Annotated in this window: 45 protein-coding genes and 17 pseudogenes (1 of these 62 running past the window's edge); 27 read left to right on the top strand and 35 right to left on the bottom strand. The window is 60.9% G+C overall.

Annotated elements, in window-relative coordinates:
* The 11 genes and pseudogenes from VSR71_RS29440 to VSR71_RS29490 all read right to left on the bottom strand — a co-directional run.
* Positions 1-138, bottom strand: a pseudogene (locus VSR71_RS29440) (H-NS histone family protein); the annotation flags it as partial.
* Positions 122-1,061: pseudogene (locus tag VSR71_RS29445) on the bottom strand (DNA-binding protein); the annotation flags it as partial. The pseudogenes VSR71_RS29445 and VSR71_RS29440, both read right to left, overlap by 17 nt.
* A 287-nt stretch (positions 1,062-1,348) precedes the next feature.
* Positions 1,349-2,239, bottom strand: coding sequence for a hypothetical protein (locus tag VSR71_RS29450; RefSeq protein ID WP_198044909.1), 891 nt, complete (start codon positions 2,237-2,239; stop codon positions 1,349-1,351).
* 202 nt (positions 2,240-2,441) lie between these two features.
* A complete protein-coding gene (locus tag VSR71_RS29455; RefSeq protein ID WP_147298465.1) occupies positions 2,442-2,867 on the bottom strand; it encodes a hypothetical protein in 426 nt (141 codons plus the stop codon).
* 131 nt (positions 2,868-2,998) lie between these two features.
* Positions 2,999-3,796, bottom strand: coding sequence for a hypothetical protein (locus tag VSR71_RS29460; RefSeq protein ID WP_342917177.1), 798 nt, complete (start codon positions 3,794-3,796; stop codon positions 2,999-3,001).
* A 157-nt stretch (positions 3,797-3,953) separates the two neighbouring features.
* A complete protein-coding gene (locus VSR71_RS29465) occupies positions 3,954-4,610 on the bottom strand; it encodes an RES family NAD+ phosphorylase (RefSeq protein WP_115683856.1) in 657 nt (218 codons plus the stop codon).
* Positions 4,611-5,278: 668 nt separating this feature from the next.
* Positions 5,279-5,404, bottom strand: a pseudogene (locus VSR71_RS29470) (phasin family protein); the annotation flags it as partial.
* 271 nt (positions 5,405-5,675) lie between these two features.
* The gene (locus VSR71_RS29475) at positions 5,676-5,933 is read right to left on the bottom strand and encodes an H-NS histone family protein (protein WP_231942348.1); all 258 of its coding nucleotides are present in this window, start codon (positions 5,931-5,933) and stop codon (positions 5,676-5,678) included.
* Positions 5,917-7,043 (bottom strand): annotated as a pseudogene (locus VSR71_RS29480) (DNA-binding protein). Before VSR71_RS29480 ends, VSR71_RS29475 begins: the two are co-directional and overlap by 17 nt.
* Before the next feature lie 111 nt (positions 7,044-7,154).
* Positions 7,155-8,951 carry an NACHT domain-containing protein gene (locus tag VSR71_RS29485; protein WP_115683858.1) on the bottom strand — a complete coding sequence of 599 codons (1,797 nt, stop codon included), beginning with the start codon at positions 8,949-8,951 and terminating at the stop codon, positions 7,155-7,157.
* A 55-nt stretch (positions 8,952-9,006) separates the two neighbouring features.
* A pseudogene (locus tag VSR71_RS29490) lies at positions 9,007-9,258 on the bottom strand (H-NS histone family protein).
* A 411-nt stretch (positions 9,259-9,669) separates the two neighbouring features.
* On the opposite strand from VSR71_RS29490, the pseudogene VSR71_RS29495 reads away from it, so the two are divergent.
* A pseudogene (locus tag VSR71_RS29495) lies at positions 9,670-12,606 on the top strand (Tn3 family transposase).
* A 469-nt stretch (positions 12,607-13,075) separates the two neighbouring features.
* On the opposite strand, the gene VSR71_RS29500 reads toward VSR71_RS29495, so the two are convergent.
* From VSR71_RS29500 to VSR71_RS29525, 6 genes are all read right to left on the bottom strand, one after another.
* Positions 13,076-13,255 carry a hypothetical protein gene (locus VSR71_RS29500; protein ID WP_342917178.1) on the bottom strand — a complete coding sequence of 60 codons (180 nt, stop codon included), beginning with the start codon at positions 13,253-13,255 and terminating at the stop codon, positions 13,076-13,078.
* A gap of 1,046 nt (positions 13,256-14,301) precedes the next feature.
* Positions 14,302-15,519 carry a HEPN/Toprim-associated domain-containing protein gene (locus tag VSR71_RS29505; protein ID WP_115683861.1) on the bottom strand — a complete coding sequence of 406 codons (1,218 nt, stop codon included), beginning with the start codon at positions 15,517-15,519 and terminating at the stop codon, positions 14,302-14,304.
* 424 nt (positions 15,520-15,943) lie between these two features.
* A complete protein-coding gene (locus tag VSR71_RS29510; RefSeq protein ID WP_115683862.1) occupies positions 15,944-16,465 on the bottom strand; it encodes a DUF4411 family protein in 522 nt (173 codons plus the stop codon).
* A gap of 1 nt (position 16,466) precedes the next feature.
* A complete protein-coding gene (locus VSR71_RS29515) occupies positions 16,467-17,588 on the bottom strand; it encodes an ImmA/IrrE family metallo-endopeptidase (RefSeq protein ID WP_306437309.1) in 1,122 nt (373 codons plus the stop codon).
* Positions 17,589-17,898: 310 nt separating this feature from the next.
* Positions 17,899-18,156 carry an H-NS family nucleoid-associated regulatory protein gene (locus tag VSR71_RS29520; RefSeq protein WP_115683864.1) on the bottom strand — a complete coding sequence of 86 codons (258 nt, stop codon included), beginning with the start codon at positions 18,154-18,156 and terminating at the stop codon, positions 17,899-17,901.
* The gene (locus VSR71_RS29525; RefSeq protein ID WP_115683865.1) at positions 18,140-19,369 is read right to left on the bottom strand and encodes a DNA-binding protein; all 1,230 of its coding nucleotides are present in this window, start codon (positions 19,367-19,369) and stop codon (positions 18,140-18,142) included. Before VSR71_RS29525 ends, VSR71_RS29520 begins: the two co-directional genes overlap by 17 nt.
* Before the next feature lie 147 nt (positions 19,370-19,516).
* Between VSR71_RS29525 and VSR71_RS29530 the strand changes: the two are divergent.
* The 19 genes and pseudogenes from VSR71_RS29530 to VSR71_RS29620 form a co-directional block, all read left to right on the top strand.
* Positions 19,517-19,787: pseudogene (locus VSR71_RS29530) on the top strand (tyrosine-type recombinase/integrase); the annotation flags it as partial.
* Positions 19,787-20,496, top strand: a pseudogene (locus VSR71_RS29535) (IS5 family transposase); the annotation flags it as partial. The pseudogenes VSR71_RS29530 and VSR71_RS29535, both read left to right, overlap by 1 nt.
* Before the next feature lie 750 nt (positions 20,497-21,246).
* Positions 21,247-22,332: a hydrogenase small subunit gene (locus VSR71_RS29540; protein ID WP_115684028.1), complete on the top strand. Its 1,086-nt coding sequence runs from the start codon at positions 21,247-21,249 to the stop codon at positions 22,330-22,332.
* Between the two features lie 76 nt (positions 22,333-22,408).
* Positions 22,409-24,265, top strand: a complete 1,857-nt coding sequence (locus VSR71_RS29545; RefSeq protein ID WP_115683867.1) for a nickel-dependent hydrogenase large subunit — start codon at positions 22,409-22,411, stop codon at positions 24,263-24,265.
* A 59-nt stretch (positions 24,266-24,324) separates the two neighbouring features.
* Positions 24,325-25,032 carry a Ni/Fe-hydrogenase, b-type cytochrome subunit gene (gene cybH, locus VSR71_RS29550; protein WP_115684029.1) on the top strand — a complete coding sequence of 236 codons (708 nt, stop codon included), beginning with the start codon at positions 24,325-24,327 and terminating at the stop codon, positions 25,030-25,032.
* A gap of 7 nt (positions 25,033-25,039) precedes the next feature.
* On the top strand, positions 25,040-25,702 hold the full coding sequence (locus tag VSR71_RS29555; RefSeq protein ID WP_115683868.1) for a HyaD/HybD family hydrogenase maturation endopeptidase: 663 nt from the start codon (positions 25,040-25,042) through the stop codon (positions 25,700-25,702).
* Positions 25,703-25,710: 8 nt separating this feature from the next.
* Positions 25,711-26,046: a HypC/HybG/HupF family hydrogenase formation chaperone gene (locus tag VSR71_RS29560; RefSeq protein WP_231942349.1), complete on the top strand. Its 336-nt coding sequence runs from the start codon at positions 25,711-25,713 to the stop codon at positions 26,044-26,046.
* Positions 26,043-26,513 (top strand): hydrogenase, encoded by a 471-nt coding sequence (locus tag VSR71_RS29565; RefSeq protein WP_115683870.1) that lies wholly within the window; start codon positions 26,043-26,045, stop codon positions 26,511-26,513. The genes VSR71_RS29560 and VSR71_RS29565 overlap by 4 nt, the downstream gene beginning before the upstream one ends.
* Positions 26,514-26,559: 46 nt before the next feature.
* Entirely contained in the window at positions 26,560-27,414 is an 855-nt protein-coding gene (locus VSR71_RS29570) for a hydrogenase expression/formation protein (RefSeq protein ID WP_342917179.1), read from the top strand.
* Positions 27,411-27,650: a rubredoxin gene (locus VSR71_RS29575; RefSeq protein ID WP_115683872.1), complete on the top strand. Its 240-nt coding sequence runs from the start codon at positions 27,411-27,413 to the stop codon at positions 27,648-27,650. The genes VSR71_RS29570 and VSR71_RS29575 overlap by 4 nt, the downstream gene beginning before the upstream one ends.
* Complete coding sequence (gene hybE / locus VSR71_RS29580; RefSeq protein WP_115683873.1) at positions 27,647-28,198, top strand: [NiFe]-hydrogenase assembly chaperone HybE; 552 nt, start codon at positions 27,647-27,649, stop codon at positions 28,196-28,198. Before VSR71_RS29575 ends, hybE begins: the two co-directional genes overlap by 4 nt.
* A complete protein-coding gene (locus tag VSR71_RS29585) occupies positions 28,195-29,283 on the top strand; it encodes a hydrogenase maturation factor HoxV/HupK (RefSeq protein WP_115683874.1) in 1,089 nt (362 codons plus the stop codon). Before hybE ends, VSR71_RS29585 begins: the two co-directional genes overlap by 4 nt.
* A 48-nt stretch (positions 29,284-29,331) precedes the next feature.
* Positions 29,332-29,679: a hydrogenase maturation nickel metallochaperone HypA gene (locus VSR71_RS29590; RefSeq protein ID WP_115683875.1), complete on the top strand. Its 348-nt coding sequence runs from the start codon at positions 29,332-29,334 to the stop codon at positions 29,677-29,679.
* Between the two features lie 31 nt (positions 29,680-29,710).
* Positions 29,711-30,679 (top strand): hydrogenase nickel incorporation protein HypB, encoded by a 969-nt coding sequence (hypB, locus tag VSR71_RS29595; RefSeq protein WP_115683876.1) that lies wholly within the window; start codon positions 29,711-29,713, stop codon positions 30,677-30,679.
* Positions 30,676-31,851 (top strand): carbamoyltransferase HypF, encoded by a 1,176-nt coding sequence (locus tag VSR71_RS29600; protein ID WP_115683877.1) that lies wholly within the window; start codon positions 30,676-30,678, stop codon positions 31,849-31,851. The genes hypB and VSR71_RS29600 overlap by 4 nt, the downstream gene beginning before the upstream one ends.
* Entirely contained in the window at positions 31,842-32,108 is a 267-nt protein-coding gene (locus VSR71_RS29605) for a HypC/HybG/HupF family hydrogenase formation chaperone (RefSeq protein ID WP_115683878.1), read from the top strand. The genes VSR71_RS29600 and VSR71_RS29605 overlap by 10 nt, the downstream gene beginning before the upstream one ends.
* On the top strand, positions 32,105-33,241 hold the full coding sequence (hypD, locus tag VSR71_RS29610) for a hydrogenase formation protein HypD (protein ID WP_115683879.1): 1,137 nt from the start codon (positions 32,105-32,107) through the stop codon (positions 33,239-33,241). Before VSR71_RS29605 ends, hypD begins: the two co-directional genes overlap by 4 nt.
* 71 nt (positions 33,242-33,312) lie before the next feature.
* Positions 33,313-34,314 carry a hydrogenase expression/formation protein HypE gene (gene hypE / locus VSR71_RS29615; protein ID WP_342917180.1) on the top strand — a complete coding sequence of 334 codons (1,002 nt, stop codon included), beginning with the start codon at positions 33,313-33,315 and terminating at the stop codon, positions 34,312-34,314.
* 157 nt (positions 34,315-34,471) lie between these two features.
* A pseudogene (locus VSR71_RS29620) lies at positions 34,472-35,667 on the top strand (sigma-54-dependent transcriptional regulator); the annotation flags it as partial.
* 397 nt (positions 35,668-36,064) lie between these two features.
* Here the strand turns inward: VSR71_RS29620 and VSR71_RS29625 are convergent.
* The 3 genes and pseudogenes from VSR71_RS29625 to VSR71_RS29635 form a co-directional block, all read right to left on the bottom strand.
* On the bottom strand, positions 36,065-36,466 hold the full coding sequence (locus VSR71_RS29625) for an IS66 family transposase (RefSeq protein WP_115683881.1): 402 nt from the start codon (positions 36,464-36,466) through the stop codon (positions 36,065-36,067).
* A complete protein-coding gene (locus VSR71_RS29630; protein ID WP_115683882.1) occupies positions 36,369-36,791 on the bottom strand; it encodes an IS66 family transposase in 423 nt (140 codons plus the stop codon). The genes VSR71_RS29625 and VSR71_RS29630 overlap by 98 nt, the downstream gene beginning before the upstream one ends.
* 25 nt (positions 36,792-36,816) lie before the next feature.
* Positions 36,817-37,104, bottom strand: a pseudogene (locus VSR71_RS29635) (transposase); the annotation flags it as partial.
* A gap of 103 nt (positions 37,105-37,207) precedes the next feature.
* Here VSR71_RS29635 and VSR71_RS29640 point away from each other — a divergent pair.
* Both VSR71_RS29640 and VSR71_RS29645 read left to right on the top strand, forming a co-directional pair.
* Entirely contained in the window at positions 37,208-37,564 is a 357-nt protein-coding gene (locus VSR71_RS29640; RefSeq protein ID WP_172583724.1) for a hypothetical protein, read from the top strand.
* 901 nt (positions 37,565-38,465) lie between these two features.
* A pseudogene (locus tag VSR71_RS29645) lies at positions 38,466-38,696 on the top strand (IS5/IS1182 family transposase); the annotation flags it as partial.
* A 14-nt stretch (positions 38,697-38,710) separates the two neighbouring features.
* Here VSR71_RS29645 and VSR71_RS29650 read toward each other — a convergent pair.
* Positions 38,711-38,926 (bottom strand): annotated as a pseudogene (locus tag VSR71_RS29650) (transposase); the annotation flags it as partial.
* Positions 38,927-39,828: 902 nt separating this feature from the next.
* Between VSR71_RS29650 and VSR71_RS29655 the strand changes: the two are divergent.
* Positions 39,829-40,064 (top strand): annotated as a pseudogene (locus VSR71_RS29655) (transposase); the annotation flags it as partial.
* Here VSR71_RS29655 and VSR71_RS29660 read toward each other — a convergent pair.
* The gene (locus VSR71_RS29660) at positions 40,033-40,266 is read right to left on the bottom strand and encodes a hypothetical protein (protein WP_172583725.1); all 234 of its coding nucleotides are present in this window, start codon (positions 40,264-40,266) and stop codon (positions 40,033-40,035) included. The pseudogene VSR71_RS29655 and the gene VSR71_RS29660 sit on opposite strands and share 32 nt — an antisense overlap.
* Positions 40,267-40,646: 380 nt before the next feature.
* On the opposite strand from VSR71_RS29660, the pseudogene VSR71_RS29665 reads away from it, so the two are divergent.
* Positions 40,647-41,196, top strand: a pseudogene (locus tag VSR71_RS29665) (IS630 family transposase); the annotation flags it as partial.
* On the opposite strand, the gene VSR71_RS29670 reads toward VSR71_RS29665, so the two are convergent.
* The 7 genes and pseudogenes from VSR71_RS29670 to VSR71_RS29700 form a co-directional block, all read right to left on the bottom strand.
* Positions 41,193-41,657, bottom strand: coding sequence for a VirK family protein (locus VSR71_RS29670; protein ID WP_159373713.1), 465 nt, complete (start codon positions 41,655-41,657; stop codon positions 41,193-41,195). The pseudogene VSR71_RS29665 and the gene VSR71_RS29670 overlap by 4 nt on opposite strands.
* Before the next feature lie 278 nt (positions 41,658-41,935).
* Positions 41,936-43,077 (bottom strand): annotated as a pseudogene (locus VSR71_RS29675) (IS3 family transposase).
* A gap of 445 nt (positions 43,078-43,522) precedes the next feature.
* Positions 43,523-44,575 carry a branched-chain amino acid ABC transporter permease gene (locus tag VSR71_RS29680; protein WP_231942350.1) on the bottom strand — a complete coding sequence of 351 codons (1,053 nt, stop codon included), beginning with the start codon at positions 44,573-44,575 and terminating at the stop codon, positions 43,523-43,525.
* Positions 44,575-45,459, bottom strand: a complete 885-nt coding sequence (locus tag VSR71_RS29685; protein ID WP_115683885.1) for a branched-chain amino acid ABC transporter permease — start codon at positions 45,457-45,459, stop codon at positions 44,575-44,577. The genes VSR71_RS29680 and VSR71_RS29685 overlap by 1 nt, the downstream gene beginning before the upstream one ends.
* A gap of 238 nt (positions 45,460-45,697) precedes the next feature.
* Positions 45,698-46,906 carry an ABC transporter substrate-binding protein gene (locus VSR71_RS29690; RefSeq protein WP_115683886.1) on the bottom strand — a complete coding sequence of 403 codons (1,209 nt, stop codon included), beginning with the start codon at positions 46,904-46,906 and terminating at the stop codon, positions 45,698-45,700.
* A 75-nt stretch (positions 46,907-46,981) separates the two neighbouring features.
* A complete protein-coding gene (locus VSR71_RS29695) occupies positions 46,982-47,710 on the bottom strand; it encodes an ABC transporter ATP-binding protein (protein WP_115683887.1) in 729 nt (242 codons plus the stop codon).
* A 16-nt stretch (positions 47,711-47,726) separates the two neighbouring features.
* A complete protein-coding gene (locus VSR71_RS29700) occupies positions 47,727-48,503 on the bottom strand; it encodes an ABC transporter ATP-binding protein (RefSeq protein ID WP_373424335.1) in 777 nt (258 codons plus the stop codon).
* Here VSR71_RS29700 and VSR71_RS29705 point away from each other — a divergent pair.
* Positions 48,495-48,719: a hypothetical protein gene (locus VSR71_RS29705; protein WP_147298468.1), complete on the top strand. Its 225-nt coding sequence runs from the start codon at positions 48,495-48,497 to the stop codon at positions 48,717-48,719. The two genes, VSR71_RS29700 and VSR71_RS29705, sit on opposite strands and share 9 nt — an antisense overlap.
* A gap of 19 nt (positions 48,720-48,738) precedes the next feature.
* Here VSR71_RS29705 and VSR71_RS29710 read toward each other — a convergent pair.
* The 3 genes and pseudogenes from VSR71_RS29710 to VSR71_RS29720 all read right to left on the bottom strand — a co-directional run bounded on the left by VSR71_RS29710 (position 48,739) and on the right by VSR71_RS29720 (position 51,512).
* Positions 48,739-49,142 (bottom strand): annotated as a pseudogene (locus VSR71_RS29710) (cupin domain-containing protein).
* A 131-nt stretch (positions 49,143-49,273) separates the two neighbouring features.
* Entirely contained in the window at positions 49,274-50,050 is a 777-nt protein-coding gene (locus tag VSR71_RS29715) for a 3-hydroxybutyrate dehydrogenase (RefSeq protein ID WP_115683888.1), read from the bottom strand.
* A gap of 70 nt (positions 50,051-50,120) precedes the next feature.
* Positions 50,121-51,512 carry a GntP family permease gene (locus VSR71_RS29720; protein WP_115683889.1) on the bottom strand — a complete coding sequence of 464 codons (1,392 nt, stop codon included), beginning with the start codon at positions 51,510-51,512 and terminating at the stop codon, positions 50,121-50,123.
* A 252-nt stretch (positions 51,513-51,764) separates the two neighbouring features.
* Between VSR71_RS29720 and VSR71_RS29725 the strand changes: the two genes are divergently transcribed.
* On the top strand, positions 51,765-53,279 hold the full coding sequence (locus VSR71_RS29725; RefSeq protein WP_115683890.1) for a sigma-54 interaction domain-containing protein: 1,515 nt from the start codon (positions 51,765-51,767) through the stop codon (positions 53,277-53,279).
* 353 nt (positions 53,280-53,632) lie between these two features.
* On the opposite strand, the pseudogene VSR71_RS29730 reads toward VSR71_RS29725, so the two are convergent.
* Both VSR71_RS29730 and VSR71_RS29735 read right to left on the bottom strand, forming a co-directional pair.
* Positions 53,633-54,549: pseudogene (locus VSR71_RS29730) on the bottom strand (DDE-type integrase/transposase/recombinase); the annotation flags it as partial.
* A 94-nt stretch (positions 54,550-54,643) separates the two neighbouring features.
* Positions 54,644-55,174: a hypothetical protein gene (locus VSR71_RS29735; RefSeq protein WP_231942351.1), complete on the bottom strand. Its 531-nt coding sequence runs from the start codon at positions 55,172-55,174 to the stop codon at positions 54,644-54,646.
* Between the two features lie 651 nt (positions 55,175-55,825).
* On the opposite strand from VSR71_RS29735, the gene VSR71_RS29740 reads away from it, so the two are divergent.
* A complete protein-coding gene (locus VSR71_RS29740; protein ID WP_115683891.1) occupies positions 55,826-56,608 on the top strand; it encodes a GH12 family glycosyl hydrolase domain-containing protein in 783 nt (260 codons plus the stop codon).
* 430 nt (positions 56,609-57,038) lie between these two features.
* On the opposite strand, the gene VSR71_RS29745 is transcribed toward VSR71_RS29740, so the two are convergent.
* Positions 57,039-57,671, bottom strand: the 3' portion of a protein-coding gene (locus tag VSR71_RS29745) for a class I SAM-dependent methyltransferase (protein ID WP_115683892.1). 297 nt of this gene lie beyond the right edge of the window; 633 of the gene's 930 nt are visible here — the last part of the coding sequence; the start codon falls outside the window, past its right edge; it ends in the stop codon at positions 57,039-57,041.

Consider the following 57,671-nt stretch of genomic DNA (forward strand, 5'->3'; position numbering starts at 1 on the left):
CCATGGAGGAACTGGCCGCGGCGGGGGCGGCGGATCGAAGCACCCCGCCGCGGCCAGTTCCTCCATGGTCAGCCCGTAGTCGGCCATCTCGGCCTGGATCCAGCGGATCGCCGCCGTCCGCTCAATGTTTACTGTCATCGTGTTCGTTGTCGCTGCTATCGCTGCTATCGCTGGTGTCGCTGGTGTCGCTGCGCTCTTCCGGGCTCGGCGCGCTCGCCCCGTGTGCTTCGGCTGGCGGTTCGGGTGGTGTGTCGCTAGGTGTGTCGCTAGCCAAAGGGGCGGGCCGCTGGCCTTGCGCCGCCGGCGCTCGGCGCTACCCCCCTCCCCCCGTTCGCGCGGCGCGCCGTAATTCTGCCAGCAGCTGTCGCGCGAGCGCCGCTTCGGCCTCGGCGCGCTCGGTTCGGCGCTGCGCCGCGGTGAGTTCCGCCTGCACGCTGGCCAGGGCGTCGGCCGCTTTCCGCGCGGCGGCGTCGGCAGCCGCAAGCCGCGTGGTGAGCTGCTCGGTGAGTGCCGCGACCTGGGTCTCTAGCCGGGCCCGGGCCTCCGCCTGCGCCACCGCCGCGTCGCGGGCTTCGTGGCGCGCCGCCGCCGGTTCGCCGCGCAACTCTTCGGCCAACCGCTCGCTCCTGGGCAATTGCCACCTGCTCGCGGGCGCGCTCCAGCACGGCCGAGAATTGGGTCCGTAGCTCTTCTAACTGCCGCCTCCCCGCCTCCAGTTCCGCCCGGCCCGCCTCCAGCCGTGCCTGGGTGGCGGCGTGGGCCTGACGCTCCGCGGTCAACACCGCCTCGTCCGCCTCGATAGCCTGCCGCGCGGTGCCGAGCTGGGTGACCAGCGCCGCGGCTTCCTCGCGCGCGCTGGCCGTCTCGGCGCGCGCCGCATCGCGCTCGGCTTCGGCCGCGCTGGCCGCCGCACGCACCTCGGCACGCAGCGTGGCCAGCTCGCCGGTGGCGGCCTCGTTGGCGGCCTCGTTGGCGGCCTGCCAGATGGTCTGCACCGCCCCGGCGGCAATGGCCTTCAACGCGTCCGGCAAGTCCGGATGGTCGATGGTGAGGGCCGGCCGGGATACGCCCTTAAGCGCTGCAGAGCATAAAGCTTTATCTTGGTCGCAGGCCGAGCATGCGCAAGCGCGAAAATACTAAACCTTCGAACCCGTGAGATTTGCGAAACTTGGTGCGAATAGCACGCACGTGAGCCGGTAATACCGCGCAGTTACCGGCGCATATGATACCTTGACGGAGTCGATTGGGGATCAGTCCAGGCTCCGGCCAATATGCCCCACTGAAGGAGGGGATCGGTTAAGTCTCATTGAAAATAATTAATTGTGGCCCTCGCTCGAGGAGCGGTGATCTATGACAGCGCGGGTTCGCTGTCTTCAGTCATCCAAAACTGTATCTGCTCGTCTATGCTTGCTACAAGCGAGGTGCACTTCTTTATCAGCTCTACCACCGCCTCCTTATCTACACCCGTCGGCTTTCCTTCTTTATCAACACCGTTTCTGTGTACACAGTCATGACGGATGAGAACGGCCCTAAATAGCCAGCCAATATCACCGAAGTCGATATCAAGCACCGACGCATACATTGGCTTCACCTTCTTCAGGTCATGGAAGATCAGATCCTGCAAGTATTTCGCCACAGAGAGCTTTAGTCCCTCTAGCTTGCCGAAGATCTCTTTCAGTGAAAACTGCCGGTCTCCTAGCGCCGGATCGGTTTCGACTAACTTTCGAATCAACGCATCGGAATTCACGACAGTCCGGATGAACGTACCTGAGAGGTATGCTTCAACGGCGGTTACCACCTGGGCATACAGCATGTTGCACAATGTCGCCTCTAGATCGTCCGATACGGGAATCTTCAGCAGCCTATAAACATAGCGGGCAACGTCCTCGTATGTGTCAAGCTGCTCGGATGACTCTATCACCCACTGTAGTTCGTCATCCTCATCTTCTTTCAGAACCTCGAACTCCAGCGAGACAGCGCCAGCTATCGATACGTTGGTCTCTGTGGCTTTCCGTCGGATACGAACCTCGAAGTCTTTACTGCATCCGTCACATTGGATTGAGTCGTACAAATTCTCCTCGACGTCCCTGATATCCAGGGATGGGTCCCGCGTAGAGAAGTGCAGATTTTGTTCTACAAACGCGCCGCAAGTGCACGAAAATGCAACATTAATGTCCATACTTATTAGATAAGTCAGAGATCCGGGCCTGACAGCGAACGTAGGGCCTGTCTGGAGCATGCTCAACGGCGAGCACACCTATACCCACCTTACTTTGCCCTGAGATTCTCGAATCGACTCAACGGAAATTATCGCCACGGCAGCCCCCACTTGCTAGCGCCACTCCGCAAGTAGGGTCCGCAAGCTTACGGAGCCACCAAGAAGAAATTCTCAATGGCCGGACGGGCACGCGCACTAATTCATAGCGAATAAGATGCCGGCCCTATCTGACCATTTCCACGACCTTACATTCGCGCTCTTCCACCACCCTATTATTTTTATATTCACAAGCCAATGGATAATTGTCAACCAGCCTAAACTCGAAAGCAACAACTGATCTATCGGAGTATGCGGCGTCGAACGTCCATTCAATACGATATTTACAGCTCGGAACGATTACGCCAGTTGATCCGGATGCAATGTCTACATCATCCGTTTCAATATCCGTCCACCACGACAACAGCTGTAAGGGGAAGCTGGGTGGCTCACCGATATATCGAAAAAGCTTAACCTTGCCGTTTACCACAGATGTTTTGGACTCAACAATCACCTTTCCCTCAACATACCGTGCAACTCTGTGATTGTGGTCCATAAGCCAATTAGCATCTGGAATTTTTTGATTATTGCAAATATCTCGACCGTTCAACATTCTGTCTCATTACTTCAAAAGTTTTTTCGTCGGGCACAGCCAATTTGACGGTATCTGCAACCGACGTGCGGTGTCCAAGGAAGCGATTCGGATTCTTCCCTAACCAAGCTGGCCGCCCTCCCCCGGCCGGACTACGTGTTTCCAGTCTTGGGACCACGATATTTGGGAGGCAGGGACGCTTCGTGTTCGGGTTCGGGTTCGGGTTCGGGTTCGGGTTCGGGTTCGGGTTCGGGTTCGGGTTCGGGTTCGGGTTCGGGTTCGGGTTCGGGTTCGGGTTCGCGTTTAGTTTGTGGCCACCCTTCCCGTTTTCCAAGCGCATCTAGCGCTTGGGGTGTATGGGCCTGTTCAGCGTGGATGAGCCTATGGATGCCCGAGTTCACCGCCCTCATGTTGGACGGCTCGACGGAGAGATCAGGCCTGTCTGCCACTCTCCCTTCGTGGTGTACCTCTGCGTCTTGGCCGAGCGGCTCGCCTGAAATGCAAGAACTCGCGTTCTTCAGCACTTCCCGCTTAATGCTTGGCATTTCTTTGCGGTTGCGTGCCTCCAGATTGAGGCGGCGAATCTCGAGCTCCGGCGCATCGCGAACTGTGTTCAGGCAACGCTCGGAGTCTCTCAGACGAGAGAGCTGGTATGCGTCTCTAGGTTCCTGAAGGCGGCGACTCAAATCCTTGTTGATGGGGGGTTGGTAAACCCAGAGTTGTTTGCCATCGCGGTAATAATCCTCTTTGCCGAGCTCAGCCACAAATTGGTTAGCTCCCGCGCTGTCGGTGCCCAGGTCACCGTTACATTCTGCACGATTCGAACAATTACCCTGGGTAGTCAGTAGGTGCACATCCCGTGACTTCTGGCGAATTACATTGGCAATGGCATCGACCAACTGCTCAAGGTCTACGTCCGCCTCGTCAACGCCCGTGCTTTTCGACAGCAACTGCAACTTGTGAGCATTTCAAGGCCCTTACCGGCCCCGCGTGGGCGGAGAAACCCCTACTTTTGGTTATGAAGGCGCCGTTTTTTATGTTTGTTTCTCGGGAGCTAACAGGTAGCGGCTCCCAACCAACCGTCAAGCCGACAATGCCCGAGGCCGCTCATGCATTCCACGGGTTTGAAGATGGCGCGATGCCAATGTTGTAGTCGTCCAGAAAGCCGGGGAGCATGTAGAAGCGGTCAAGCGGCACAGGTCTACCGCGGGGAAGAAGGGGCGCCCTGTCGAAGATGGCGACGCTCGGCTCGTTGGCGAAGCGGGACGTGAAATAGATGCCGTCGATGTCCGAGTAAGCATCGTGGATGGCGCCGCTCCACAGGTTCGGCCCCCGATAATCCGCGGTCGACAGGACGCGGTTGTCAATGCCGAGATGAAAATGCGGCCGGGTCAAGTCGGCCAGCCGCAAAGGGCGGCGCAGCTCCGTACCAAGCTCGCTGACGCTTCGTCCCATCAGTTCTTCCTCGTCCAGCAGCAGGGGAAGCGTTTTACCCTGAAAGCGATCCCGCAAGACGGCCTCGGCCATGCACGCGGCGAAGCTTGGCGAGGCGTAGAGGACGCCGTACTCGTCGTTCGGCGCGTCGAAACGGTACGGTTGCCCACCGGTGGACCGGCGGTTGTAGTGTATCGGCCCAAAGACGGAACGATGAATGCGCCACAGCTGCGTCAGCGCAAGGTCAAGTTCCTTCACCGGCATGACACGGCTAGCCAAATCCGGAGGCGGCAGGGGGCAGTTCAGCGCCTCCGCAGTCAGAAGTTGCATCAGGCTGCCCCCTGCTCGCCAGCGTACCTGTTCACGACCGCCAGTACGACCGGCTCGATGGGCTTGGACGCGTCGGCGATCCAGTCCATGGGACGCACGTCACCGAGCGTCTCGAGTGGCCGTTGCATGAAGTTGTGAACAACCCAGCAGCTTGCACCCGCCTCAATGAAAGGTGCTAGCGCGGCGGTCAACCGATCCGCTTCGGCATCGAACTGCCATTGGGGGTATCGCAGGCCGCGTTGCTTTCCCGGCGGGACCAGCGCGTACAGCTGCCCCTTCAGCCGCGCTTCGTTGATGGCCCGGTCAGATCGTCCCGAATAAGTCGCCGCATCGCGCAGCGACAAATTTTCGGGACGTTGGAGTTCTGCCAGTGCCTGATGCTTCCCTCGATCGCGTGCGGCTTGGAGAGGGTCTTGGGTAAGGGGCTCGTCCTGGTTGCGACCGATGGCACGGGCGGCCCTTACAATCAACTCATCTATCGCGCGTTCAGAATACGAACCAACCGTCACCACGTCGCCGAGCACTTCTTCGATCCTCGCGTACACCTTATCGGCGAGGGCTGTTCGCATGGGTAGACCGTGAGCTGCGGCACCGCCGAGCGCCATCGCCGTTTGGGCAAGGAGTGCGTCAACCTCCGCAGGGTTGATTCGGTTGACCTGCGTGGCCACGGCAGCGACGGCGGCGGCACGGAAGTTGCATTCTGCAATTTCCGTGGCCTGCTTCGTGGCCTTTTGGACTGCCTCGTATGCATTGTTCGCAGCCGAAATCGCCGATTTTACGATCGCAACGGTCGCCCCAGAGTCCGGTGGGACCGAGTTGACGCGCGATAACCCAGCTGCATGTGGCCCATAAAGGTGATCAACGCCCTTCGGCGGAGTCTCCGAAATATGAATCGTGATGCTCTCCTCGAGCACAGAGGGGTGCGGCGTTTTCGCTTGCATGCCCCAATACTAGTTCATGAACTTCATGAACGCAAATCGGGAAGAGTGACCTTTGTTTCGCTGCCGCGAGACGCAGTCGCCCGGGGTTCAAAAAAATCCGCCAAATCCCCAGCTTTGCTTGAAGCTATCCGACCCGGTAAAACTCCACACTCTGCCCCGCATTGACCGCCCGCTGCAGCCAGTCGGGCATCTCCCCCTGGCCGTCCCATTTCTGTCCCGCAGCGTTGCGGTAGCAGACCACCGGCGGCGGCGCGGGTGGCGGTGGCGGGGGCGGCGGATCGAAGCACCCCGCCGCTGCCAGCTCCTCCATGGTCAGCCCGTAGTCGGCCATCTCGGCCTGGATCCAGCGGATCGCCGCCGCCCGCTCAGTGTTTGCCGTCATCGTGTTCGTTGTCGCTGCTATCGCTGCTATCGCTACTGTCGTTGCCATCTGCCGGGCTCGGGGCGCTCGCCCCCTGGACTTCGGCTGGCGGTTCGCGTGGTGGGTCGCTTGGTGGGTCGCTTGCCATAGGGGCCGGGCCGCCGGCCTTGCGCCGCCGGCGCTCGGCGCTACCCCCCTCGCCCCGCTCGCGCGGTGCCAGCCGTAATTCTGCCAGCAGCTGGCGCGCCAGCGCCGCTTCGGCTTCGGCGCGCTCGGCCCGGCGCTGCGCCGCGGCGAGTTCCGCCTGCAAGGTGTCCAGGTCGGTAGTCAATTTGCGTTTGGCGGCGTCGGCGGCCGCGCGCTGCCTGGTGATCTGCTCGCTGAGCGCCGCGACCTGGGTCTCGAGCCGGGCGCGGGCTTCGGCCTGCGCCACCGCCGCGTCGCGGGCCTCGTGGCGCGCCGTCGCCAGTTCGCTGCGCAATTCCTCGGCAGCGCGCTCGCTCTTCTGGCGTGCGGTGCGCTCCGCGTCCAGTTCGCGCAAGGCGCGGCGCTCGCTGGCCTCGGCCCGTTCCTGGGCGATGACGACCTGGTCGTGGGCGCGCTCCAGCTCGGTCGAGAATTGGGTTCGCAATTGGTCCAGCTGCCGGCGCGCGGCCTCCAGTTCCGCCCGACCCGCCTCCAGCCGCGCCTGGGTCGCCGCGTGGGCCTGGCGCTCGGCGGCCAACGCCGTGTCGCCCGCCTCGATGGTTTGCCGCGCGGTGTCCAGCTGGGCGACCAGCGCCGCGGCGGCCTCGCGCGCGCGGTCTCGGCGTGCGCGGCATCGCGCTCGGCTTCGGCGGCGCTGGCGGCGGCGCGCGCCTCGGCGCGCAGCGTGGCCAGCTCGCCGGTGGCGGCCTCGTTGGCCGCGTGCCAGATGGTCTGCACCGCCCCGGCCGCAATGTCCTTCAAGGCCTGCGGCAGGTCCGGGTGGTCGATGGTGACGCGGGTGCGCGCGCGCAGTTCCTGCCAGAACGCCTGCAGCACCTCGGCGGGCGTGCCCATGCTGCCCTTGCCCACCAGCTGGTAGAGCTTGTTGGCGGTGGGCGTGATGCCGTAGCGGAAGAACAGCAGCCCGCAGACCTCGCGGTACATCGCGCGGGTCTCGGGGAAGCGGCTGCGCAGCTCGGCAATGTCGTCGGCCAAGGCGGCAGACCGCTCGAAGTCGGGCGCGGCGTCGGTCGGACGCTGTTGCAACCTTTTGGACTAGAATTCCCCCAAAATTATTCGAGATAGATCACTTTTGTGCTCGGCCACTACTCGCTGCTGGCGGAGGCGCTCTCGGTCAAGCTTTGTTAGAACTTCGCGCACGCGCGCAATAAAGGCTGTCTCTTGGTCTTTGTTTTGCCGACAGTACTGAGCGAGCGTTGCAACAGTTCCTCTTCGACTGTGCGTGACTAGCTGCAATTCGGAGATTGGCAAAAACACCGGTACAAAAACTGGCCTCAATGCGGAAACGAGCTCCAAAACTCCACAGGTGAAATCATCTCGATCATTTTCAAGCAATAGATACGTAATTTTCCGATCGCTTTGGTTATTAAATTGAACGCAATGTGCATGAAGATTCGCAAAAAAATCGTGGATAGTTTTCTTTGATGGAGAAATTTTTCGCGCGGCCAGAAAACCCAACTTCGAAGTTAATTGCTCAATCGCCGGAATTCTAAAGTATTCTTGAAATCTAAATTCATCTATTTTTGAGAGAAAAACGAGTTCTTGCGACCAGTTTATAAGTTTTTGTCCGCGAATTGACTCATATATCTTCCTGGTTACACGTTCGTCTACGTTGTGTTTTACAAAAAACGAGGCAAAAAATTCTTGAATGCTTTTGTGAATAAATGCTGTCTTTAGTCCGTCCCGCATCATTAGGCAGACCGCATCCGTGAGATCGTTTTTGAATCCTTCAGACACAAACTCCTTTTTGACGACTCGCGCCGCATTCTTGGCAACCTGCGCGAACTGCTCATCACTCAGAGATACCCCAACCTCCTTTGACAGAAAGCAAAATGCCTCAAATGCATCCTGCAGCTCTGTGTTAGTTAAGTTTGTTGCACGCTCCCGCTTAAATAGAGGCTTAAGGTCATCATGACGCCACGCCAGAACATTAAATAGTGAAATATAAAAATCGTGAAGATTGTTTGGTACCGCGGCAGACCGACCAAAAGTTTCGACAAGAAGTGTCAGCATTAATGGGGTCGTCAATACTCCCTTAACCTCAGCTCGACTCTTCTTAACAGAGTCCACCAATTTAGCACGCATAGCCTCATCGACACCGAGACGCTCCAGAAATGGAAGAAAATCTTCTTCCTGTAATGGCGACAGTCTAACCCGCGCCAGCTTGGGAAGCGTTTCGAGATGCCCGGCCAAACTCCCCGGCCGCGAAGAAATAATCCACTGCGTATATGGATACTTCGCCATTGCCGCCCCCAAATCCTGCTGGACACTGAGGGAGAATTCTCTTTTCAGTTCGTCAAAACCATCGGCAAATATGACTATTTTCCCAGTCGAACATAAAAAATCGAGCCCGCTTTCATCTAGGTCGACGAATCCAATCGATTGCAAGGCTTTAATCAAAAGTTGCGCCAAAGTACATTTGGAATCGATACCGCGGAGCTCAATAAATACCGGTATTCTTCTGCCCTTCCTTGCTTCCTTTACACAAAGATAGCGCATGAACATCGACTTGCCTTGGCCGACCGTTCCTAGAATCAGGAGATTCGATTTCTCAGAAAGATCGGCTAAGCTCTCGATATTCTGTAAATTTCTTTGACTATTTCCGATTTGAACTTTCGACGGATAGTAGAAAGAAGATAGTGGCACTGGCTCACCAGCGAAGATGGTCCGCACGCGCTCCAGATCCTCGATGCTCTGGCAAACGGAATCAGCTAAGCCAGCCACGTCCCATTTTTTAGATATCGATTTTATTCCGCTTCCTATGGCACTAAAAATATCCTCAACGGGTTTTTTTAATACAGCAGAAATCAATGTTGCGGTAGCTGGTTCCATTATTGTTTTGAATTCGATTTTTATTTAATAAGTTTTTGCTCAAAGACAAAGGTTGCTATATAAATCTCTGCGCCATATTGACCGTCCGCCGCAGACAGTCGGGCATGTCGCCCTCCGCCCCAACTCTGCCCCGCGGCGTTGCGGTAGCAGACCACCGGCGGTGGCGCGGGTGCGGGCGGCGGCGGTGAGAGGGGGCGGCGGATCGAAGCACCCCGCCGCTTCCAGCTCCTCCATGGTCCAACCCGTAGTCGGTCATCTCCGCCTGGATCCAGCGGATTGCCGCCGCCCGTTCAGTGTTTGCTGTCATTGCTGTCGTCACTTCTGTCGCTGCCGTCATCCCGGTTCAAGGCTGCGGCTGGATTCGTCTTGTCTGTTTTAGGGGACGCCCGGGATTCCCCAAAATCCGCCATATCCTCTGCAAATCTATGCTGAACAGAAGGATAAACGAAACCCCGTTGCTGCAAGCGACGAATCCATATCCGACCCGGTAAAACTCGGTGTCCCTTTGATTTTGGTGCAATTTACCGGGATAGCTGCCCCTAGAATTCATGCGGGTTTCCGGGCGATTTCCTAGAAATATCACAATAAATCAATAGGTTGCTGTCTGCTGTTGCTTGCTCTTTCTGGGTTAGTTAGACAGCACATCTGTGCCTGGGCATTGCGACCCCTTCTCATTGCCGCTACGCTCCGCAGTCCGTCTCACGCTTGGGAGAGCGCGATGGATCACTGGCGGTTGGCTTACCTCGGCATGCGGCAAATTCCACGCGAACTCAGCGAGTTCGAGCTTGCCACGTTCTTCACCTACTCCCCCAAGGAACGGGCGCTGATTGATGCTCGGCGCAGCCCCTGGTATCGCCTGGCCGTTGCCGTACACATCGGCTTTATCCGCATGACGGGACGCACGCTGGATGCCTGCAAGCAAGTGCCCAGATTTCTCTGGGCGCATGTCGGTGCGCAGGTCGGTGTGACACCGCCGGATATGGGCACGCTCAACGCCCTCTACGACGGGCGCACAGATACATTGGCACACCATCAAATGTTGGCCTATCAAGCCCTCGGCTTCAGTCCGATGGCTGAGCATCAGCGCCGCTATGTTACGCGCTGGCTCAAGGAACGTTTGACGGGTCAGCCTAGCCGCACCGAACTGTTTCATGAACTGAAGTGCTGGCTGTACGAACATCGAATCCTGATACCCCATGACCGGGCACTAAAAAGACTGATCAGCCAGGCCGTCGCGACGGCGGAAACGGCGCTTGCCGTCGCCTTGGTGCGCGCCTATGGGGCTGCCGCCCTGGACGTTTGGGGCACATCGCTGGCGCACCCGCATGGTGACCGCGCCAGTCTGCAACAATGGCTATGGACCGTCCCGTTGCGAACCTCGACCCATCAGATGGGGGAATTGTTCGACAAGGTCGAACTCCTTTACAAGATGGGCATCCATCGAAACTGGCCAGAGGCGTGCAATGAAGCGCTGGTACGCTACTACGCCAGGCGCTGTGCCAATCGTCCGGCATCAGTGAGCAAGCGAGTCGCGCAGCAACCCCGCCGCTTGGAAGCTGCTTGCTTTCTGCGCTACGCCTTATGCGCCGCCACGGACCAATTGGCGACCATGTTGCGACACTGGATTCAGAAATCCGTCAACGACGTTCGGCGCCTGATTGACGCTGGCCGACCAGACCCTGAGACCCAGATGCGAGAGTTCGCGACCGCGGTCAAAACGCTGGCCGCGGATGAGGTGCTAACCCGTGAAGCACTCTGCCAGCAGCTGTTGGCGTTGGCCGATGCAGCGCTCAATCGGCGTGCGCCCAGCCGTGCCAGCCTGATCCGCATGCAGCTCCTGTCACGAGGGCGCCAGGCCCGAGCCTTGCTCGGCAAGTTGGTTCTTCTGCCCTTCTCCGCCCATTCGGCACACCCGGTGATTGACGCGTTGACCGTGCTGCAGGAACTCTACGCGAGGAAGGCCGACTCTCTTCCCGACCACATCACGGTTTGACTAGGCCGTGCCTGGCAACCCGCTATGGAGGGACAGGACCGTCAGCGGGCGCTGGCCGCCTTCGAGTGGGGCACGTTATTCGCTCTACGGGTGGCACTGCGCAACGGCTCAGTTTTTCTTGCGCACAGCTTTGGCTTCCGAAGCCAAGCGGCGCTTTTGATCGGCGCCAGCGATTGGAAGGCCAAACGCAACCACTTCTATGGCCATCTCAAGTTGCCGCAGGATGCTCAGGCATTTCTGGCGCCAGTGATCGCGCATCTGGACGAAGGCCTCGTCAAGCTGAGGGACGCTGTTTTGTGTGGGAAGCTCAAAATTGACGATGCAATCCACATCGATCCCTTGGTGGCGAGCGCTACGCCCGCGTCGGTGGAGACATTGCGATGCGCACTGTTCGAACGGCACCCCGGCGGCCAACTTCCTGAGATCCTGCTCGAGATCGACAGCGCCACGCACTTCAGTTGGCTCTTGCTGGGAAGGGAGCCGCATTCCCGCAGCGAATTGCTATTGGTCTATGCAGCCATACTCGCGCATGGTACGTCGATGTCGGCTGCGGATCTGGCCCGAATGGTGCCGGAGCTGTCGCCGCCAGCGATACGGCAGATGATGCATCGTATCGCGGACGAACGAAAGCTGCGCCAAGCGGCAGAAGCCGTGCTGACCTTCATGCACCAGCACCCGATTGCCCAGCATTGGGGACGCTCCGATCTGGCGTCGTCGGACATGATGTCGTTGGAAACGACACGCTCTGTCTGGCAAGCGCGGGCCGACCCGCGTCGGCGGACGGCATCGATCGGGATGTACACTCACGTTCGCGATCGATGGGGCATTTTCTATGACCAGCCTATTCTGCTGAATGAGCGGCAAGCCGGTGCAGCAATCGAGGGCGTGATCCGACAAGGTAGCTCGGAAGACGTGGCGCAACTTGCAGTGGATACGCACGGCTTTACAGATTTCGCAATGAGCCTATCACGGCTGTTGGGCTTTGATCTCTGCCCGCGACTGGCCCACCTGCGCGACCGGCGCCTGCATGTCCCCAGGCACCACGATGTGCCGAGCCAATTGGTTGCCGTCACCGACGCCGATGTTCGACTGAGCCTCATTGAGCGCGCTTGGGATGAACTGGTACGGATTGCCGCCTCCGTGCAAAGTGGGCAATGCACTGCAGTCCAGGCACTCACTCGCTTTGGGGCGGCGGCGCGCGGGCAGATTGTCTATGAGGCCGGCGTGCATCTCGGGCGGCTGTTTCGTACGATCTTCCTGATCGACTATTTCACGAATACCGCATTTCGCCATGAGATGCAGCACGCCTTGAACCGCGGTGAAGCGGTGCACATTGTCCAGCGGGCGATCCATCACGGCAAGATACCGATCGAGTTGGCGAGGCATGACGCGTCGCTGGCGGCCGTGTCATCGGCATTGACCTTGCTATCCAATGCTGTAATGGCCTGGAATACGATGCACATGCAACGCAGTTGGGACATCCTTGAGCGAGTTGGGGCCGAGACAGTGCGCGCTGTGGACCTGCGGCATATCGGGCCCACCCATCTTGAGGGGATCAATCTGCGAGGGACTTTCGACTTTCCGATCGCGCGCTATGCGCATCGGCTCATGCCCACGGTGGCGCTCCAATCCGGCTCCCTTGCGCGGTGGCGTACGGCATAACCATCCCGCTTCGAAATGACGGTGCCCACAAATTCATACTCTGGGCTCGCAACATCCGCGGTGTACTCCTCCGGCCGGCAGGACTAAGGGCCGCATTCGGCTGTTCGGAAGGTCGCCGCCCTTCCCCGCCACCGCCGCCAGCGATCGTCAGGCGCCTAGGGCAGTCAGCAAGGGCTTGATTTCATTGGAATTTCTCATGTCCGCCTGCCGGAAACCCGCATAAATACTAGGGGCGGCTACCCCTGTAAATTGCAGCAAAAACAAAGGCATACGAGCAAGCGAAAGTTCTTGATTCTTATTGTCTTTATCTTCACGTAGCAGTCCCGTCTGAAAGATTCTCTGTGGCTAATTTACACTCAGGCAGCAGCTAGGCGTAATAGGGACTTGGAGGGGTGGACGTCCCCCCTGCCCTTGATGCGCTTCAAAATATCGCCGCGCGAAACATCCGTAGAGAATCAAAACCGACGGGTCACCTAGCGTGCAAATAGCGGGGGTCATCTTTGAAGTACGCGTGTTCGAGCCCCTGCGAGTCTTCGCGCGCATCCACTTCCTTGAAAAGGTAGTCGTTGTGTTGGCTCATCGCCTGAAAGTCTTCCTCATCAGCGCTTACAGAGACGACATCGCGTCCGGTTCCTTCGGCGCTCCTCATCATCCTCTTCGACCCCCGCTGTCTTCGATTTTTGAGCAAGTTCACCCTCTTCCTTACACCACCAGAAGTCCTGGTACAGGGAGAGACCTTTATCGAGCCGATCACCCGTCTGATCAGGTCGGAAGGTGGCGCAGCGCGCTGGCGCCTCGTACAGACAAGCGATCGATGCGCTGACTCTCCCTGAACGATGAGCGGCGCGTCTCCGGCCGCAAGTTCACGTTCCCGCTGGCTGCGGCCGGTGCCTGAGTCTGGCCGCCGCGGGTGCCGTTCGTCTAGGTGCCTTGGTCCGGAGCGATGGGCAGCGTTTGAGTCCACGAGCTGTGCGGAAAGAGTATCATTTTCCGTATTAACATTAAGGAAAAAGTATGGAAAGCGGGAAAGAGCAGCGTAGCCATATGGCCCCTGTCTATTGGTTCCACGGCGCAAGCCAGCGCTTCGACCACTGGGCCATCCAGCAGCGCGGCGGGGTAGTAGGCGCACCGTTGCTCTCGTTGCCCTTCATCGCGCTGACGAGGGACCACCAGCACGCCAGCTGCCATAAAGTGCGCGGTGGGGCGGACTTGCGCGGACGACGCTGGCTTCTGGCGTGCGTGTACTAAACCTTCGGGCGCGGACTGACCAGTCGAAGGGTGTCTGGATACAGGCGAGACGCACGGAGCTGGGACGGGACCACCAGCGTATCGACACGTTCGATGGTTGGCTTTCTGCCTGTATTGATGGGTCAGTCTGGCTAGGGCCGGGGCCAGATCAAGCGCGTGCGCCAACAACGGAGGTCCATCGCGGGAGGCGGTGGATCAGAACGGTGATGGAGATTGCTGCAGAGTACGATGTTGATGCGGTTATGTGTGGTGAAGAAACTCTGAACTACCGGTGGGCTGACTGCTTGTATGTTTTTCGTCCGGAAGTCCTTTCTGCGCCGGAGTGGATCAAGTAGCAAAAAAGCGGTTCAGATATCGCGTCAAGACTAAAGAAACTTTAGCACGCGCAATTTGCGCGCGAGGCCTCATAGTTCAGGTGGAGTTAGTCACCCTCTCGCGCAAGTTTGACTATTCGAAGTCATCATCGGAGGTTGCCAGCATGGTATTACGAACTTGCGCATCCACTTGAGAGACAAAGTTCGTGACTAGAATGTATAAGGCGGTAATGTCCGATTGATCGAGCACCAAGGACGCTCCCTTGGTGCTTCTTCCATTGCGATGAACAATGTCGTGTCGGCGGGTAACGGCGGCTGCCAAGGCGTCCAAGCTGCTTTGCGTTAGGTCGACCAAAAAGACGTCTGAGTAGACGGACTTAATATTTTCAAGATTGTGGAAGACCATACGATCTATGGCTTCTTCGGCCACTGACTCTATGGCATCTAGTCTTTGAAATAACTCATTAAGGCCGAATTTCCTGTCCCGTTGGAAGCTTTTGTCAGTTTCTACAAAGCGACGGAGTAAACATTTATTGGGCAAGATGTATCGTTTGGCAGTGTCAGAAAGATAGGTTTCAAGAGCTGTGATAAGGTTACTATAAATGAGCCGCATCAGAGTCTGGCTTGCAGGCGCTAGCTGAAGTATGTCCGCCGCCTCAGAAACTGAAATTGAAAAGGCATCGTAGAATCGCGTGTGTGTCTGGCCTAAGGAGGCGGTGAGTGCGAACGAGTCGATCCACCCGCCTTCTACAAGTGCGGTCGCGTCGATTGCACATTCTTCATCATCCTCTACAGCTTCAAGGATAATTCTCATTGCACAATTGAAGGTTTTGCATGGGACGCCGAGATCCAGCGCAAAGGCCTCGGACTCTGCTAGATAGTAGGGTTGCCTCAAAAGCAGTCCAACAATTTCTGGCTCATCAGAGAGGTCTTGGTTCTTATATCCCAACAGTCCGCGTGGATCCCTAATGATGTCGCCGATCGCGTCGATCCATTCGTTTATATTCTTGCGAAGAAAGATGTCTGTTGCCTCGTCAGGCGTGTAGTCGGTCCACTCATGAGCCATTGGAGCGAACATCGAGCAAACTTCCTCGAACTCCTTTCTACTCGCATCAAGGGTGAAACCCGCAACGTCTAGGCGCTTTTTCATGGTCTTGGCCGTTGCAACGTATTCGTATTGGTCCTCCAGCGAGGTGTCGTCCGGATCGACGCTCCATAGAAGGGAGTTTCGCTTGTTCGCTGGGATCTTGGTAATCCGCTGATCGGCCCTTCGGAACATCCATTTCTCCAAGTAATTCTTGGTGGAGTAGACCGGATACCCGGCCACCGTCAGATAGGCATAGCTTCCCATGTCTCTATTGGTTCAGGATGTTGAATCGTGTCATCGGCCTTGACCTTGCTATCCAGTTCAGTAATGACTTGTAATACTATGCACATGCGCATTGGCCGAGCTGGAGATCTTCGAGCAAGAGCAATGGGATAAGGACGAGCGCCGGGCCGTGGCGGCGGCGCTTAAGCCCGTGTACACGGCCGCCCCCAGCGCGGAGCCTGGATAAAGCCTTATGTGGTGACCGTACCTTTCGTGAACAAATGGCGGTGATCAATTGAAGAGCCGCCTGCAGCAAGGCTTTGCCGCTTTCCGCATTCGCTCGAGCAGCAATATTGCAACTCATTGATTTCGCAATGGATTTTTGGAGCAGCCCGCCAGATTTCACACGAAAGGTACGATGTCCCCGATTATGGCGACGTCGGGTGTTAGCAGTCGGTGAACCAGGCTATAGTTTCCATTTTGTGCTGAACCCTAGGAGTTTCAGCATTGCAAACGTATTGCAGCACTCGACACCGTTGTCTTTGCACACGTCGGGCACTTTGCGATTTGCCCTCTTTTTTCCGGGAGCAGAGGTTTCGATTGAGACCACCACGCGGTTCTTCGGGTCCGCCAGTGCATGAGCGATAAGGAACGGATCACGGCCAAGTTGCTCGATTTCCGCATCGTCCAGGTCAGGCGAGTAGCTTTCTACGACCTTACCAACTAATGGCAATTGCACTTCGTCCGGCAGCTCAAGCACCTTACGCACGTCGTCTGAATTCAGCCATTCGACAAGGTCATCTTTCTTGGCCTTACCACCACCGTCTCGAACCTCTTCATAGGTTTCAAGAGGCATCTTGATGACCCCGGCCTTCGCCATATGAAGCAGCCAATCCCAAAATTCTGGAACCATACCCATTGGGTAGTAATCCCGATTTGCTGTAATTAGAACGTTAGCATCCAATAAGTATAGCTTCTTTGCGGCCATATCATTGGGCCCCTACAAGGGCTTCTACGTTATTCGGACGAACTCCTAATACGCGACCGGCCTTTGTTGGGGTAACGAATCCCTCCGCCATGGCACGGCGAACGATTTCTACGAGCGCCGACCCGACCTTATGGCGGCGAACGACATAATAGTTTGGCCCGCCTTCTTCATTTTGACCGGCCTTTTTCTTTGCAGCCTTTTCCTGTTCCCACGCCTTCCTAAATTCTTCGACATACGCTCGCCAGATGTCGGCGGTGATACGGCCTGCTTTGAACAGCCGATAGGCGACCAATGGCCTGCTTATGCGGCGAGCACTAGCGAAGTCTGTGATAAGCCTTGCTCCTACGGAGATGTCCTGCCACGTGCCATTGAGCTCGCCCAGTTCGTCATTCGGCAACAGAATCTCGCTGGCGACATCATTGCAAAACTGTTCGATTCGCTTGCTGAAGTCCGAACCGCTTATCCCCGTTGTGCCAAGCAAAATATGCGTCAGCTCGTGTAACAGTGTGAACGACCAAGCTGACTTGGCGTCCTGATCGTTTATGACGATGAACGGCGCGATCTTGTCGGCAAGCGCGAACCCTCGAAACACATCGGTGCTGAACGCCGTATGGTGAGTTCCAAGGTTTCCAATAAGAAGCACAAAAACGCCGGTCTTTTCAGTACGTTCTCGCAAATATGCGAATGCATCCTCTACGGTCTTCCTGCGCCGAAACTCTCGAAGATCGAAACCTAGGGCATTGCAAATATCTTTTGCCACGGCTTGAACTTTACTGTCGAGCGTAACGCTTGCAACGAACGGGACCGGCATCGCTTCCTCAGCGTCCTCTAAGATCGACTTGACCAAGTGCTGGCGAACGTGAACATCCCGGACCAAGGCGTCGAGCCGCGGCGCACTTTCGTGTTCTCTATCTGCAGGAAGAGTTCGAAAATCCTCCCCGCGGTCCCCTCGACGTGGCGGCTGTGCCAAGTAGAAGGCCAGCAGGGGACGGCGATACTGCTTCGCCATCCTTGTTAAAAGGGGGCGACTTGGTGCCGTATCGCCTCTCTCGTAGGCGGCGAGGGCCTCATGACCCGGCTTCCGAACTCCCCCGAGCTGGAGAGCTTGTGCTGCTTCCTCCAAGCTCAGTCCGGCGGTTTCTCTGGCCCACGTGAGGACTCGAGGGTTAACTTGCGGCATCTTCCAAGTGGCGAGTGTTTAGCTCTATGAATCAGGTAGAAGTGTTCTACGCGTCAGCTGCGAGCGTATCATGGCTCGCACTTACGAGGTCCGGCAAGGTGTTTTCGCGCAAGCGCCCACTCAACCGGAGCCACTGACCAGGAACTGTATAAAAACACAGTATAGTCGGTGCTCGGTTGGGGCATACCAAGATACCGGGACTTCGCTATCACAAGGAGACCGCTGCTCGGTATTGACGGGGGCATACCGGCCGCTATCCGATCCGGTAAAACTTCTTACTCTGCCCCGCATTCACCGCCCGCCGGAGCCAGTCCGGCATCTCGCCGGTCCCGTCCCAGCTCTGGCCCGCGGCGTTGCGGTAGCAGACCATCGGCGGCGCTGGTGGGGGTGGCGGTGGGGGCGGCGGATCAAAGCACCCTGCCGCTGTCAGCTCCTCCATGGTCAGATCGTAGTCGGCCATCTGCTCCTGGATCCAGCGGATTGCCGTCGCCCGCTCAGTTTTCGTGGTCATCGTTGCTATCGCGACTGTTGCTACTATCGTTGCTGTCTTCCTGGTGGCCGCCGGGCAGCGCCGGTGCCTCCTCCCCGTCGTCCCGAGTCTTGTCCCGGTCTTTTCCCTGGCCATCCTGCGCCGTCGGCGCCGGCGCGCCGGGCTTGCGCCGACGCCCACCACCGGCACCCTCCCGCTCGCGCGGCAGGCGCAATTCTGCCAGCAGCTGACGCGCCAGCGCCGATTCGGCTTCGGCGCGCTCGGCCCGGCGCTGTGCCGCGGTGAGGTCCGCCTGCACCGTGGCCAGATCAATGGCCGCTTTCTGCTCGGCGGCGTCTGCGGCCGCGAGCCGCGTGGCGAGCTGCTCGGTGAGCGCCGCGGCCTGGGTCTCGAGCCGGGCCCGGGCTTCGGCCTGCGCCACCGCGGCGTCGCGGGCCTCGTGGCGCGCCGCCGCCAGTTCGGTGCGCAGGTCCTCGGCGGCGCGCTCGCTCTTCTGGCGCACGGTGCGCTCCGCATCCAGTTCGCGCAAGGCGCGACGCTCGCTGGCCTCGGCCCGCTCCTGGGCGATGACGACCTGTTCGCGGGCGCGTTCCAGCTCGGTCGAGAATTGGGTTCGCAGTTCCTCCAGCTGGTGCCGCCCTGCCTCCAACTCTGTTCGGCTGGCCTCGAGTCGCGCCTGGGTCGCGGCGTGGGCCTGGCGCTCGGCCGCCAGCGCTGCCTGATTCTCCCCGATGGTTTGGCGCGCGGCGTCCAGCTGCGCGACGAGCGCCGCGGCTGCCTCGCGCGCAAGCGCGGTCTCGGCGTGCGCCGCGTCGCGCTCGGCCTCGGCCGCGCTGGCGGCGGCGCGCGCCTCGGCGCGCAGCGTGGCCAGCTCGCCAGTGGCGGCCTCGTTGGCCGCCTGCCAGATGGTTTGCACCGCCCCGGCCGCAATCTCCTTCAACGCCTGCGGCAGGTCCGGATGGTCGATGGTGACGCGGGTGCGCCCGCGCAGCTCCTGCCAGAACCCCTGCAGCACCTCGGCAGGCGTGCCCATGCTGCCCTTGCGCACCAGCTGATAGAGCTTGTTGGCGGTGGGCGTGATGCCGTAGCGGAAGAACAGCAGCCCGCAGACCTCGCGGTACAGCGCACGGGTCTCGGGGAAGCGGCCGCGCAACGCGGCAATGTCGTCGGCCAAGGCGGCAGACCGCTCGAAGTCGGGCGCGGCGTCGGTCAACTCGGGGTCGGCGGTGGTCATTGGGTAAAAGTGTCTTTGGATTAATAAATATTACTACGTAATACGCTAACTATCAAACTTCCGGCGCAGAACTTTAGACATAAATACGCTTATGTCTAACTATCTGCTATCATGATGCCTCTAGCCTGGGCTTCGGCCGCCCCCTTCATGGAACTGCTCCCGCTCCAACCCTCGAACGGCCCGGCCGCCCCGCCCCCCCACCCCGCTGGAACGCCTGCACCTGCCGCCGGCGCTGTCCGGCGCGGCCGGCAGCAACCGCGCCCCGGACCGCGCCACCCGCATTGCCGCGGGCGACGATCTCGCCGCCGTCACCGCCTGGCTCGCGCGCTATGCCGACAGCGCGGCAACGCTGACCGCCTACCAGCGCGAGGTCGAGCGGTTGATCCTGTGGTCGGTGCTGCAACTGGGCAAGCCGCTGTGCTGGCCATCGCGCAGAGGAAGGACTGGCTGTCGGGCGAGCACTTCAGCGTCGACGGCACGCTGATTCAGGCGTGGGCCGGCCACAAGAGCTTTGTACGCAAGGATGGCGGCGATAAAGACGATAACGACGGCGCTGACTTCAAGGGTCGCAAGCGCAGCAACGAGACGCACGAGTCCAAGACCGATCCCGATGCCAAGCTGTACCGCAAGGGCAAGACCGCCAGCGAGCTGCGCTACATGGGCCACACTCTGAGCGACAACCGCCACGGCTTGGTGGTGAGCGCCATGGTGACCAATGCGGACGGACACGCCGAACGCGAGGCCGCGAAGGTCATGCTCAACGATGCCAGACAGGTAACTGAAGACCCGAATGTGGAAGTGACCGTCGGCGCGGACAAGGGCTACGACGCGCAGGAGTTCATCCAGGCCTGCCTGGAAATGAAGGTGACTCCCCACGTGGCACAGAACACCTCGGGGCGGCGCTCGGCCGTTCCTGACGCCATTGCTTGCAGCGCCGGTTATGCGGTCTCGAACAAAAGCGCAAGCTGATCGAACAAGGCTTTGGTTGGGTCAAGACCGTGGGGCGCATGCGTCATGTGATGGTGCGCGGACTGAAGAAGGTCGACCAGATATTTGTGCTAAGCATGGCCGCCTACAACCTCGTGCGCATGCGCTCGTTGGAACAAATCCGTCCGCAGTTGCAGTAATCGCGGTAATCAGGGCGGAAATGGGCGTCAAAAAGCGGAAAAAGTCGCTGCAATTATGCCGAGCTTCCGGATTGTGAAAAACCGCGAACCTACCAGCCCTATCGGGGGAAGCCGCGCCTCTTCCGTGGTGAGTACTTCAGCAGTCTGTTAGGAGGATACTTGTCATGTTCTACAAAATATTGTCCCGTGCCATTTGGCTAGTCGGTTGCCTATTGATGCTGTCCGCATGTGGCGCGGCTGAAGCCACTGAAGTGGCGCAGATAGGCCAGAACCAATCCCCGATCAGCCTTGCGCTGGAGCCCCGGTAGTAGAGACGTCTGAGCACCGCAGCCATCCAGTCGCAGCGCGCCTGCGCGTCAGTGGCGGGGGTGAAATCCAGGACCTGGGTGCCGTCGAGCACGGCGCGCACCTGTGCCAGGGTACGGATTCGGGATTCGTCCAAGTTAATGATCATCCACAGATGATCAACTATCTCCCATAGCCTGCCGCCCATCGGCAGTCAACTCAATCGGTCCTTGCCAGCTTCAGGCTCACCGTCCGTTGGAAACGTGCCGGAATTGTCCTGATTTAGCCGCCTTCAGGCTCACGTGCCGTTGGACAGCGCTCTCCTATTCAATTGGCAGATTAAATAAGAAATTTTGATAAAAATCAATAAAATCATTTCCAAATGCTATAACTTTAGGGGTCGCCTGGAGACGCCGCCGTATGCCGCCGTCGCATGGCCGAAGGCCATCAAGGAACCACACAGTGATCGAAACGTTCTATGAAGTCATGCGACGCCAGGGGATCTCGCGCCGCAGCTTCCTTAAATTCTGCTCGCTGACGGCGACATCGCTCGGCCTCGGGCCCGCGTTCATGCCGAAGATCGCCCACGCGATGGAGACCAAGCCGCGCACGCCGGTGCTCTGGCTGCACGGGCTCGAATGCACGTGTTGCTCGGAGTCGTTCATCCGCTCGGCGCACCCGCTGGCGAAAGACGTCGTGCTCTCAATGATCTCGCTCGACTACGACGACCTGTTGATGGCCTCCGCGGGGCACCAGGCCGAGGCGATCCTTGAAGAAGTGATGACGAAGTATCGCGGCAACTACATCCTCGCGGTCGAAGGCAATCCGCCGCTGAACCTGAATGGCATGAGCTGCATCATCGGCGGCAAGCCGTTCGTCGATCAGTTGCGCCGCGTGTCGAAGGACGCGAAGGCCGTGATCTCGTGGGGCTCGTGCGCGTCGTGGGGCTGCGTGCAGGCGGCGAAGCCCAACCCGACGCAGGCGGTGCCGATCCACAAGGTCATCACCGGCAAGCCGATCATCAAGGTGCCCGGCTGCCCGCCGATTGCCGAGGCGATGACGGGTGTGATTACCTACATGCTCACGTTCGACCGCATGCCGGCACTGGACCGCCAGGGCCGCCCGAAGATGTTCTACAGCCAGCGTATCCACGACAAGTGCTACCGCCGCCCGCATTTCGATGCGGGCCAGTTCGTCGAGTCGTGGGATGACGAAGCGGCACGGCGCGGGTACTGCCTCTACAAAGTCGGCTGCAAGGGCCCGACGACCTACAACGCCTGCTCGACCGTGCGCTGGAACGGCGGCACGAGCTTCCCCATTCAGGCGGGCCACGGCTGCATCGGCTGCGCAGAGGACGGCTTCTGGGACAAGGGCTCCTTCTACGACCGCCTCACCCAGATCAACCAGTTCGGCATCGAAGCGAACGCCGACAGGATCGGCGGCACCGCGGCCGTCGTGGTGGGCGCCGCCGCTGCGGCGCACGCGGCCGCTTCTGCGATCCAGCGCGTCAGATCGAACCACGATGCGAAGCAGGACCCCGACGGTCGATAGCCACATCCAGCGTCCCCCACGCTCCGCGCCGGGGCGCTACCGATAAGTACAGGAAGCAGTACAGGAAAAAACAAGCATGACAGCCATTTCCACCCAGGGGTTCCAGCTCGACAACAGCGGGCGGCGCATCGTCGTCGATCCGGTCACGCGCATCGAAGGCCACCTGCGCGTCGAGGTCAACGTCGATTCGAACAACGTGATCCGCAACGCCGTCTCCACCGGCACCATGTGGCGCGGACTCGAAGTCATTCTCAAGGGCCGCGATCCGCGCGACGCGTGGGCGTTCGTCGAGCGCATCTGCGGCGTGTGCACGGGATGTCACGCACTCGCCTCCGTGCGTGCCGTCGAGGACGCACTCGACATCCGCATTCCGCCGAACGCGCACCTGATCCGCGAGATCATGGCGAAGACCTTGCAGGTGCACGACCACGTGGTGCACTTCTACCATCTGCACGCCCTCGACTGGGTCGATGTGATCTCGGCGCTGAATGCCGACCCCAAGCTCACGTCCGAATTGCAGCAACGCGTCTCGCCTGCGCATCCGATGTCGTCGCCGGGCTATTTCCGCGACGTGCAGACGCGCCTGCGCAAGTTCGTCGAAAGCGGCCAGCTCGGTCCGTTCATGAACGGCTACTGGGGCAATCCCGCCTACGTACTGCCGCCGGATGCGAACCTGATGGCCGTGACGCACTACCTCGAAGCGCTCGACCTGCAAAAGGAGTGGGTGAAAATCCACGCGATCTTCGGCGGCAAGAATCCGCACCCGAACTACCTCGTGGGCGGCGTGCCCTGCGCCATCAACATCGACGGCGATCTGGCCGCCGGCGCTCCGATCAACATAGAGCGCCTGAACTTCGTCAAGTCGCTCATCGACGAAGCGATCACCTTCTGCCGCAACGTCTATGTGCCCGATCTGCTTGCGATCGGCACAATCTACAAGGCGCGCGGCTGGCTGCATGGCGGCGGCCTCGCCGCGACCAACGTGATGGACTACGGCGCGTATCCGCTCGTCAACTACAACCTGTCCACCAACCAGATTCCAGGCGGCGCGATCCTTAACGGCGACTGGAACACGATCCTGCCGGTCGATCCACGTGACCCCGAGCAGGTGCAGGAGTTCGTTGCGCACTCCTGGTATCAATACCCGGACAACGACCGCGGGCTGCATCCATGGGACGGCATCACCGAGGCGCATTACGAACTCGGGCCCAACACGAAGGGCACGCGCACCGCGATCGAGTCGATCGACGAGAGCGCGAAATACTCGTGGGTCAAGTCGCCGCGCTGGCGCGGGCACGCCATGGAAGTTGGACCGCTCGCGCGCTACATTCTCGGCTACGCGCATGCGCAGCAGGGCAATACGCATTGCGGGCGCATCAAGGAGCAGATCGACACCTCGCTCGTTGCCGTGAACCAGGACATGCCGAAGCTGCTCGGCTTGCCGGAAACCTCGCTCGGAGCGAAGCTGCTGCTACCGACCACCATCGGCCGCACGCTCGCACGCGCGCTCGAAGCGGAATATTGCGCCGAGATGATGGCGGACGACTGGCAAAGCCTCCTTAACAACATCCGCAACGGTGACACTTCGACCGCGAACGTCGATAAGTGGGACCCTTCGACGTGGCCCGCCGAAGCGAAGGGCGTGGGCGCGGTCGCCGCGCCGCGCGGCGCGCTCGGCCACTGGATCCGGATCAAGGACGGCCGCATCGAGAATTATCAGTGCGTCGTGCCGAGCACCTGGAACGGCGGACCGCGCGACGCGAAAGGGCAGATCGGCGCGTTCGAGGCGAGCCTCATGAACACGCCCATGGCGAACGCCGAGCAGCCTGTCGAGATCCTGCGCTCGCTGCATTCGTTCGATCCTTGCATGGCTTGCTCGACGCACGTGATGAGCGAGGACGGCGCCGAAATGACCGCCGTGACCGTGCGCTAACTCCACCAAGCCGGCACGGCGCCTGCGCTCCCGGGCGCCGTGGCGGCCAAGAATGGATGATGACGATGCAATCGTATTCCCGACGCGAAGAGGCGCGCGACACCGTTCCGCCCGCCGAAGCGATTTACGTGTACGAAGCGCCGGTGCGCATCTGGCACTGGATCAACGCGGCGTCGATCGTGGTGCTGGCGGTGACCGGCTACCTGATCGGCTCGCCGCTTCCCACGCAGCCCGGCGAGGCGAGCGCGCATTTTCTGATGGGCTATATACGCTTCGCGCATTTCACCGCGGCCTACCTGTTCACCATCGGACTCGCGGGCCGCGCGTATTGGGCCATTGTCGGCAATCACCACGCGCGCGAAATGTTCTGGGTGCCGATGTTCTCGCGCGAGTATTGGCTGGACATGTTCGCGATGCTGCGTTCCTACGCGTTTCTCGAGCCCACATCGCGCCAGTTCAGCGGCCACAATCCGTTGTCGCGATTCGCGATGTTCTTCTTGTTCCTGCTGGTCTCGCTTTTCATGATCGTGACCGGTTTCGCGCTGTACGGCGAAGGCGCGCAGGCGGGTTCGTGGCAGCAGATTGTGTTCGGCTGGGTGCGTCCGCTGCTCGGCCAGCAAGGCGTGTACACTTGGCATCACCTCGGCATGTTGGCGATCCTGATCTTCGTGATCCTGCATGTCTCTCAGGCGATCCGCGAGGACATCATGGGTCGCCAAAGCGTGGTCGGCTCGATGATCTCGGGCTACCGCACGTTCAAAAAGTGAGGCCGCGATGCTGACTTCCCCGCAAAGCGGCGCGCCCGCCATCGTCGTGCTCGGCATTGGCAACGTGCTATGGGCCGACGAGGGCTTTGGCGTGCGCTGCATCGAGGCGCTTCAACAGCGCTTCGAATTCGCCCCGCACGTGAGCCTCATGGACGGCGGCACGCAAGGGCTGTATCTGGTCCAGTACGTCCAGGCCGCCGACAGCCTGCTGATTTTCGACGCCGTCGATTACGGTCTCGCACCCGGCACGCTAAAGATCGTTGAGGATGAGGAAGTACCGGCCTTCCTCGGCGTGCGCAAGATGAGCCTGCACCAAACCGGCTTCCAGGAGGTGCTGATGCTCGCGCGCCTGACCGGCCGGTATCCGCGCCGCGTGCTGCTGTTCGGCTGCCAGCCTGACGAAGTGGACGATTACGGCGGCAGCCTTCGGCCCGCCGTGAAAGCGTCGCTGGAGCGCGCGCTCGAACTGGGCGTCGAGCGTCTCGCCGCATGGGGCGGCGAGCCCTCACCGCGCCGCACGCCGCTGCGCGCCTACGAGGCGGTCACGCTGCCGCATCTCGCGCTCTCGCGCTATGAAGGCGAGCGGCCCAGCGAGGCCGATGCGTGCCGCACGGGCGACGAGCGTGTGTTGCTGCGCTCGCGCCACGAGGAGCCGCCGTCGTGTGCATAGGCGTGCCGATGCGGGTGATCGAGGTGCGGGGTTTGCAGGCGTGGTGCGATGGGCGCGGCGAACGCCGTCGCATCGACACCTCGCTGGTTGGCCCATGCAGCGCCGATGAATGGCTGCTGGTCTTTCTCGATGCGGCGCGCGAGAAACTCGACGCGACGCTCGCGGCGGAAATCGACGCGACGCTCTCGCTCGTCGAACGGGCGCTGGCGAGCGACGCCGCCATGGCCCGCGCGAACGCGCATTTTGAATTGCCGTCCGCGCTCGGCGTGGACGACCTGATCCGGTTGACCGGCGGCGCGCAAGTGGCGCACGGCGGTCACCGGCCCTCCGAGGAATCGACATGACAAATACGAGTGGCGCCGCGCATGACGCGGCGCCCGTGGTGCAACGGCTGATCGACGACGGACACGCCGTGCTCGTGGACGAACGCACGCTCGACGAATGGCTTGCGGACAGCGGCGAATGTGTCGTGCTGCTCGCGGGCGATCCGGTGCGCTTTCCCGAATCGCTCGACGTGGCCGTGGTGCTGCCCGAACTCGCGCGCCTCGCGGCGGGCCGCTTTGGCCGCGCCTTGCGCGCAGCGGTGCCGACGCGCGAAAGCGAGGACGCGATTGCGCGCCGCTTCGGTTCGCAGCGCTGGCCCGCATTGCTGTGGCTGCGTGATGGCGGCTATGTCACGACGCTCGCGGGCATGATGGACTGGGACGATTACGTGGCCAACGTCGGCTACGCGCTCGCGCAGCCGATTACGCGGGCGCCTTCGGTTGGCATTCCCCTTAACGCAGCCGGCGCTTCGGCGGGCTGTCACTAATCGTCGATTGCACATCGATCAATCATCGGGATTGCCAACCATGTCCATGATTCCGTTTCCCGTTCCCGTCGTGCCGTTCGGCCCTGGCAGCCAGGACGAGGGCGATGCGGTGCTCGACTATCTGCCGATGCCGCAAGGCATGCGCACCTATGTAGCGCCGTCACTGCCTGAGCGCGCCGATGCGCGCTCGCTCGACGCCGCGCGCGGCGTGCTGCGTGAGGTATTGCGCGTGCTCGCGGCATACGAACCCGGCACGCCGCCCGAAGTGGTCGATCTGACGACCTGCGATGCGGCGGCGCTGCGCATTCTCAACGACGTGCTGGGCGAGGGCGAGGTCAGCGCGCGCATCGACGATGCGCAGCGGGGCAGCGTTCTGATCCAGGAGACCGTGTTTACCGGGCTGTGGTGCGTGGTCGAGCCCGACGGCGCGAGCGCGGCCGACCGCCTCGAAATCGGCGCGGCTCCGCCGCTTCTCGTGCGGCCCGCACAGGGCACGCAGCCGATGGCGCCCTTGCCGGAGTTGCTGCCGCTGGGCGTGATGAACGCGCCTTCGATCCTGAGCGAGGTGCGCGATCACGTCGCGCGCTGGCGTGCCGGCGATGCGCCCCACGTCGTCAACCTGACGCTCCTGCCGTTGTCGCCGGGCGACGAGCAACTGATCGACGCCGTGCTGGGCGAGGGCGCGGTGCAGGTGCTCTCGCGCGGCTATGGAAATTGCCGCGTGGGCAGTACGGCGATCGCGAACTGCTGGCGCGTGGCCTATTTCAACTCGCAAGACATGCTGATCCTGAACACGATCGAGATCACCGATCTGCCGGAGGTCGTGCGCGCCGCGCCGGAAGACCTCGCGGATTCGCGCGAGCGACTGGCCCAGTTGATCGAGTGGGTGGGCGAGGCGTGACCCCGGACGAGGGTACGAAGCAATTCGAGGGCAGCTATCTCGGCGACAGCAGCCGCATCGGGGCGCATACGCGCCTCGAATGCAAGATCTGCTGGTGGATCTACGATCCCGAACAAGGCGACCCGGTGTGGCAGATTCCGCCGCACGTGCCGTTCGCGGCGCTTCCCGCGCACTGGCGCTGCCCCGTTTGCGACGGCGCGGCGGACCAGTTCATGGTGCTGGGGGACGCGGCTTGACCGCGCGCGCCGTCGTGAAAAATGCAGTGCAAGGTGCAGCGCGCGGCGATCCACGGGGGGCGGCGCTGGTCGCGCACTTCGAGGCGGTCGCGAGCGGTGCGACGCGCGACATGCCGGTCGTGAATCGCGCGTTGCGCGTCGAAGCGATCGGCTTCGCGCCGATGGCGAGCGAAGCCGGGGCGCGAGGCGCATGGCCTGGCGCGCTGATCACGCCGTGGTCGATGAATCTCCTCTGGCTGCCCGGCGCGACTCAGGACTCGGCGCCATGTCCGCGCCCAGGCGGCAAAGCGTGCTTGCGCGTAGGCAACGTCGATTTCGATTGGATCGGCGCGCATGCGCAAGACGTGGGTGCGTACGCGTGCTGCTCGCTCTTCTCGCCGATGTTCGAATTCGCCGGGCAGGAGAGCGCCGCCGCGACCGCGCGGGCCGTGCTTGCGCAGTTGCGTTGTGCCGAAGGAGGCGGCCAGGGCGGTGGGAAGGCCGTCGCGCCGCGCGCGTCGCGCCGCGCGTTCCTGTTGCGGCCGGGCGCGTTCGGGAGCGCTGCATGAGCGCGGCGACGCAGCCCGCCTTGGCTGCGCTGGCCGGACAGGTCCGGGTGCGCCCCGGCCGGCAGGACAGCGTCGTGGGCGGCCGCCCGCCGCTCGCCGCCGCGCTGCTGCGCGGGCAACCGGCGGCCACTGCCGCGTCGCGGCTTTCGGCGCTGTTTGCGCTGTGCGGACTCGCGCACAGGCTCTGCGCGGAACTTGCGGTCGGCGCGGCGGGCGCTTCGGCGGCGCCCGAGCGGGAGGACGCCGCGAATGCGGCTCATGCCGCGATGCTCACGCGCGAGACGCTCGCCGTGCATCTGCGCTGCATCTGGACCGACTGGCCCATGCGGCTGGTCGCCGCCGCGCCGCATAGGCCGCCCGATGTCGAAGCGGCAGGCGCGCCCGGATGGGTGGAGCGGCATGTTCTCGGCATGCCTGCGCGCCAATGGCTCGCGCGCTGGACGGACGATCCGCGCGGTTGGCTGGGCGCCTGGAGCGCGAGGGCCGAGACGTTCCCGGCCCGGTTGCTGGCGGACTGCCGCGCCTACGCCGATACGACACGCGCCACGCCGCGGCCACTCGTGATCGACGAAACACGGTTGAGCGAACTGGCCACGGCGATTGCTGGGAGTCCGTCTTTCGGGCAAGCGCCCTTGCAGCACGGCCTGCCCGCGGAGACCGGCGTGTGGACGCGTAGCGACGATCCGCGCGCGCTGGACTACGATACGCCCTGGCTGCGGCTTGGCGCGCGCGTCGCGGACGTGGCCCGGCTGGCGGCGGGCGACGGCGGCGCAGGGGCGCTGCGCTTTGGCGCGCGGACCTGCGCGCCCGGCGCGGCGCTCGGCTGGTGCGAGATGGCGCGCGGCGTGCTGGTTCATTGGGTGCGGCTCGCGCCGGACGACGCCGTGTTCGACGGTATCCGCATCGAGGACTACCGCGTGGTCGCGCCGACCGAATGGAACTTCCACCGCCAGGGCACGCTCGCGCAAGCCTTGTCGCGGCTCGACCCCGCGCCGGATGATGGCGCGCTGGCCGCGCGCGCAGGCGTGTGGATGGGCGCGTTCGATCCGTGTATCGCCTATACGGTCGACACCGACGGTGCGTGAGTACAAAGCGATGAAACGAAGCATGGAATACCGCGCGGGATCCACGAAATGCATGAAGTAAGCCTGACCGGCGGCGTGCTGGCATCGGTCGAAGCGGCCGCCGAGCGCGAGCGCTTTGTCCGCGTGAAGGTGCTGAGGCTCGAAGTCGGGCGCCTCGCGGGCGTCGAGGTCGAGGCGCTGCGCTTCGCCCTCGAAGCGATCGCCCCCGGCACCTGCCTCGCCGGCGCGCGCGTCGAGATCGAGGAACCCACGGGCAGCGCGTGGTGCATGAACTGCAACGCGACCGTGCCGCTGGCCGCGCGGGGTGAGCCCTGCGCGCATTGCGGCGGCTACTGGCTCCAGCCGAACGGCGGCACGGAGCTGCGCATCGTCGACCTGATCGTCGACGATGCATGACAATCATCGGATTAGCGCAAGGAGAAGCAACATGTGCGTGGTATGCGGGTGCGGCAGCACCGGCGATCGGCAAAACGCCGCTCAGGGGCACGAGGGCGCGCAGGCGCACGGCCACTCCGGTTCTCATTCTCACGCCCACCCGGGGGCTTCGGGTGCTTCGGGCGAGGACCTGCACTACGGTCTCGGGCCCGCGGGCGTGACGGTGCCCGGCCTCGACCAGGGGCGCACCATCAAGCTGGAGCAGGACGTGCTGGACGAGAACAACCGCCATGCCGCCGCCAACCGGCAGCACTTCATGGCGCACGGCGTGCGTGCGCTCAATCTCGTGTCGAGCCCCGGCTCGGGGAAAACGACGCTGCTGTGCGCGTCGATCGCCGCGCTACGCGAGCGGATGCCGGGCCTGTCCGTCGGCGTGATCGAGGGCGACCAGCAGACGGCGAGCGACGCCGAGCGCATTCGCGCGTCCGGCGCGCCCGCGATCCAGGTGAACACGGGCAAGGGCTGCCATCTCGACGCGGCGATGGTGACAGCAGCCTTCGGGCGGCTGCCGCTGCACGAACATGAACACGCGCCCGTCGCGCCCAAAGCACCCAACGCCCCGCGCAGCGTGCTGTTCATCGAGAACGTCGGCAATCTCGTCTGCCCCGCGTTGTGGGACCTCGGCGAAGAGGCGAAGGTCGCGATCCTCTCGGTGACGGAGGGCGAGGACAAGCCGCTCAAGTATCCCGACATGTTCGCCGCCGCGCGCCTCATGATCGTCAACAAGATCGACCTGCTGCCTTATGTGCAGTTCGACGTCGAGCAGTGCATCGTGTATGCGCGCCGCGTGAATCCGTCGCTCGAGGTGATCCGGCTTTCGGCCACGACCGGCGAAGGCCTTGAAGCGTGGCTCGATTGGATCGCGCGTGCGCGCGACCCGATTGCCGAGCGCATCGGCGTGCTGGAGAGCGAGCTTGCGGCGCTGCGCGCGCAGCAGCGGCGCGCCGGAGGCACCGCATGACGGCGCGTGTGCAGCATCTGCCGCATGCCCTCGGCGATCAGACGGTGCTCGCCACCGGCGCGTGGCTGAGGAACGTCGCGTGCGTGTGCATCGGTGGCGAGGTGCACTGGTCGCCGCTGCACGGCGATCTCGACAACCCGGCGCATTGCGTGACGCTCGATGCGTCGGTGGCCGCGCTCGTCGAGACCGCCGCGCGCGCGGGGCGGCCCGTGCGCGCGATCGCGCACGATCTGCATCCCGACTTCTACAGCACGCGCGTCGCGCTCGAATGGGGCGAGCGGCTCGGCGTGCCGACCGTCGCCGTCCAGCATCATCACGCGCACATCGGCGCGGCGGCGGCCGAGCACGGGCTGAACGAGCCCGTCGTCGGCCTTGCGCTCGACGGCGTGGGCCTGGGCACGGACGGCGCCGCGTGGGGCGGCGAACTGCTGGAAGTGGCGCCCGCCGGCTGGCGGCGCCTCGGCAGTCTCGCGCCGCTCGCGCTGCCCGGCGGCGACGTCGCGGCGCGCGAACCCTGGCGCATGGCCGCCGCCGCCTTGCACGCGCTCGGGCGCAGCGACGAAATCGAGCCGCGCCTTGCGGCCGCCGTGGGCAATAGCGCGGCGCGCACGGTCGGCGTCATGCTCGCGCGCGGCCTCAATTGCCCGCCGAGCACCGGCGCTGGTCGCTGGTTCGACGCGGCGGCGGGACTGCTCGGCGTGTGCCTGCGCCAGCGCGCCGATGCCGAGGCGGCCATCGCGCTCGAAAGGCTCGCGAGCGGCTACCTCGTCGCGCACGAGGCCCCCGACGTGGCAGGCCTGTGGCAAGTCGCGGACAACGGCGAGCTCGACCTGCGCGCGCTCCTCGCCGAGTTGCTGACGCTCGCGGACGCGGGCGAAGCCGCGCGCGGCGCGGCCGTTTTTCATCTTGCGCTGGCCGAGGCGCTCGCCCACTGGGCCGCGCACGCCGCGCAGGGGCGCGTCGTGCTGTTCGGCGGCGGCTGCTTTGCGAACCCGCTGCTCACCGCGCACCTGCGCGAGTCGCTCGCGGCGCGCGGGGTGCACACCCTAATGCCCGAGACGGTGCCCTGCGGCGACGCGGGCCTTGCGCTCGGCCAGGCCTGGGTTGCCGCATACGATCCGCAGGTGCGCTCCCTGCCCATGACCGCACGAGGAGTCAGCGCATGTGCCTAGCCATTCCCGCACGGCTCATCGAATGGTCCGACACCGAAACCGGCGTCGTCGATCTCGGGGGTGTGCGCAAGTCGGCGTCGCTCGCGCTCGTGCCCGACGCGCGCCCAGGCGATTACGTGATCGTGCACGTCGGCTTCGCGCTGGGCGTGATCGACCCCGAAGAGGCCGAGCGCACGCTCGCGCTGTTCGGCGAGGTCGCCCAGTCGCTTGGCGAGGCGCACGACGCGTCCGTCGCGCAACCCGGAGCCGCGCAATGAAATATGTCGACGAATTCCGCGACGGCGAAATCGCCGCGCGCATTGCCGGGCGCATCGAGGCGGAGACGCAGACCGGGCGCCGCTACCACTTCATGGAGTTCTGCGGCGGTCATACGCACGCGATTTCCCGCTACGGCGTGGCCGATCTCCTGCCTGAAAACGTGCGGATGATCCACGGTCCCGGCTGCCCGGTTTGCGTGCTGCCGATCGGGCGCATCGATTTGGCGATTCGGCTCGCGCTCGAACACGGCGTGATCCTCTGCACCTATGGCGACACGATGCGCGTGCCCGCCTCGGACGGCCTGTCGCTCCAGCGGGCCAAGGCGCGCGGCGCGGACATCCGCATGGTGTATTCGCCGCGCGACGCGCTGCGCATCGCACGCGAGCATCCGGAGCGCGAGGTCGTCTTTTTCGCCATCGGCTTCGAGACCACCACGCCCCCCACGGCGCTCGTCGTGCGCGAGGCGGCGGCGAGCGGCGCGGAGAACTTCAGCGTGCTGTGCTGCCATGTGCTCACGCCCGCCGCGATCACGCATCTGCTCGCCGCGCCGTCCGTCGACGCGAACGCGGTGCCACTCGACGGCTACGTCGGCCCCGCGCACGTCAGCATCGTGATCGGCTCCGCGCCTTATGAGGCTTTCGCGCAAGGGTATCGCAAGCCCGTCGTGATCGCCGGCTTCGAGCCGCTCGACGTGATGCAGGCGATCCTCATGCTCGTGCGCCAGGTCAACGACGGGCGCGCCGAGGTGGAGAACGAATTCGCGCGCGCCGTCACGCGCACGGGCAATGCGGCCGCACAGGCGCTCATGCAGGACGTGTTCGAAACGCGCGGGTCGTTCGAGTGGCGTGGCCTCGGCAAGGTCCCCGCGAGCGCGCTGCGCATTCGCCCGAAGTACGCGCGATACGACGCGGAAAGCCGCTACGGACTCGCCTACCGGCCCGTTGCCGATCATCGCAAGTGCGAGTGCGGGGCGATCCTGCGCGGTCTCAAGCACCCGCGCGACTGCACGCTGTTCGGCACGGTCTGCACGCCCGAGAATCCCATGGGCTCGTGCATGGTGTCGAGCGAGGGCGCGTGCGCCGCGCATTACTCTTATGTTCGTTTCAAGGATATTCCGGTCGTCGCAGCATGAACCCAGCCCACCCATCTCCGGTCAAGCCCGCCTACCTGCGGCCCCTGAACTTTCGCGACGGCCGCATCGACATGGGCCACGGTGCGGGCGGCCGCGCGTCGGCGCAACTGATCCGCGAGCTGTTCGTCGCGGCCTTCGATAACGAATGGCTGCGCCAGGGCAACGACCAGGCCGCGTTCGCGCCGCTTGCGCCCGGCACCGGCGAGCGCATGGTAATGGCCACCGACGCGCACGTCGTCTCGCCGCTGTTTTTTCCGGGCGGCGACATCGGCAGCCTTTCCGTGCACGGCACCGTCAACGACGTCGCGATGGCGGGCGCGCGGCCTTCGTATCTCAGCGCGAGCTTCATCCTGGAAGAGGGCTTCCCGCTGGCGGACCTGCGCCGCATCGTCGAGTCCATGGCCGCGTCGTCGCGCGCGTGCGGCGTGCCGATCGTGACGGGCGACACCAAGGTCGTCGAGCGCGGCAAGGGCGACGGCGTGTTCATCACCACGACCGGCATCGGCGTCGTGCCCGCGGGCGTTCATATCGACGGCTCGCAGGCGCGCCCCGGCGATGTCGTGCTGCTCTCGGGCACGATCGGCGAACATGGCGTGGCGATCATGTCGCAACGCGAGGGCCTGGGCTTCGAAACGGAGATCCGCTCGGACAGCGCCGCGCTGCACACGCTCGTGGCGGACATGCTCGCCGTCGCGCCCGGCGTGCGCGTGCTGCGCGACCCCACGCGCGGCGGGCTTGCCACGACCCTCAACGAGATCGCCGGCCAGTCGGGCGTCGGCATGCGCATTCAGGAGCGCGCGATTCCCGTGCTGCCGCAAGTCGATGCGGCGTGTGAGCTGCTGGGCCTCGATCCGCTTTATGTCGTCAACGAAGGCAAGCTGGTCGCGATCTGCGCAAGCGACGAAGCGCTGCCACTGCTCGAAGCCATGCGCGCGCATCCGTTGGGCGCGGCGGCGGCGCGCATCGGCGAAGTGGTCGAGGACGCGCACGGCTTCGTGCAGATCGAGACGAAATTCGGCGGCCGGCGCATTGCCGACTGGCTCTCGGGCGAACAACTGCCGCGGATCTGCTGATCCCGTCTGCTCCGTTAGCTTCGATGGTGGCGATGGTGCCGGTGGTGACAGTAGGTATCGGGAGACTCAAGGTATGATTGCGGATCGCCAGCCCTCCAGTCGCGTTGCGCTCACGGGGAGCCCTGAAAGACCGGTTCCCCACGGCTTCGATCAAGCAATGAGTTCGCCCGTCCCTGCCAATCCCGCCCCGCTCCCGCTGCGCCAGCCCGCCACCGTGCTCGTCGTCGACGACGAGCCGCGCTTGCAGGAAACGACCCGGCGCGTGCTGGACGACGAGTTCGAGGTGTTGACGGCGGGCTCCGCCGACGAGGCACGCGCGATCCTCCAGGAGCGCGCCGTCTCCGTGATCCTGTGCGACCAGCGCATGCCGGGGCAGACCGGCGTCGAATTCCTGTGCGAGGTGCGCGAGACCTGGCCCGACGTCGTGCGCATCATCGTCTCGGGCTACATCGATTCGGAAGACATCGTCGCGGGCATCAACCGGGCGGGCATCCACCAGTTCATCCTCAAGCCCTGGTTGCCCGATCACCTGATCGAAACCGTGCGCCAAGCCGCCGAGGCCCAGTCGCTCCAGCACGACATGCGCCGCCTCGATCTCGAACTGCGCGGCAGCGTTCCGCTGTTGCGGCGGCGCAGCCATGAAAAGCTCGCGCGCGTGCAAAGCGAGTTCGGCTTCGATTCGATCGTGCGCTCGCCGGGCAGCCCGCTCGACCCGGTCTGCGTGCTCGCCGCGAAGCTTGCGCGCTACGACCTGTCGCTGGTCATTCTCGGCGAATCGGGCACGGGCAAGGAACTGCTCGCGCGCGCGATCCATTACGCGAGTCCGCGCGCGGCGGGGCCCTTCGTGGTCGAGAACTGCGCGGCCGTGGCGGACACGCTGCTCGAATCGGAACTGTTCGGCCACAAGCGCGGCGCGTTCACGAGCGCGTTCCAGGATCACACGGGCCTGTTCCAGCAGGCCAACGGCGGCACGATTTTTCTCGACGAGATCGGCGACATGTCACCCTCGTTCCAGGTCAAGCTGCTGCGCGTGCTCCAGGAAGGCGAGGTGCGTCCCGTCGGCTCCACGCGTGCCGTGCCCGTGGACGTGCGCGTGATCGCCGCGACGCTCTCGATGCCCCCGCTGCGCGAGCGCAGCGGCGACCTGGTGCCGATCGCGCAGAAGCTGCTTCAGGACATTGCCGGCCAGGTCCCGCAGCGCGGTGGACTAGCGTTCGCGGGCAACGCGTTGACCGTGCTGCTCAGCTATCCGTGGCCGGGCAGCTGCGCAACAAAATCTACCGGGCGGTGGCACTGAGCGACGACGACCTGATCCGCGCGAACGCGTTTTCGCCGAAGGTGCTGCGCGGGCAGCCCGCCACGCCGGGCGCCTCCGGCATGGTCATGCAATGGCGAATGATGTGTGGAGATATTCGTCGCCGTGCAAGTTCCGGAAACTGTCGTGATGCCCCCTGGACCGCGAGCTTCAGCCGTTCGGTAAGGCCGATGCGTGTGAGCGGAGCACCGGATCGGCCAGGAAACAACGGTTCCTCAGGCGCCCTTGGATATTCCCGGAGCCGAGCGCGCGCTGAGGGCTCTCCAAGCGCCATCACATAAGCCGCTTCGATATCGACCCAAGGATGATCTTCTTCGCTTCCTGCAGGCGCTATAGTTATGGGCAGTCCATAGCTGGCGCGCTGCGGGACATGCATCCGTATCGATGCCGTAGCCCAGCAAACTCAGGGCCCCCGCGGCATCGATCGACGCGTGTTCATTCATACAGTTCCAGCGAACCTCCCATAATTGCGAACTTACGATAGTTGCGTCCTAATGCCCACGGACGAATCAAGTTCTCTAGACTGTTGTTATCGACGCTCACCTCCCCATCGAAGAGATGGTGCGTCAGGGCCGGCCAGTTCTTGAGGCTGTAGTCGATTGCCTTGGCTGTGATGCCGCCATCGGGCACACGTGAGCGCTCCAGTTGCAGCCAGGCATGCAGTTGCTCCCACAGGGGCTTGGCCTCGCTGTGCCTTCTGGCCAGACGTTGCTCACTGCTCAGGGTGCCAAGCTCGCGCTCAAGACGGTAGATCTGCGCAATGCGACGCAGCGCCTCTGGCGCCGATCGTGCTGTTACCCTGGTTCCGTAGCAGTTCGTCGTACCGACGCCGGGCATGGGCAAGACATCCCGCGGCTATGCGACCGGGGTGCGCTTGCAACAAGCTGTCATAGGCAGCGTATTCGTCGCGAACCAGGGTACCTTGCCAACATCGCTCGTTGCCGTCTTCGCTGGTACCTCCCAGGAAGGCAATCGGGTACTGCGCGCCTCGACCAATACAGAAGTCGTAGATCACGCCCCGTTGTGGGTCGAACGTGCCACGCGAATAGGCCCAGACGTAGGCACGCTTGGTCTTGCCGGCTCCGGGGTCGAGCATTGCCACCGGCGTCTCGTCGGCATGCAGCACCCTTGCTGACAAGTACGAAGCGCTTGTGCGCTTCATAGAGCGGTTCCAACGCCGCACCAGCACGCCCGGCCCAGGCAGCCAGCGTGGGGCGCGGTGTGTGTACGCCCGAGCGGGCGTTGATCGTCTCCTGCCGATAGTACGGCAGGTGATCCACGAAGCGGCTGATCAGCGTGTGCGCGACCAAGCCGGCTGCCGGTAGGCCGCCGTCGATGACTTGCGGTTCAACAGGCTCTTGTACCAGGCGTTGGCAGCATCGGCAGGCCCACTTGCCATAGATGTGGCGGTGCACGAAGAACTCCGCCGGCACGATATCCAACTTCTCGCTGACGTCCTCACCCACGCGTACCATGGTCCGTCCACAGCCCGGTGTTGGGCAGTGAGTATCCTCGGGTTCGTGGTGATGCTCGACTCGGCGCAGGTGGGCTGGCAGTGGCTGGCGACGGGGCTTGCGCTTGGACTTGGTGTTGTCTTCAACAGAGGGCTCGCCCTTGGCCTGCTGCAACTGCGCTTGCAGACTGGCCTCGTCTTCGGCCAAGGGTCTCCTCAAACAGGCGGCGCTGCTCGGCGCTCATCTCCTCGGTCTTGGCTCCGAACTTCCATGCCTTGAGTCGCGCCAGTTCGAAGGTGATCTTCTCGATCTTGACGTCCTTGAGCTTGATCTCGCGTTCCTGCTGCTGGATGTGTGCGAGCCGCTGCTAGTGGGTGAGCGCATGCTGCTTCGGTTCACTGCCCGCATGCGGCCAGACGAACTGCCCTGGTTCAGCCGCCGTGTTGACAGCCAGCTGCTGATTCCGGTCGTGTACCTTTAGGCGGTTAGCACGGTTGCTGGTAACGAGCATAGCGCGGTGCGGATCTACGCATGAGCCAAGGATCCGTCTGCATTCGGATTAAATAAGCTTCCTCTCAGCTAACGCTATAACGTGACAACGCCGACATATTTCGTCGGGAGTTGAACAAACAGGTCATTGCTATGCAGAGAATTATCGTGCTTTGTCGGCTATTCTTATAATTTGCGCCGGAGAAAAAGATGGCACATAGATTGCTGTGAGCCTGGTGCCTCCAGTTCGTTGGCTTTCGATAAATGGCCATCACGGGGCTTATCAAGTTAGTGCTTCATCATAGACTTTCAAGGAGCCTATTATGTTGGGAATTATGAAAACGTTGTTGGGCGGGCTAGTTGTAATCACTTTGACAGGCGCTACCGGCCCTGCAATAGCTCTGGAGCCGGATTCGTGGGCTTGTCGTTATCTCGACATCCATATTGGCAAGTGGTGGATTTGCAAATAGACATTGGCCTGCGCCAGTGTAACGAAGACGCTATTGACAGTAGACCGTGATAGTACATCTTCTAAAATTTCACAGGTGGTGTTGTCAGGTTGGAGTTCATGGCTCGAAGCGGGCTTGAACCTTTCGTCGTACCTTAGCCATGAAAAACATCCCAAGGTTGGGTCCACTTTTGGGGTGCAGTTCACAACGGGCTAAGGGTGTGTCGGTTGGGCTAGGCGCCGCTCTCGCTCACCATCTCCGTCGAGCCGCAATCAGCCGGCGTACTCATCCCCAACATGTTCGAGGCTTAGATTAGGCCAGCTCCTCCGACTTTTACCGACAGCCCACACTCACGGATCTACGCCGTCCGCCTGTACAGGAGACGAAATGACGCACGCTCCCACTAGGGTCTGTTTACATTTGCTGAAATGTGTTTACATCCTGTCTTTTGCGCAAGCGAGGGCTACCCGCGCGAAAGCTGTCATCCCACCTCGATCGAATCGCAGAACCAAGCATCGCTACAGCCGGGATCTTTACCGGACGCGCAATTTGGTCGAGCGAATCTTCAACTTTCGCCGCGTCTCCACTCGATATGACAAGCTCGCTGACAGCTATCTCGTCTTTGCTTCACTTGCCTGTGCGTTTGGGCCGGTTGTAAATGTGAACAGACCCTAGTGTTGTGTCCCAGAGCTGTCAAACGACCCGCGGTGGATTCCCTGCTGCGTGATCAGCCCGAACCAGCGCTCGAGTTGATTGAGCAGCTCGAGTGCGTCGGCGTGAAGTGCATGTGATAGCGCGGGCGTTTGGCCAGCCATGCCTTTGACCTTGGGATGCTTGTGAGTAGCCTAGCTGTCCACGATCATGTGGACATCCAGTTCTGCTGGAACGGCCTTGTTAATGTGGCGCGAGGCGCAAATTGCCAAGCCTGCGCGACGTTGCTCAAAATACTATTCTCCGGGGAAAAAAAAAGACATCCACCAAGTGCTGGGCGGATTGTCCAGCACTTGGTGGCTATTTTTAAAAAATAGGCTCTGCAAATATTAATATCGCGTCAATTATCATCAATTACAAATAAATACTCCATTTTCCTCATCCCCAAATGCAGATAGGCGCAGGAGGAGGAGGATGTGAACCGCTCGTTGACTGGGCCGATGCCGGCACAGCAGCTCCAAGCAAGGCGGCAACTACTAGCGCGCCAAATACCGTATTCTAGATGTTAAGCATTATATGATCCTTAAAAATTTGAAAGTCAAATATCGGACAGAAATTCAAATATTTGCAAAGTACCGCCGAGGCAACTCTTTAAGGCAGGCAGCCATTCCAAAAAAAACGTCAGATCGGCCCTCATAAGCGCCGAAATCGCTAGAGACGACATTCCTGCCGACCTAATTGAAGAATGGTGATATAAATCTATTGCGCCGTCGATTTTTAGGCAATGTAGACGGAATTTCACTGCTTTTTTTCTGTTGATCAGGATCAAATGAATCCAGATTTTTTAAAAATAAACCTTGCGGCCGCCGATGTGTCTGCTAGCGTTGTGTCCCAAGAAACTCCATTAATGATTGCGAGGTCTGAAAGTCACTGTCTTTGGGATGGAGCGACCATGAGACGACCAGGAATCAAGGTGGGAGTGTCAGCCGGTGAACGAGAGCAAACCGCCTCAATGAGTCGGTCGCGTTCGCTGCCTCACTCGCTGGTGCGACGAGCGAAAATCGTATTGATGGCACTGTGCAGTAATTTCTGAATTGAGGTGCCGTCAGCGGTATCGTTCTGGAAGAAACGATTCGTGGCACATCGACTGGCTGGACTGGGCTATTTGCTCGCGGTACATATAACGCCGGCCAACGATTAAGAACGGGCCCAAGTCGAGGAACTGGCGCAACCAGTACAACGTGCAAGTGGTCAAACTGTGAAGGTGGCCTTTGTAGACCAAGGATATATACAAGTGAGGAGCCGAAAGAAGCGGCGCGCACCGAAGGCATAGAACTGCAGGTGATTCGACCGCCGGAAGCTAAGAAAGGATTCGTCCTGCTGCCAAGAAGACGCCCGCTTGTTCATACACCATCGTCTCGAAGATCAGTGGCGGGCCGTCGGCCCACTGGTGATCGAGGCCGAGAAACACGGTCGAGATGTAGAACTCGCCCACGGTGGTTTCGGCCAGAAGCGAAGGCGACCACATGCAAAAAAATGCCCGCACCGGCGAGTCGGTGCGGGTGAAGTTTCCATTCTGGAAACGAGTTGACAAGTCATGAAGAACGCCCCCGCATCTCCATGACTTGATAAACCTTACCAAGTAAGCCACCGTTGCGGCTTGACCTATATCAAGTCAAGTTACTGGCAATCCCATCAGCCACCCGGTATGCCGGCTCCACAGAAGGCCATCTCCTCAGCGTCCTTGCTTCTCTTCAACGGCCGGAAAACCGGCGCGAAGTCGTGCCGCGCTCACGCGAAACAAAACGATCGCACGTAGTCGTTCTTCTACCAGACGCATTGCCGTGGGCATTGTTGGAGCAAAGGGGTGCACTTTGGTGTGTTTTCTTCATCGCTGAGCGCAGAGCGCGCCAAGATTGCCAGCCGTTAGGGATTCCCCTCAGCAGAGCCCCATTTCCGCCAAGGGTGGTCGCGCAGAGCCAGTGCCAGGCGCTCGAGCGCACACAGCCCGTTACCCAAGGGCTTGGGCTACGTAGAGGGCGTCACGCATGATTACATTCGTCATGGCACTACTACGCTGTTCGCTGCTCTCGACGCCGCGACGGCCGAGATCATTGCGCAATGCAAGCCCTGGCATCGGCACCAAGAGTTCATCTCGTTTCTGTACCACATTGACAAGGCCGTTCCAGCAGAACTGGACGTCCACATGATCGCGGACAACTACGCCACTCACAAGCATCCCAAGGTCAAGGCATGGCTGGCCAAACGCCCGCGCTGTCACATGCACTTCACGCCGACGTACCCGAGCTGGCTCAATCAACTCGAGCGCTGGTTCGGGCTGATCACGCAGCAGGCGATCCGCCGCGGGTCGTTTGACAGCGTGCGCCAACTGGTCCTGCAAATCCAACGCTACGTCGAGCACTACAACATTCACAAACGCCCCTTCGTCTGGACCGCTACTGCAGATTCGATACTCGCCAGAGTCGAACGTTTATGTAAAGTTATCTCTGGGACACAACACTAGTAACGTTTGGTGTAGAATTCGACACCTTGATTGATGGCGCAGGTGAACTCAGAATTCCCCGCCAGCCGACTATAGTGAGGGATAGAAAATATCTCAGTCGCGACGGAGACAGTCTGATTAGGCTTCAAATTATAGCGAACAGATAGCCAGGTGGGGTTCCAGAAATTCGATGGGAAGCGCGGGTCACCAAAGGTGCTGACCGTCGCGCGCTCGTCGGCAAAGTATAACGTCCCGTCTGCCAAGATCTGATAGGTATTGATCTTCAGCCCACCGCGCGTGCTGCCTTGCATGGTTGTATCACCGGCAGTTGCGCACTTTGTCAGGTCGACTATCACCGAGACGGTCGCGCCGCGGTTAATTGCGCTTATCACATCGGTGAAGCTTGGGAGTTGCTCTGTGGGTTCTGCGTGCCCTGATATTGCCGGCATGGCAATTGAAAGCGCAATAAGCAGTTTCTGCATGGAATACCTCATTTACGTTCGCGGGACAGCCGGGCCATTCTGGCTCGATGAGACTGCACCGGCCTTGATCTGTGTCAACGCAAATCGAATGTTATATGGGGGACGAATATTGCGCGCTTCTGATTATTGCTGGATGACCCTGGCGCGATGAGGTGACATCCTCCATGGGCGATCACCCTTCTCACGTTTGTGCGTATCCCGGCGAGCAAGGGCGACTAGCTCCGCGTAACTTGGATTTTGACCTTGCCCCTGTTCGACGAATCCCTTAGCCGAGGGAATCATGCAGCCCGCTGCTGCTGGGCTGCGAACCAGTTCTTCTCGAATTTCATCGGGCTGACATAGCCCAGTGTCGAATGCAGCCGCCTGGCATTGTAAAAGCTCAGCCAGTCTATCACCTCTTCCATGGCTGCTCGACGGGTAGCGAACTGCTTCCCATGCAGGCGCGCGACCTTCAGTGAGCCCCACAAGCTCTCCGTCGGCGCATTGTCCCAGCAATTGCCCCTCCGGCTCATGGACGAGCGCATACCATAGGCCTTCAGGGCGTCCTGGAACAGGCGACCGCAGTACTGGGGTGCCCCGGTCGCTGTGCATGATCAGGCCAGGATCAGGGCGCCGGCGGAACCAGGCCATACGCAGCGCATCGGTTACCAGATCGGCCTTCATATGCGGGCGCATCGACCAGCCAAGTACTTGCCGGCTGAACAGGTCGATGATGACCGCCAAGTACAGCCAGCCCTCGGCCGTGGCCACGCAGGTGATGTCGCTGGTCCAGACCTGGTTGGGCGTCGTCGGACTGAAGTTGCGCTCCAGCAGGTTGGCCGCTACCGGCAAATCATGATTGGAGTCGGTCGTCGCAATGTACTTACGCTTGTGGCGGGCGCGAATGCCATGCTGCGCCATTAGCTTGCGCACACGCTCCTTGCCCACCTGCACGCCGCGTGCCACGAGTTCCTTCCACATGCGTGGCCAGCCATATTTCCTTTTGACCTCGGCATGAATCGCCTTGAAATGTGCCAGCAGCTGTCATCGCTCACACCGCCCCTGCGCGGCTTCTCGGTGCTGGCCTGGCGCTGCTTATGCTGGTGATAACCGCTGGGGCTGACTCCCAGCAACTCGCACAGGACCGAAGCCGGCCAGTGACGTCGGTTTCGCTCGATAAACGCATACTTCACACCGACTCCTTCGCAAAGTACGCTGCGGCTTTTTTTAAAATGTCGCGTTCCATCTTCAGGCGCGCCACCTCCGCACGAAGCCTTGCAAGCTCCATCTGCTCCGGGCTGACCGGCTTGGGCCCGGCGCCTGCCAGCTTGCCTTCGCGGTCTGCCTTGACCCAGTTGTGCAGCGTCTGATCTGCTATGCCCAGCCTTGCACTCACCGCCGCTATGCTCTGCCCGGTCTGAACCAGTCTGACCGCTTTCAGCTTGAACTCGACCTGCGGTCAGCAGGTCGTCGGTATCCCCATCGTAGGTTTTGACTCGAACAGCGCCTGAAACAAAGGACAGCCTGATGTTCGGTGACGCCGCTCCGCCATCGCCGTCGCTAGAAGCTGAGTCATCGCTGCCTCCGCACGCGAAAATCAGGAAGGCTGGCGGCAGGAATGGCTGCGCCGCGCCATATGCGATGGCGGCGAAGCATGGAAGAATCGAAAGCACGGCTCTGCATGGGAATGTCTCCTCATTGTTATTGATTAATACAAGGCCGCCTCAAGGCTGAGGCGAACCGGCTTGCAACTATCCGGCTCTGATGCGCTGAAGATGATGCGGAGGCCTGCGGGACAGAAGGGCTTTGACCGCTGTAGGTGTCCAGTCTTGAGACAGGCCAGCCGCGAACTGGACCCGCTTTGGCCCCGATCGAGCCCTCGAAACTCACTCCCGCAAGCGCGCGAAGCGTTCCTCTAGCTCGCCCATGACGCCACGGCGGAACGTCAACACACAGATAACGAAAATCGCGCCGATAACCATCGCGACCGACTCGCCCAAGGTATTGAACCAGTCCACGCCCGTGATTGAAGCAAGGAAGGCACCGATATCGCCCAGTTTGTTCTCCAATGCCACGACAACAAACGCGCCGACAATCGGCCCCGACAAGGTGCCCAGGCCGCCGACCAGCGTCATCAGGATCACCGAGCCCGACATCGACCAGTGCACATCGGTCAGGGTTTCGAAGCCCAGCACCAGCGCCTTGATCGAGCCGGCCAGCCCCGCCAGCGCCGCCGACAGCACGAAGGCGGTCAGCTTAAAGCGGTCGACGTCATAGCCCAGCGAGATCGCGCGCGGCTCGTTCTCCTTGATCGCCTTCAGGATCTGGCCGAATGGCGAGTGCACCGTGCGTACGATCAGCGCGAAGGCCGCGACGATGATCACCAGCGCCACGTAGTACAGCGTCAGGTCATCCGACAGCGGCAGCACGCCGAACAGCTTGCCGCGCGGGATGCCCTGCAGCCCGTCCTCGCCGCCGGTGAACGGCGCCTGCAGGCAGATAAAGAACAGCATCTGCGCCAGCGCCAGCGTGATCATCGAGAAGTAGATGCCCTGGCGGCGAATCGCGAGCGAGCCGACCACGTAGCCGATCAGCGCGCCGGTGGCCGTGCCCAGGATCAGCCCGATCTCGGGCGTCACGCCCCAGACCTTCATGGCATGGCCGGCCACGTAGCCGGCACCGCCGAAGAAGGCCGCATGGCCGAACGACAGCAGCCCGGTATAGCCGATCAGCAGGTTGAACGCGCAGGCAAACAGCGCGAAGCACAGCACCTTGAGCACGAATACCGGATAGGCACCCGCCAGCGGCGCAGCGATCAGCGCTAGCAGCAGCAATCCGTACAACAGTTTTTTCTGCACGTCTTGCGCGTTTCCCGCACGCCCCGCTTTGCTTGCAAGATTTGCTTGCGTCGACGGCGTCGACGATATGGATGCGGTCATCACTTCTCCTTTCCGAACAGCCCAGCCGGGCGCAGCAGCAACACGATCACCATGATGAAGAACACAACCGTTGACGACGCTTCAGGGTAGACCACCTTGGTCAGACCTTCGACTACGCCCAGCCCCAGGCCGGTCAGGATCGACCCCATGATCGAGCCCATGCCGCCGATCACCACCACCGCGAACACGATGATGATCAGGTTCTGGCCCATCAGGGGCGAAATCTGGATCACCGGCGCGGCCAGCACCCCGGCAAACGCGGCCAGCGCCACGCCGAAGCCGTAGGTCAGCGTCACCATCAGCGGCACGTTGACGCCAAAGGCTTCGACCATCTTGGGGTTCTCGGTGCCGGCGCGCAGGTAGGCGCCCAGCTTGGTCTTCTCGATCACGTACCAGGTGGCAAAGCACACCACCAGCGACGCCACCACGACCCAGGCGCGATAGTTCGGCAGGATCATGAAGCCCAAGTCGGTCGCGCCCTGCAGCGCGTCCGGCGTCGAGTACGGCAGCCCCGACACGCCGTAGATCGAGCGGAAGATGCCCTCGATCACCAGCGTGATGCCCAGCGTCAGCAGCAGGCCGTAGATGTGGTCGAGCTTGTAGATCCAGCGCAGCATGGTCTTCTCGATCACCACACCGATGGCGGCAACGACCAGCGGCGACAGCAGCAGCATGATCCAGTAGTTGAGCCCGGCGTACTCCATGCCCATCCAGGCCAGCACCGCGCCCAGCATGAAGAGCGCGCCGTGCGCGAAATTGATGACGTTGAGCAGGCCGAAGATGACCGCAAGGCCCAAGCTCAGCATCGCGTAAAAGGCCCCGTTGACCAGGCCCAGCAGGAACTGGGACAGCATGGCGGGTAAAGGGATTCCAAGTATGTCCATGTGGATTGCCGTTTCTGTTAATCGTGGTTGCAGCCCCAATGAGAATTCCAGCGCGTCGGCAGCCCTTCCGGAAGGAGCAATGAAACGCAGGCTCCTTGCGCCGCCGCGGAGTACGAGCGTGGACACGGCGCAGCGCGGCGACGTGCTCACACGCGGGGATATGTTTGCGTTCCCCCCGATGTAGGAGAGGGGACCCGCCCGCCGGCGCATCCGTGAACCGGCTATCCATGCTCTGTACTTAACGCCTCAACAGCGGGCACTTCGACTCCGCCACTGTGCCGAAAGCCTGCTCGCCTGGAATGGTCGCCACCACCTTCAGGTAATCCCACGGTTTCTTCGACTCGGTCGGCGCCTTCACCTGCAGCAGATACATATCGTGAATGGCCCTGCCGTCAGCACGGACATAGGCCTTGGCGTAGAAATCGTTGATCTTCATCTTCTTCAGCTCTGCCATGACCTTGTCCGGATCGTCAGTCTTGGCCGCTTCGACCGCCTTCAGGTAGGTGCTGACCGCCGAGTAGTCCGCCGCCTGCAGACTGCTCGGCATCTTCTTGTTCCGGATGAAGTATCGGCTGGCGAACTGTCGAGTCTCGTCGTTCATGTCCCAGTACCAGCTGTCGGTCATCAGCAGGCCTTCTGTGTTCTTCAGACCCAGGCTGTGGATGTCATTGATAAACATCAGGAGGCCGGCGATCTTCATCGACCTGTTGATGCCAAACTCCTTGGCCGCCTTGATCGAATTGATGGTGTCGCCGCCGGCGTTGGCCAGGCCCAGGATCTGCGCCTTGGACGATTGCGCCTGCAGCAGGAACGACGAGAAGTCAGATGCCGACAGCGGATGGCGCACCTGCCCGGCTACGGTGCCACCACTGGCCTTCACCACCGCGGCGGTGTCGCCCTCCAGCGAGTGTCCGAAGGCATAATCGGCGGTCAGGAAGAACCAAGACTTTCCGCCCTGCTTGACCACCGCGCTGCCAGTGCCCTTGGCCAGCGCAACCGTGTCATAGGCGTAGTGCACCGTGTAAGGCGAACATTCTTCGTTGGTCAGCCGCGAGCTAGCAGCGCCGACTTCCATGAAGACCCGCTTCTTCTCCTGCGCCACCTTGTTCATGGCCAGAGCCGCACCTGAGTTGGTGCCACCCAACAGCATGTCGAGCCCCTGCTGGTCCATCCACTCCCGCGCTTTCGAGGCAGCGATGTCAGCCTTGTTTTGATGGTCAGCCGAAATCAGCTCAATTGGCTTGCCAAGAACCTTGCCGCCATGGTCTTCAATCGCCATCTTGACCGCATCGAGACCGCCTTTCCCGTCGATATCGGCATACAAGCTCGACATGTCGGTGATAAAGCCGACCTTGATCTTGTCGTTCGATACTTGCGCCATGGCGGAGGTAGCCGCCATGGCGGTTATCAGTGCCGACATCGCGGCTGCAAACGTGGTGGTTTTCATAGACTTGCCTCCTGAAGTTGTTGCGGCGGCGTTTCGTGCCACCGTTTTGATGCCGGTTTGCGCTACCGTTGTGATTCAGACCCCGAGCAATTCATGCAGCACCGGCATCTTTGCCTGCAGATCGCCGGCATCGAAGCGTTCGACGATGCTGCCGTGCTCCATCACGTAGAAGCGGTCGGCCAGCGGCGCGGCGAAGCGGAAGTTCTGCTCCACCATCACCACCGTGTACCCCTTCTGCTTGAGCATCCGGATCATGCGCGCCAGCGCCTGCACAATCACCGGCGCCAGCCCTTCCGAGATCTCGTCGAGCAGCAGCAGGTTCGCGCCGGTGCGCAGGATGCGCGCCACCGCCAGCATCTGCTGCTCGCCGCCCGACAGGCGCGTGCCCTGGCTCTGGCGGCGCTCCTTCAGGTTGGGGAACATGTCGTAGAGTTCGACCTCGCTCATGCCCGCGCTTTCACCTGCATTGCCCTTGAGCTGCGGGGGCAGCAGCAGGTTCTCCTCGCATGACAGGCTGGAGAAGATCGCGCGCTCTTCGGGGCAGTAGCCGATGCCGTAGTGCGCGATCTTGTGCGTCGGCAGGCCGATGGTCTCGTTGCCGTTGACCTTGATCGAACCCTTGCGCGCGCCGGTCAGGCCCATGATCGCGCGCAGCGTGGTGGTTCGGCCGGCGCCGTTGCGGCCCAGCAGCGTCACCACTTCGCCGCGGTTCACCGTGAGGTCGACGCCGTGCAGGATGTGCGATTCGCCGTACCAGGCCTGCAGGCCATTGATTTCGAGTGCGGGTGCGTTATTCGTGCTCATCGTGTCGTCCCCCGCTTCAGGGCGCGCCCTGCAGCTCGGCATCGGCCGTGCCCATGTAGGCCTCCATCACGCGCGGGTCCTTCGACACCTCGGCGTAAGGCCCCTCGGCCAGGATCGCGCCGCGCTGCAGCACGGTGATCTTGTCGGCGATCGACGAGACCACGCTCATGTTGTGCTCCACCATCAAGATGGTGCGGCCGGCGGAGACCTTCTTGATCAGCTGCGTGACGCGGTCCACATCCTCGTGGCCCATGCCCTGGGTGGGCTCGTCGAGCAGCATCAGCTCGGGCTCCATCGCCAGCGTGGTGGCGATCTCCAGCGCGCGCTTGCGCCCGTACGGCAGGTTCACCGTGAGCGTGTGCGCGAACTCGGTCAGGCCGACCTGCTCGAGCAGCTCCATGGCGCGCTCGTTGAGCACATCGAGCGAGCGCTCGCTGCGCCAGAACTGGTACGCGGTGCCGAGTTGCCGCTGCAGCCCGATGCGCACGTTCTCCATCACCGTCAGGTGCGGGAACACCGCCGAGATCTGGAACGAGCGGATCACGCCGCGCCGCGCTATCTGCGCCGGCTTTTCCCGCGTGATGTCGATGCCGTTGAAAAGGATGGTGCCGGTGGTCGGCTCCAGGAACTTGGTGAGCAGGTTGAAGCAAGTGGTCTTGCCCGCGCCGTTGGGGCCGATCAACGCATGGATCGAGCCGCGGCGCACCCGCAGGTTGACGTCGCTCACCGCCGTGAACCCCTTGAACTCCTTGGTGAGGTTCCGCGTTTCCAGGATGGTTTCGTTTTGAATCATGTCTCCTGCCTGCGTTGTTTTGTTTTTGCCGGCTTATGTCTGGCACCACCGGCAAGCAATTCGATCCTGCCTTTTACTGCTTCATTTTTTGGCGGCGGATCCGGTGACATCGTCGTTGGTGGGGCGCGCCTGCTGCTGATTCTCGGATCAGCGCAATTCGACTGGCTGTTCGTTGTCTGCGAGTGCACCACAGACATGGCGGATGTGCCGCCCTAGACCTCAGACGATCCGGGCGTCACCATTCTCCTGGTGCCGGTACGGCACACGGCCCTTCCACGCCCACGCTGGTAAACGTGGCAGGCCCGACGACTTCCAGGTATTCCATATCCTGCGAGTAGTCGAAGAGAAAATGGCGGATACCAGGTCGCTGATGCACGCAGTCCCCTGCCTCGACCAACGTTTCCTTATCCTCGTACATGAACTTTGCCCAGCCCTTCAGCATGTAGACGATATGGAAATCGGCACCATGGACATGTCAGCCAGTGCCGGCTTCAGGGGCGCTATTGGCGCGTACCAGATGGGCAATGACTTTGCCGCCGGTATACCAAGGTCGCGATAGACGAAGAAGTCACGCAGGCCATCGCTGGTGAAGGCGGTGTCGGTTGGCTTGACGTGAGAGTACTTGTTTTGCTGATCCATGATGTTCTGCCGTACTCCAAAATGCTGTGATTTGAAAAATTGCGCCACGCATCGCGCAATGGACCCCGCAATTGGAGGACCCATATGCTTGCGCCATAGGCTAGTCGCGGCGTCGGTAGAGAGACATGGCGCTACTGGGCAGTCCAGCCGCCGTCGGCCACCCACGTGGCGCCGCGCACTTCGGCCGCCAGCGGGGAGCACAGCATCAGCGCAAGGTTCCCGAGTTCCTCAGGCGTGACGAACCGGCCGGATGGCTGCTTTTCACCGAGCAGGCGCGCCCGGGCATCGTCTGGAAACAGACCTTCCCTTGCGGCCAAGTCGTCGATTTGCTTTTGCACCAGCGGGGTCAGCACGAAGCCCGGGCAAATGGCGTTGCAGGTCACACCGGTTTTCGCGGTTTCCAACGCGGTAACCTTGGTCAACCCCACCAGTCCGTGCTTGGCCGCCACGTACGCTGACTTGCCCGCCGATCCCACCAAGCCATGCACCGATGCAATATTGATGATCCGGCCCCAGTTGCGCGCGCGCATGCCAGGCAGCGCATACTTGGTCGTATGAAAGCCCGAAGTGAGGTTGATGGCGATAATGTCATCCCACTTTTTGGCGTCAAAGCTTTCGATGGGCGATACGTACTGGATGCCAGCATTGTTCACCAGGACATCCACGGCGCCGAAGGAATCGCGAGCCATGGCAAACATGGCTTCGATCTCTTGAGGTTGACGCATATCGGCCGGGTGATGGATAACCTGAGCGCCAGTTGCCTGGATGGCGGCCATGGCGGCATTCGTATCGCCAAAGCCATTGAGGACGATATTGGCGCCAGCCTGGGCCAGCACCTGTGCGATGCCGAGACCGATGCCGCTAGTAGAACCGGTCACAAGCGCGGTTTTTCCGTTCAGGGTTGTCATAGGAATCTGCTGTAAAAAAAATCGGCACTGCTCGCGCGAAGCCCTTCGCGCATGCTCCATGAGTTGACGCTCAGATTAGCCCGGTCAGATAGAACACCAGGATGACAAAGAAGACGGCCAAGGTCTTGATCAGGGTGACGGCAAAGATGTCACGATACGACTCGCGGTGCGTCAGACCGGTCACAGCCAGCAGCGTGATCACAGCGCCGTTATGCGGCAGCGTGTCCATGCCGCCGCTGGCCATCGACACGACGCGATGCAGTACGTCCAACGGAATACTGGCCGCCTGTGCGCCTTGGATGAAGGTGTCGCCCATTGCCGCCAGCGCAATGCTCATGCCCCCCGAGGCTGAGCCTGTGATCCCCGCCAACGCGCTCACCGAAACGGCGGCATTGACCAGTGGATTTGGAATGCTCTTGAGCGTGTCACCGACAACCAGGAAACCCGGCAGCGCAGCAATCACGCCGCCAAAGCCGTATTCCGAAGCCGTATTCATCGCCGCCAGCAGCGCGCCACCGACGGCAGTCTTGGTACCCTCAGCGAAGCGCTCGCGCACTGCGGCGAAAGCTGTCAGCAGAACGAGGCCAATGCCCAGCAGTAGGGCCCCTTCCACGGCCCAGATGGCGGTCACGGATGCGGTCGGAATGGTGACCGGCTTGGCCAGCCCCGGCAATGCCAAGCTGCTTTGCGTGCCATACCAAAGGGGGATCATCCGGGTTAGCGCAAAGTTGGACACACCGACCAGTACAAGCGGCGCAATTGCCAGCAGAGGATTTGGCAGGTGTGCCGTATACACTGGTTCCGGTTCGTTCAGGAGCGAGGTGCCATAGCCTTCGCCGCGCTTTAGTGCATCACGCCGCCTCCATTCAAGGTAACCCAGGCCAACGATAAGGATGAACAGCGAGCCGACCACTCCAAGTACTGGGGCGGCCCATGCAGTGGTCTTGAAGAACGTGGTAGGTATGATGTTTTGGATCTGCGGCGTCCCAGGCAGCGAATCCATGGTGAATGAGAAGGCGCCAAGCGCGATGGCACCGGGCATCAGGCGTTTAGGGATGTTGCTCTGACGGTAAAGCTCTGCCGCGAAAGGATAGACGGCAAACACCACCACGAAGAGCGAGACTCCGCCATAGGTCAGCAAGGCACATACCGCCACGATCACGGCGTTGGCGCGCGAGCTACCGATATACCGGATCGCGGCGGCGACGATGGAGCGCGAGTAGCCGGACAGCTCGATCACCTTGCCAAACACCGCGCCAAGCAGGAAAACCGGGAAATACAGCTTCACGAAGCCGACCATCTTCTCCATGAAGATGCCCGTAAACGCAGGGGCGACAGCAGAGGGATCCGTAAAGGCCACGGCGCCGAGTGCGGCCATGGGAGCAAACAAGATCACGCTGTAGCCGCGATAGGCGGCTAGCATCAGGAACGCAAGGGCTGCAACGACAACAACAAATGACATGAAGTCTCCGCAAGTATTTTTTTGAGCTTCACGTGTGGCGGGCAGGGTCGGCTGATCGCGCAAAACACGTACCCTCTTTGCGGCAGGGCCGCACTGCGAGGGCCCAGGATCATTGCACCGATCGTGCCAAGCATTTGTGTGATTTATGATGCTCAAATTGTCGCGAATCTTTCCTAAAATTCTCGAACTGTGGAAAATTCGCCGAAAACTGGTCCACTATGAGAGAATCCGTCTCCATACGGAGACATCGAAATGAGCACTCTGCGCGAAGCCAACGACAGCAGCATGCTTGGCAATTTCGATTCCGTCGCCCGGCGCGCGATGGAATCATTGTTCCGAACCTTCGAGAACTTTAGCGAGGGGACGATCGTGGTCGATGCGCACGCCCGCGTGGTATGGATCAATAAGCGGTATGCAGCTCGATTCGGCTTCGAGGATCCGCGGGAGGCTATCGGTCTCGAGTGTGAGCGAGTTATCCCCAACAGCCTGATGCGTCAAGTGGTCGAGACTGGCAAGCCAATCCTGCTCGATATCCTAGAGACCCGGGACGAACCGATGATCGTGATGCGCCTGCCAATCAAGGACAACGATGGCAACACCGTTGGCGCGGTAGGCTTTGCGCTCTTCGACGAACTCAAGTCACTCACCCCGCTGTTCACGCATTACACCCGAGTCAGGGAGGAACTGGTAGCTACGCGCCGTACGTTGGAACAGACGCGGCGGGCCAAGTACACCTTTACCAGCTTCGTCGGCAACTGCCCCGCCACGCTGGAAATAAAACGCCTGGCGCGCCGTGCCGCACAGGCCGATGCTCCGGTACTGCTCCTGGGCGAGACCGGCACCGGCAAGGAACTGCTGGCGCATGCCATCCACGCATCATCGGCGCGCGCGGGGCGGTCGTTGGTCACTCTCAATATGGCGGCCATTCCCGAGACATTGCTGGAAGTCGAATTCTTCGGGGCTGCGCCTGGCGCGTACACTGGCGCTGAGCGCAAGGGACGTGTGGGCAAGTTCGAACTCGCCGACGGGGGCACACTGTTCCTGGACGAGATCGGCGATATGCCGCTGATGCTGCAAGGTAAGCTATTGCGGGTTCTTCAGGAGAAGGAGTTCGAGCCCATCGGCTCGAACCGGATCATCCGCGCCAATGTGCGCATCATCGCCGCCACCTCGGCCGACCTGCCGGCGTTGATAGAAGCGGGCAAGTTCCGTGCGGACCTATACTACCGACTCAATGTCCTGCCGATATGTCTGACGCCACTGCGCCAGCGCCAAGCCGACCTATTGCCGCTCACCTATGCCATTCTGGAAGAAATCTGCACCCGGGCCGAGCGGGACGCTCCTGTCCTAACTCAAGCCGCGCTGAAACTTCTTACCGAATACGCTTGGCCCGGCAACGTGCGCCAGTTGCGCAACGTCCTTGAGCGGCTAGTGATGATGCATGATACAGGCGAGGTAGATGACAGCATGCTGGCATCTCTGCTCGGTGTGCGAAGCGTCCCTGGACCGGCGTCAATGCCGGCCCAAGCCACGCTTCCCGCGGTACCCACGCAGCCACTATCGCAGCTTGGCTACGCCGATGCCACAGCGCAGTTCGAAGCCGCCTACCTACTCCAAGCGCTGGCGGCCAGTTCGGGTCATGTGGGCCGGGCCGCCGCGAACATCGGCATTAGCCGCGCCGCCTTTTACAAAAAGCTGGTCGAACACAGGAACGCAAGCCGCTTGCCAACGCCACCCCAATCGGATCTATGGAGTTCGAATGGTTGAGCCAGCTTGAATTAGCGGCTAAGCAGGCGCCAATACATCTCACGACAATTTTCGTTGGTCTTTACCAGTTGCTGGATCTTCGAGACCTCCTCGAGAATGAACGCGCCAAGGATTTCGGGAGTGCTCTTTTTCAGGCTGAAGCCTTTGTCCGATAAACGGGCGAGAGCGCGGAATCGGCGAGCACCGCTGCCACCTCCGCATTCACCCAGTCGAGGTTGGACGACGTAGTGCTCGCCGACGCGAGCAGGGCAAATCCACCAATAGCAACTGAAAATTCTGCAGCCCCGACTTGGCCAAGGTTGGTAGTTGAGTCTTGAGTCTGGATTTGCACCCCGGACACGGTCACACCCGTAGGTTGATAAGGCCATCGCACGCCTGAACTCGCGCGGGGGAGCGGTAATTCAGGGCGCTATGGGGGTACTGCTCGTTGTAGTGCTCAAAGGCGATGACCCGATTGCGAATTCGCAGTCTCGGCATCAGGCTTGGACATGAAGATGAAATAGTCGCGATTCTTCATGGTCTTCACAAAGCTCTCGGCCATCCCGTTGCTCTGTGTGCTGCAAACAGGTGTGGTCAGTGGTTTCAGGCCAATTTCCGACGCAAACGCCTTGGTCTTGTCCGCCGTGTAGCCCGACCCATTATCGGTCAGCCATTCAATGTCCGTCGGCGTCTTCAGCGCGTTTCCAAAGCGATTCTCGACGGCGGCCAACATCAAGTCGCGGAACGCGTCGCCACTATGCCCTCCAATGGTCGCCGCCCAAGTCATCGCCTCGCGGTCGCAGCAGTCCATGGCGAACGTCGCGCGCAGCGACTCGCCATTGTCGCAGCGGAACTCAAAGCCGTCAGAGCGTCACCGCTGGTTCGTCCTTTGCTACCGCGACTTTACCCTCATGCCTGCCTGGTTGCGTGGCGGTTGCAGCAGGCGGCCATGCACTCGCATGACCCGATAGACCCGCTTCGCGTTTTCGGGAGGCGCGCTACGATGCTCTCTGTCCAACAGGCGCTGTAGTAGTTCACGGACTTGCTTGAGCGCGTCGCTCAGCTCCGATGCCGGCACGACTTCTTCACCGACGCTGACCTCCGATAGGCTGCCGTCCTGGTCCCCTTGCGCCTATGAAAGAACTGATTCGGGAAAGAGCTGATTCGGATTGACACCATGCTCGCGCGCCACCATCGACACGGTCCCACCCGCCTCGCAGCTCTCGCACACCATCACGAGCTTCTCGTCCGGCGACCACCACCGCCGGCGGCGCTCTGACCCCGTCAACAGGCATCCGGCACGCTCGCCGCCGCAACGCCGCACACCACCAGTAGCGGGGACAGGCAGAGCCCCATTTTTCCTGTCGGCGACATCTGCTTGGCCGTCACGGCAAATCGGATGTTTCTCCGGAGCAGCCCGGAGGCTGGTTGACATGAAGGCTAAGAATCGTGCGATCACGTACTGCTCGCTCAAGAAGAGCGAGTTGGAGCTGCGCCCGAGTTCCAGATGAACAGTATGGAAAAGAGATAATACATGCAAAACCACAACAGGAACGCGTTGAGCGTCGACGCGATCGGCAGCCCGCCAACAGGAACACCGCCGGCGGCGTGATGAAGAAGACAAGCTTTTGCCAGCCATCGAAGAAGAACAGCGTCGATGCCAGATAGTTCAAGCGCGGGTAGCCAAGCTTGTGCATACGGATTGCGGTGTGGACTTCCTCGGTCGGGTTTCCGTGGCAAAAGCTTTCGATCGGCGCGACTGCCGAGCAGCGTATCACTGCGCAATTGCCGTAGAAAATGCGGCGTTCAGCGCGTCCTTGCCGCGCTGGATTATCTTGAAGAACTCTCGCACCGGCATCTTTCCCAAACGATGATTGAATGAATCGATGTTGAAAAAACTCGTGAGGCGTTTGCATGAACGCGACACGCTCGTTTTGAAAATAGCCGATCGCTTTTAATCAGGAAATCCTTGCGCGAAGCGTGGTCGGCGTCAAACATAGCAATGAGTTCGCCGGTGCTGTGTTGCAGCGCGCCATTTGAGATTGCCGGACCACAGATCCGAAATACGTCGCGCAACGTTCTTGCTCGTGCGGAAACTGGCGTCGAATTCGGGCCGCACAGCCTGCTGCGAACACAACTGACATACTCACCCGGTCAGTTGGACATTGCTGACGGTGTTTTGAACACCATCCCTGGCCGGGTATAAGAAAATCCTTATGCGAAATTCGGAAAAATCCGATAACATTTTCCGCGGGGTGGGATTAGTATCCCTATTGGGATTAGTCAGGCCCCCGTGAGTTGATGTATGTCTCCCCCAACAATGCGTCCTTTATAGCGCCCGACTTCCCCGTCGGGCGTTTTTTTAACGTCTGTGTGCGAGTGTATGACGCCGCATTAGATGGCATCACGGACACGCTAGTGCCAACTCCGCTAATGGAGAATCAGACACGAAACCGTTAAACAGTCGCATGTCCGCGTCAGCGAACTCACACGAGATCAGCCCATCTTCCCAAAACTCGAACGCCTTACGGATTCCAAATTTTTTCACCGACAGGAATTAAGAAGATATGCCAAAATTTCTGACCATATTGGGACGCCTTACCTCCCTGATGCTGATGCTCGGATCCACCGTCGCGCAGGCTGCAACATGGTCTGCAGGTTCGCCTTCAACTTCATCCTGCTATGAGCCTACTCTTTTCGCGCGTTGGAACTACGAGGGGTATACTTTAAACAATGACGTATGGGGGCCTTGCAGCGTTCCTCCAGTCGCAGTTGGTCCGCAGTCCATCTGGGCTAATTCAAATTCCGACTGGGGTGTCACATCAGACCAGCCGAACACGAACGGCATAAAGTCCTATCCGCACGTCGAATACTTTGTCAACAAGCCTGTCAGCTCGCTGAGGAAGCTTACTGCCACTATCTCAGCTACCACGCCTGTTGTTGGTGCATGGGAATCCACGTTGGATATCTGGGCCGACGCAAAACAGCACGAGATCATGGTCTGGCTGAACTACACGGGCACCTCAAATGGATGCGGTAATGTGAAGCCGATCTCATATAACTGGACTTCTGAAGGTTGCGCGATTCCACTCTACAGCAACGTTCCGCTGTCCGGTAGCACCTGGAATGTCTATGTTGGTAGCAACGGCAAGAACCACGTCTATTCTTTCTTACGCACAGCGAAGACCAACCACACTACGATCGACGTGCTGGAGATCATGAATTACTTAAAGTCGCTGAACTATTTTCATGACGTGGTTGTCGGCGAGATCCAGTACGGTTTTGAGATTACATCATCGGTCGGTGGGCTGAGCTTCGTGTCTAAGGACTTCGCCGTCACCGCTGAGTAATTCTGGGGCCGCCTCAAATCTGAAGTGTAACACCTTGCCATTTGGTAAGGTGTTGTGAATGCCGAAGAAGAAGTACCGGCAACTGCGGTCCGCCCATGTTCATCCCAGCACGCCGGCACAAACATTTTGTGTCGAACGCAAAACATCACCAATTAATGATTGGTGTTCACGCCGAGCTTGTGCATGGCAGAGATTTTTGCGCGCTGATGGTTTTGATACAACGTTTCAGCGCCTCAGCCGTGTCAATATTGATTCGCGGCCGGGCGGCCGCCGGTGCACGCACAATGCAGACAGCATTCGTCCATGTCGGCCCGTGACACAACTTGGCACCACGCAGTTGTTCGACAACCTATGCTACGGCGAAGCCGTCGTCATAGTCCCTCACCCCACACTCTGGGTAGCACCGTGGTGATCCCAGCGCATGGCTGGATTATTCCGTAGGATAGTTACTAGAGTTCCGCAACGAAACTGGTGACGTAAAATACTCGTATTTACCCGTCAAAATACTCTGTGTGAATTGGAGCCCGTGTTTCCCAAAAATCCACTCTTCAACCACATAGTTACCCGTCATTTCCGTAGGAGACATCATGTTCCACCCTGGCATTTCAATCCGATTGACGTGTCTCGGACGAACACCCATCGACTTGACTGTGGTAGCGTCGGTTCCAAGAGGTATACTGTCGAACAAAATTAATGGAAGACTGTCGTTGTTCGAAAGATCGACCTTCCTCAATCCGAGCCGCTCGACCGAGTTTGTTTTTCTTGAGAGAAACTTCTCAACGGCATGCACATGCGTCGGAATACCCGGATGGGAATCCCACTTCGCGTAGAAGTCGGAACGAAGAATCTGCCAGTCCGAATATTGCGAGTCGAGATCGCCTCGGTCAAACGAATTGGCATGTCGACACTCGTGCGGAACTGGATAGCGAGGAATTCCAATAAACGATGTGAGGTTGTGAAATCCGCCCGGCTTAGTCCGTTGCTTCATTTCCCGGAGCAAGGGAATCCACACGTCTTTCGTCACGAAATGTAGCGATGAGTGCGCCAAAGCTAGGTCATAATC

The organism is Cupriavidus oxalaticus, from assembly GCF_038900635.1.
GTDB lineage: Bacteria > Pseudomonadota > Gammaproteobacteria > Burkholderiales > Burkholderiaceae > Cupriavidus > Cupriavidus oxalaticus_B.

Coding starts and splice junctions, on each gene's coding strand:
- VSR71_RS29450 (WP_198044909.1), bottom strand. CDS start 2,239: ATGCTCCAGACAGGCCCTACGTTCGCTGTCAGGCCCGGATCTCTGACT.
- VSR71_RS29455 (WP_147298465.1), bottom strand. CDS start 2,867: ATGTTGAACGGTCGAGATATTTGCAATAATCAAAAAATTCCAGATGCT.
- VSR71_RS29465 (WP_115683856.1), bottom strand. CDS start 4,610: ATGCAACTTCTGACTGCGGAGGCGCTGAACTGCCCCCTGCCGCCTCCG.
- VSR71_RS29475 (WP_231942348.1), bottom strand. CDS start 5,933: ATGACGGCAAACACTGAGCGGGCGGCGGCGATCCGCTGGATCCAGGCC.
- VSR71_RS29485 (WP_115683858.1), bottom strand. CDS start 8,951: ATGGAACCAGCTACCGCAACATTGATTTCTGCTGTATTAAAAAAACCC.
- VSR71_RS29500 (WP_342917178.1), bottom strand. CDS start 13,255: ATGAGGAGCGCCGAAGGAACCGGACGCGATGTCGTCTCTGTAAGCGCT.
- VSR71_RS29505 (WP_115683861.1), bottom strand. CDS start 15,519: ATGGGAAGCTATGCCTATCTGACGGTGGCCGGGTATCCGGTCTACTCC.
- VSR71_RS29510 (WP_115683862.1), bottom strand. CDS start 16,465: ATGGCCGCAAAGAAGCTATACTTATTGGATGCTAACGTTCTAATTACA.
- VSR71_RS29520 (WP_115683864.1), bottom strand. CDS start 18,156: ATGACCACGAAAACTGAGCGGGCGACGGCAATCCGCTGGATCCAGGAG.
- VSR71_RS29525 (WP_115683865.1), bottom strand. CDS start 19,369: ATGACCACCGCCGACCCCGAGTTGACCGACGCCGCGCCCGACTTCGAG.
- VSR71_RS29545 (WP_115683867.1), top strand. CDS start 22,409: ATGACAGCCATTTCCACCCAGGGGTTCCAGCTCGACAACAGCGGGCGG.
- cybH (WP_115684029.1), top strand. CDS start 24,325: ATGACGATGCAATCGTATTCCCGACGCGAAGAGGCGCGCGACACCGTT.
- VSR71_RS29555 (WP_115683868.1), top strand. CDS start 25,040: ATGCTGACTTCCCCGCAAAGCGGCGCGCCCGCCATCGTCGTGCTCGGC.
- VSR71_RS29560 (WP_231942349.1), top strand. CDS start 25,711: ATGCGGGTGATCGAGGTGCGGGGTTTGCAGGCGTGGTGCGATGGGCGC.
- VSR71_RS29565 (WP_115683870.1), top strand. CDS start 26,043: ATGACAAATACGAGTGGCGCCGCGCATGACGCGGCGCCCGTGGTGCAA.
- VSR71_RS29570 (WP_342917179.1), top strand. CDS start 26,560: ATGATTCCGTTTCCCGTTCCCGTCGTGCCGTTCGGCCCTGGCAGCCAG.
- VSR71_RS29585 (WP_115683874.1), top strand. CDS start 28,195: ATGAGCGCGGCGACGCAGCCCGCCTTGGCTGCGCTGGCCGGACAGGTC.
- VSR71_RS29590 (WP_115683875.1), top strand. CDS start 29,332: ATGCATGAAGTAAGCCTGACCGGCGGCGTGCTGGCATCGGTCGAAGCG.
- hypB (WP_115683876.1), top strand. CDS start 29,711: ATGTGCGTGGTATGCGGGTGCGGCAGCACCGGCGATCGGCAAAACGCC.
- VSR71_RS29600 (WP_115683877.1), top strand. CDS start 30,676: ATGACGGCGCGTGTGCAGCATCTGCCGCATGCCCTCGGCGATCAGACG.
- VSR71_RS29605 (WP_115683878.1), top strand. CDS start 31,842: ATGTGCCTAGCCATTCCCGCACGGCTCATCGAATGGTCCGACACCGAA.
- hypD (WP_115683879.1), top strand. CDS start 32,105: ATGAAATATGTCGACGAATTCCGCGACGGCGAAATCGCCGCGCGCATT.
- hypE (WP_342917180.1), top strand. CDS start 33,313: ATGGGCCACGGTGCGGGCGGCCGCGCGTCGGCGCAACTGATCCGCGAG.
- VSR71_RS29625 (WP_115683881.1), bottom strand. CDS start 36,466: ATGCCCGGCGTCGGTACGACGAACTGCTACGGAACCAGGGTAACAGCA.
- VSR71_RS29630 (WP_115683882.1), bottom strand. CDS start 36,791: ATGAAGCGCACAAGCGCTTCGTACTTGTCAGCAAGGGTGCTGCATGCC.
- VSR71_RS29670 (WP_159373713.1), bottom strand. CDS start 41,657: ATGCAGAAACTGCTTATTGCGCTTTCAATTGCCATGCCGGCAATATCA.
- VSR71_RS29680 (WP_231942350.1), bottom strand. CDS start 44,575: ATGACCGCATCCATATCGTCGACGCCGTCGACGCAAGCAAATCTTGCA.
- VSR71_RS29685 (WP_115683885.1), bottom strand. CDS start 45,459: ATGGACATACTTGGAATCCCTTTACCCGCCATGCTGTCCCAGTTCCTG.
- VSR71_RS29690 (WP_115683886.1), bottom strand. CDS start 46,906: ATGAAAACCACCACGTTTGCAGCCGCGATGTCGGCACTGATAACCGCC.
- VSR71_RS29695 (WP_115683887.1), bottom strand. CDS start 47,710: ATGAGCACGAATAACGCACCCGCACTCGAAATCAATGGCCTGCAGGCC.
- VSR71_RS29700 (WP_373424335.1), bottom strand. CDS start 48,503: ATGATTCAAAACGAAACCATCCTGGAAACGCGGAACCTCACCAAGGAG.
- VSR71_RS29715 (WP_115683888.1), bottom strand. CDS start 50,050: ATGACAACCCTGAACGGAAAAACCGCGCTTGTGACCGGTTCTACTAGC.
- VSR71_RS29720 (WP_115683889.1), bottom strand. CDS start 51,512: ATGTCATTTGTTGTTGTCGTTGCAGCCCTTGCGTTCCTGATGCTAGCC.
- VSR71_RS29725 (WP_115683890.1), top strand. CDS start 51,765: ATGAGCACTCTGCGCGAAGCCAACGACAGCAGCATGCTTGGCAATTTC.
- VSR71_RS29735 (WP_231942351.1), bottom strand. CDS start 55,174: ATGCAAACGCCTCACGAGTTTTTTCAACATCGATTCATTCAATCATCG.
- VSR71_RS29740 (WP_115683891.1), top strand. CDS start 55,826: ATGCCAAAATTTCTGACCATATTGGGACGCCTTACCTCCCTGATGCTG.